This is a genomic window from Saccharopolyspora tripterygii, assembly GCF_054778355.1.
In genome coordinates this window covers 332702-387108 of sequence record NZ_BAAGZP010000008.1, presented here as the reverse complement: position 1 = coordinate 387108, position 54407 = coordinate 332702, and the positions used below count along the sequence as shown (strand labels likewise).

Sequence of the window (54407 nt, the reverse complement as noted above, 5' to 3'; positions counted from 1 at the left end):
GCCCTTGACGATCTCCTTCTCGAAGACCTTCCGGGTGCCGGACAGCTCGTTCCGGTCGACGATCTTGATCGGGCCCGGTCGTCCGCCGACCTCGCCCCAATCGGTCACCGCTCCCGTGTAGATGTCGCGGAGCTGGTCCGAGGTCAACCCCGGGACGTCGGTCTGCCGGTTGACCACGGTGGCGAAGGTGACGACCGCGATCGGGGTCTGGTTGAAGTCCTCGTTCTCGGCGGGGGCGTCCGAGAAGACCCCGACCACGGGTGACCCGGCTTCCCGTCCGAGCAGTTCCAGGCCGTCGATGCTGCCCGCGTCCGAGGTGCTGATCCCCGCGCTCCGGCAGCCCCTCTCGTACTGCTGGGCGACGCGGTCGACCACCGGCATGAAGGCGCTGGACCCGGCGATCTGGATCGAGCCCGGCGCGCAGTGGTCCGGTTCCGCGGAGACGACGGAGGAGATCGACGTGGCGACCAGCGCACCCGAGAGCAGGACGCTCACGCCCACCGCCAGCCCGGACAGGGTCAGGCGTGGCTTCTTCTTCTCGTCCCGGATCCAACCGTTCTCGATCTGGCCGTCGACGTCGACGGTCTTGGTGATCTCGTGATCGGTGTTGTCGTCCGGTTCTTGGAGCACCACGACGAGCTTGAACTTCTCGTTGCGCTTCAGCGCCAAGCGTCCCAGCCGCACACCGTGCCACTGCGGGCCGAGCTCGGTCCGACCGGCTTCGATCGTGGTGAACATGCGGCTCCAGAGCCACTTGCGCACGACGCCCAGGTCGCCGGCTTCCCCGTTCGGGGTGCGGTGCCGCGGAGCGGATTCCTCGGTGAAGAACGCCATGTTCTCGCGGCACGCCGCGCGCAGTTCCGGCGTGCTGGCCTCGGAGATTCGCGCGTCCCACACGACGCGCTTGCCGAAGGTGAACGAGATCGGGGTGTCGAAGTCCTTCTTCTCGATGTCGTAGCTGCCCACGTTGCGGATGCGGACGATGACCACGCTCATCCGGCCCGCCATGGTCGTGAGGTGCCGGAGCCTGGGATCGGCGCCCGTGGAGGGCCCGTCGTCCTCGTCGTGCTGGGGCAGCGGGTCGAGTCCGATCTTCGAGTTGTACAGAACCCGGTAGTCGATGCGCTTGCGCCTGATCACCAGGCGGTCGGCCAGCGGTGCGGCGAGCATGAGCAGCGCGGCGAACGCGATCCACCCCGGAGTGCCGAGTTCGGCGAAGATACCGATCAGACCGGTCCACACGTTCGCCATGCCTTCTCCCATGCGGCTCTCGTTCGCCCCAGCGTATGAGCGCCCCTCGTGCCACAAGCCGCCCGAAGTCCGCTGTTCACGGCCAGTTCACGCCCGCGCCACCGATCCGGTGGCGGTCCTTCCTCATCTGCATCTCCCGGAACGCCCGACCTGCACATCAAGCAGGAGCGCGACTCCCATCCTCCTGACCAGCGCTGATGTCGTTGCTCGCAAGCGGATCCACGTCACGCGCCTGGCGGCCATTGGGGTGAAGGGCGCCGTGCACGCGCACCTCCGCGCTGGGCCGACCGTTGGTACTTCCGCTGGCAAAGTTGCCTTCTGACGAAAGGGCGCCCATGCGTGGAAAACGTCTGTTCGTGACCGCCGCCTTGGCGGCAGCAACCGCTCTGCCCCTCACCGCAGCACCCGCAACAGCAGCCGCCCACGACCCGGTGATCTTCGTCCACGGGTGGAGCGGCAGCGCGTCGAACTGGAACGATCTGGTCGGCGACTTCAAGGCCGACGGCTACACCGACAGCGAGCTCACCGCCTGGAACTACAACTCCGCTCAGTCGAACAAGACCACAGCAGAAGAGCTTTCGGCGGTGGTCGACGACGTGCTCGCCAAGACGGGCGCGTCCAAGGTCGACATCGTCACGCACTCGATGGGCGGGCTCAACAGCCGCTGGTACCTCAAGTTCCTGGGCGGAACCGACAAGGTCGACGACTGGGTTTCGCTCGCCGGCCCGAACCACGGGACCACGAGCGCGGATTCCTGCTTCGACGCGTCGTGCGCCGACATGCGCGCGGGCTCGGAATTCCTCACCACGCTCAACGACGGGGACGAATCGCCGGGCACCACCAACTACGGAACCTGGTGGTCGACCTGCGACGGGATCATCAACCCCGCTGACAGCACCGTCGTCTCGGGTGCGCGCAACACCCAGACCGGGTGCATCACGCACCTCGGTTTCCTCACCGATGACGGCGTGTCCCAGGACGTGCGCGCCTTCGTCGCATGACGATCGCCTGAGAACCGGTGCGGGACGGGAGTTCTCGTCCCGCACCGGGGTCAGACGAGGTTCTGCCGGACCAGGGCCACCCGCTCGTCGAGCCGCGCCGCGGGCACCTCGACGAGCCGGAAACCGAGTTCGCGGTAGGTCTTCTCGTGCAGCTGCTCGAAGGCGAGCGAGTCCTCGTGGCTGATCTGCCGGGCGGCCGTGGGTTCGACGAAACCCTGGCTGCGCACGAAGAATACCGTCGCGGAGTAGGTTTTCGCGGCCACGACGCGCTCGATCGCGTCGGTGAGCAGCGGGGTGGGCGAGAACCCCAGGTAGCGGCTCAGCGCGAGGGTGCACACCGGGGAGCGGTCGAAGAAGGCCGTCGCCGCGCGGACGGCGCTTTCCCTCCGCCGCTGCAACGTGATCACCTCGTCGATGAACCTACTGTCTTCCCAGGGCTTTTCAACACCCCTGGCCTGCGCGAGCGCGATGACATCGGTCGCGGCCTCTTCGACGACGACGTGACCTTCGATCTCCAGCTGCCGCAGGATCGCGGTCTTCCCGGCACCGGGTGCGCCGGTGAGGACGTAGCGGGGCACACGTGTCTCCTTCCACGAAAGGCATGATTCCGGGGGCGCCGCTCGGGGGACCGGGGGGAGGTCAGGTCTCGGGGAGTGCGTGCCGGGGTTGCACCACCAGCGGGATCGACACGACGATCAGAATCCCGAGCACGATCACGTTGAGCACCTGGTCCAGCGGCTCGTACATGTGCAGCATCGTCACGTGGTAGCTGAAGTGCAACACGTTGAACACCAACCACACGACCCCGGCGACCTGGGCCGACCGGCCGTCGCGCACGTGCCGGAGGGTCAGCGCGCTGAGCGCGGCCAACGCCAGGAACATCGCACCGACGTCCTTCACGAAGTGCTCGTTGAAGGGGCCCAGCTGCGGTAACCAGGTCAGGCCGAACCCGGGGAAGGCGTCGTAGAAGAACGTGGGCGCGAAGTACGCCCATGCACCGGTGAACACGGCCGCGAGGGTCAGGAACGCCAGGCACGCGCGGTCGAGCGCGACCTTCCGCGATCGGGGATTCTTCCGGGATTCACGTGAGGTGACCACGAGCTCCTCCTGTCGTCGGCGCGGGCGAACCGCCCGCCGCGCACCTAGGACGAGACGGGGACGAAGTCCGTGACACCCCCGGCGCCAGCGCGACGTGGGTCACTTCTCGTCACACCGAGGGCGGGCTGTGTCGTCTTCACCGCGAGGCCGGACAGCACCGGCCGGGGAGGAGCGGACAACACCATGAAGATCGCGATCGCCGGGGGCACCGGCCTCGTGGGAACCAAGACCGAAGCGTTGGTGCGCGCCGCCGGACACGAACCGGTCATCATCGCTCGATCTCGCGGGACGAACCTCATCACCGGAGAAGGCCTGGGCGGAGCGCTGCGCGGCTGCCAGGCCGTGATCGACGCCACCAACGTGGTCACCACCAGGAAGAAGGTGTCGATCGACTTCTTCTCCCGCGCAACGGAGAACCTGGTGGCAGCGGCACGACGAGCAGGCGTGGAACATCTCGTGACGCTGTCGATCGTCGGCTGCGACGAGGTCGACTTCGGCTACTACTTCGGCAAGCGCGCCCAGGAAGGACTCGTCTCGACCGGCGGCGTGCCGTGGACGATCCTCCGCGCCACCCAGTTCTTCGAGTTCCCCGAACCGCTGCTCGCGACGAAGTCACCGGTAGCCGTCATCCCGCGGATGCTCTCGCAACCGATCGCCGCCGACGAGGTCGCCGAAGCCCTGACCCGCTGCGCCACCGCAGAACCCGCCGGCCTCGCCCCCGACCTCGCCGGCCCCGAACAACTCCAGATGACCGACATGGCCCGCCGCATCGCCAAGACCAGAGGCCCACGCCGACTCGTCCTCCCAATCACCATCCCGGGCGAGGTCGGCAAGCAGCTGACCGCAGGCTGCCTCCTCCCCCGAGGCAACTACGCCCAAGGCCACCGCACCTTCACCCAACACCTCACCGGCCCCTAGCAGCCGACGGGCGCGGATGACCCCGACTCCGCACTCACACTCCGAGGTCCGTCCGAGATGCCTGGGCCAGCCGTCGGACGAGATCGTCGGGGATGGGCTTGCGCGCCGAGAAGGTGACGCCGGTCTTGCTCGCCTTGAGCCCGGCGGCAGCGATGTCGTCGGCGAGCCCCGTGATCGCACCGGGCGACAGGTAGAGGCCGCACTGTCGGCTGAACGCCCCGTACCCGGCGACGATCGAGCTGCCCACCTGAAACCCGGGCATGTTGTACTTCACCACTTCATCCGCATCCGGAAGGGAAGCGGAAAGCTGCGTCCGCACCTGCTCCAGAAGTGGCCTGAGCCCCTCGGCAGCCCCGGCGATGTACGCGTCATGGTCAGACATCGTGCACGTTCCTCTCGCACGGCAGGTTGGTGCTCAAATATGCCTCTAGCTGCTGCTCAGCCCAAGCAGGTAGCACCGCGTCCGGCCAGGATCGCGGGAAGACGCAAGACCAGTCGCCGGATGTGGCCGTGCAGCGGACGCATCCACGCAGAGAACTGAGACCACAACTGAGACCAAAAAAGCCCCTCCGGGATCCGGAGGGGCTTTTTCGCAGCTATGAGCGGTGGCCAGGGGCGGGGTCGAACCGCCGACCTTCCGCTTTTCAGGCGGACGCTCGTACCAACTGAGCTACCTGGCCGATAGCGTCCGGCTTGATGCCGTTCGCCTTGGCGACCCAGACGGGACTCGAACCCGCGACCTCCGCCGTGACAGGGCGGCGCGCTAACCAACTGCGCCACTGGGCCATGCTTCAATCTTCAGTTGTTCGTACCCCCAACGGGATTCGAACCCGCGCTACCGCCTTGAAAGGGCGGCGTCCTAGGCCGCTAGACGATGGGGGCTTGACCGATCCGAAACCGGTCCGGCCTTCGCCTCCAACCGGCTTTCCCTTTCGGGGCGCCCCGTTGGCAGTGATGAAAGCTTACGACACACGTTCCGGGCCTCCCAAACGGGGGGTCCCTTTAGCCGCGCAGCGCCATCGCGGACCGCCCCAGCGTCCCGCGCCCGAGGTTGATACTAGTGGCCTGACCTGGTTGTTCGCCATGCCCGACGGGAACTCTCCTGGGCGCTGTCCGGCCCGGCGATCGGGCTCCGCCGGGCACGGATGCGGCCGGAACGGACCTTCGCGGGATTGTGTGATCCACAACTCATGATCATCCGGCCGCGGCGGCTTCCCGCGCTCCGCCGACCATGAGGCCCGGCAGCAGGACCTGCCACGCCTCCTCCAAGCGGGCGACCAGCCGCTGAAGATCGCCGCCCACCAGCAGGTTCGTCCCGACGACCATCGCGTAGCAGACGCGGGCCACCGCGCCCGGATCCAAGCCCGGGCGCAGCAGGCCCCGGTCCGCTGCGCGGCGGACCAGGTCGTCGAACAGGAACTCCCAGCCGTCGGTGTCGGTGCCGACGTGGTTGCAGGCGAGGAACAAGCCGGCGCGCAGCAGCACGTCGTCCTCCAGCCGACGAGCCGCATCGCAGGTGAGTCCGACCATCGTCGCCATCGGGTTGTGCGCGCGCTGGTACCAGCGGCTGCTCAGCTCGTCGAGATTCTCGCGATAGCGCTCGACGAGAGCGTGCGCGACCTCCTGCTTGCCGCTGAAGTGGAAGTAGAACGCACCCTTGGTGATTCCACAGCGACGCAAGATCGCGCTCAACCTGGCGGCCTCGTACCCGACCTCGTCGATCTCCGCTGCCGCGGCGACCATGATCGAGTGACGCGTGAGCTGCGCCCGGTGTTGCTGTGCCATTGCTCGACTCCGGCCCCCGATGGCAATGCGTGATCCGCACGTGCGGGCGACGCCCCGCCCGAACGGATGATCAAATATGCCACCGGAAGTTACCCCGGAACCAAGCCTTTCGCCCAGTGGAACACCTGGTTGTCACACGTTCGGAGAACGCATGCCGACGGTGAGTTCGGCTGCGAACCCCACGCACCTCGCGACCGGGCCACGCCCGGCCCGACCAGCGGTGCGGACCAGGTCAGCGAGCCACCGGCGGTTGCCCGTCCTCGTCGGGAACCAGGCCCAGCATGTCCAGCAGCAGTCTGCAGTCCTCCGCGCTCTCCGCACTGCGAGCGACGGCGATCCTGGCTCGGTGGACCTGCTCCTCCGAGATGCGCGAGGGCTCGCCGACGCGCTGCCCGGGCACCGCGCCCGTCTGGCGCGACTGCCCGTCGTCCTGCTGCCACAAGAACTTTCGTACGTCCAGCGACCCGTACATGACGCCTCCCAGGCCTCGGGTTCCGGCCGCAGGTTATCCACAGGTTGTCAACAGCCGCAGCCCCCCAGAGAGTGATTCGGAGCGCACTGAGAGTAACCACGTGCGTGCGTCGATCCACTTCGGATATTGCCTGCGTCACACCCTGCGTCCACCCCGGACAACGAAACGGACAGCGCGCGCATTCCGGATCTTGAGGAGCTCACGGCTCGTAGCGGCGGCCGACGCCCCCGACCGGACGTCACGAGGGCTGCCGGATGCACGAATCGTGGCCGCAAAGCTCCCCACGAGAGGGAGGCGCATGCCACAATCAGCCGCGCTGACACACCCCCTGTCAGCACGTGTGGAGATCCCCTTCGGCCCCCGTGCTCCTCCCCCTGGCGCGGGGGCCTTCCACGTCAGGGCGGGTTTTCGCCATTCGCCCGCCCTGCCCGGACGCCCGCTGGTGGGCGCCCCGCGCGCCCGCGCGCGAAGCGAGCCGCTCGGTCGCCGCGATAGGCATGCCGCAACACAACCGTTATCGTGTCCGCGTGGCTCTAGGACGAACCAAGGCGAATCGGCAGCGCAAGACTGCCGAGGAAGCCGAACCGGACCCCGAATTCGAGTCGTACCTGGCTGCGCTGGACCCGGAGGAAAACCTCGAATCCACCGGATCAGGGCGTCGCTTCGGTGCCGCTCAGGTGTACCAGCTGCGCCTGCCGCTGCTGGCCAACGAGCGTCTCCGCGAGCTCGCCTTCAAGCAGGGCACGTCCCCGGCCGCGCTCGCGCGCGACTGGGTGATGCAGCACCTCGAGATCGCCGAACAGGAACACGCGGCCCAGCCGCAGGCGCAGCAGCCGATGGCTCAGGCGCCCGCCTGGCCCGGTCAGGACGGCTCATACCCCGACAACGCCCCCGACCCGATGCCCGAACGACTCGCCGGCGGGATCCCCGACGTCGAGCAGACCGAAGAGATGACCGTCCCGGTCGATCGCTATCGACCCATGTGACGTCGAAGAGAACGAGGTCGTGGCCGCGAACCCGATTCGCGACCACGACCTCTTGCTTTCCGCGGGGCTGAACGCCCCACCTCTCAGGCCGGGAGGCCGAGCTCCCTGGCGATGAGCATGAGCTGGACCTCGCTGGTCCCCTCGCCGATCTCGAGGATCTTCGAATCCCGGTAGAAGCGGCCCACGAGCGTCTCGTTCATGAAGCCGTAGCCGCCGAAGATCTGCGTGGCGTCGCGGGAGTTGTCCATCGCCGCGTTCGAGGACGCCAGCTTGGCGATCGCGGCCTGCTTCTTGTACGGCTCGCCGCGCAGCATCCGCGCGGCCGCGTCGTAGTAGGCCAGCCGGGCCGTGTGCGCCCGCAGCTCCATCTGGGCGACCTTGAACTGCATCGCCTGGTACTCGCCGATCTTGTGCCCGAACGCCTCGCGCTCACCGAGGTAGCGCAGGCACTCGTCGACGCAGCCCTGAGCCGTGCCGACGCCGAGAGCGGCGATGGCCACCCGGCCCTCGGTGAGCGTGGCCAGGAACTGCGCGTACCCGCGGCCCCGTTCGCCGACGAGGTTGGACGCCGGGACCCGGCAGTCGTCGAAGGACAGGGCGTGCGTGTCGGAGGCGTTCCAGCCGACCTTCGAGTACTTCTTGGCCACGCTGAACCCGGGCGTGCCGGAGGGCACCTGGATCGCCGAGATCTCCTTGCGCCCGTCCGGGCGCTCGCCGGTGACCGCGGTGACGGTGACGAACCCGGTCATGTCGGTGCCGGAGTTGGTGATGAAGGCCTTCGAGCCGTTGATCACCCACTCGTCGCCGTCGAGGACGGCCGTGGTGCGCGTGGCGCCCGCGTCGGAACCTCCGTCCGGCTCGGTGAGGCCGAACGCGCCCAGCACCTCACCGGAGGCGAGCTTGGGCAGCCAGGTCCGCTTCTGCTCGTCCGAGCCGAAGCGCAGCAGCGGCATGATGCCCAGCGACACCCCGGCTTCGAGGGTGATCGCCACCGACTGGTCGACGCGGCCCAGCTCCTCCAGAGCCAGGCACAACGCGAAGTAGTCGCCGCCCATGCCGCCGTGCTCCTCGGGGACGGGCAGGCCGAACAGCCCCATCTCGCCCATCTTGCGGACCAGCGGGTACGGGAACTCCTCCCGCTCGTAGTAGTCCGCGATCACGGGAGCCACTTCCTTGCGCGCGAACTCCTGCACGCTCTCCCGCAGCGCTTCGTGCTCCTCGCTGAGACGGTGATCCACCATCGCGTCATGCCTCCCCTTCTGCGGTGAGGACGGCGAGCGGCTGGTCCAGCCCGACCGACTGCCCTCTCCTCGCGTGAACTTCGGTGACGGTTCCGTCGATCTGGGCGGTCACGGTGTGCTCCATCTTCATCGCCTCGACGACGAAGAGGCGTTGCCCGCTGCGCACCTGCTGGCCTTGGGTGACGTCGGCGACCAGCACCGTCCCGGGCATCGGGGCGGTGACGACGCCGTCGGAGCGGCCGGCCGCGTCGCCGCGCTCGGCCAGCAAGCGGTGCTCGGTGAGCGCCCACGCCTGCCCGTCGGCGGCCAGCCAGGTGGTGCCGTCGACGTGCGCGCACCGGTAGCGGCGGGTCCGCCCCCGGTAGGTGACGGTGAGCTGGTCGCCGTCCGCGCGGGCCGCGGCCTCGGCCGACTCGGTCGTCGTCCCGGTCTCGACCACCACCTCGGCGCGGTCCGGCGCACCCCGGAGGTGGACCTTGAGGTCGCCGGTGAAGCGCCAGGTGCTCCAGGCCGGGCGTCCGAGCCGCCAGCCGCTGGGGACTCCCCAGAGGTCGGAACCGCTGCGCGGCTGAGCGGCGATGAGCCGTTCCAGCGCCGCGGCGACGTAGGCGTGCTCGGGCACCTCGGCTTCGACCAGGACGTCGAGGTCGCGTTCGACCAGACCCGTGTCGAGCTTGCCGGCGAGGACGTCCGGGTGCTGCAGCAAGCCGCGCAGGAAGGCGACGTTGGTGTTGAGGCCGAGGACGGTGGTGTCGGCGAGGGCCTTGTCCAGGCGGCGCAGCGCGTCCTCGCGACCGGGCGCCCAGGCGATCACCTTGGCGAGCATCGGGTCGTAGTCGGAACCGACGCTGCCGCCCTGCCGGACCCCGGAGTCGACCCGGATCCCCGGGCCGGTCGGTTCGTGGACCGCGAGGAGCTTCCCGCCGGTGGGCAGGAAACCGCGGGCCGGGTCCTCGGCGTAGACACGGGCCTCGGCGGCGTGGCCCTCGATGGTCAGGTCCTGCTGGGCCCAGTCCAGGTGCTCACCGGAGGCGACGCGGACCTGCTGCTCGACCAGGTCGACCCCGCGCTCGCCGCGCACCGCCGTGACCAGCTCGGTCACCGGGTGCTCGACCTGCAGCCGGGTGTTCATCTCCATGAAGAAGAACTCGTCCGGCCGGTCGGAGGAGACGATGAACTCCACCGTCCCGGCACCCGCGTAGCCGACCGCGCGGGCTGCGTCGGCGGCCGAAGCGCCGATCCGTGCGCGGGTTCCGGCGTCGAGCAGCGGGGACGGCGCCTCTTCGATGATCTTCTGGTGCCGCCGCTGCAGGCTGCACTCGCGCTCCCCGAGGTGCACGACGTTGCCGTGCGAGTCGGCGAGGACCTGGACCTCGATGTGCCGGGGGCGCGAGACGAACCGCTCCACGAACAGCGTGTCGTCACCGAAGGCCGCACCGGCCTCGCGGCGCGCGGAGGCGATCTGGTCGTCGAGCTCGGACTCGACGTGCACCAACCGCATTCCCTTGCCACCGCCGCCCGCCGAGGGCTTGAGCAGGACGGGGAATCCGACGTCCACCGCGGCCCGGTGCAGGTCGGCGTCGGTCATGCCGGGCTCGCTGCGCCCCGGGACCACGGGAACTCCCGCGCCCGAGACCGTCCGCTTGGCGCGGATCTTGTCGCCCATCGACTCGATCGCGCCGGCGGGCGGGCCGATGAACACCACGCCGGCCTGCTCGCAGGCCCGCGCGAAGTCCGCGTTCTCGGCGAGGAACCCGTACCCGGGGTGGATCGCCTGCGCCCCGGTCTCCCGGGCCGCGTCGAGGATCCGCTTGCCGTTGAGGTAGCTCTCGGAGGCCAGCGCAGGTCCGATGTGGACGGACGTGTCGGCCTCGGCGACGTGCGGGGCCTCGCGGTCGGCGTCGCTGAACACCGCGACCGAGCGGATGCCCAGCTCACGCAGGGTGCGGATGACACGTACCGCGATCTCCCCGCGGTTGGCTACCAGCACTGTGTCGAACATGCTCACTGTCACATCCGGAAAACGCCGTAGGAGATGGGTTCCAGCGGCGCGTTGCCCGCCGCGGAGATGGCCAGACCCAGCACGTCCCGGGTCTGCGCGGGGTCGATCACGCCGTCGTCCCAGAGCCGCGCCGTCGCGTAGTACGGGTGGCCTTGGTGCTCGTACTGGTCGCGGATCGGCTGCTTGAAGGCGTCCTCGTCCTCGACCGGCCACTCCTCGCCGCGCGCGTCCTTCTGGTCGCGCCGGACGGTGGCCAGCACCGATGCCGCCTGCTCGCCGCCCATCACCGAGATGCGGGCGTTGGGCCACATCCACATGAACCGGGGCGAGTACGCGCGGCCGCACATCGAGTAGTTGCCCGCGCCGAACGATCCGCCGATGACCACGGTGAACTTGGGGACCCGGGCGCAGGCGACGGCGGTGACCATCTTCGCGCCGTGCTTGGCGATGCCGCCGGCCTCGTACTCCTTGCCGACCATGAACCCCGAGATGTTCTGCAGGAACACCAGCGGGATGGAGCGCTTGTCGCACAGCTCGATGAAGTGCGCGCCCTTCTGCGCCGACTCGCTGAACAGGATCCCGTTGTTGGCGACGATCCCGACCGGCTGACCGTGGATGCGGGCGAACCCGGTGACCAGCGTCTGGCCGTAGTCGTGCTTGAACTCCTGGAACCGGCTGCCGTCGACGATCCGCGCGATCACCTCGCGCACGTCGTAGGGGGTGCGCGAGTCGGTGGGGACGGCGCCGTAGAGCTCGCCCGGGTCGACCGCGGGCTCCTCGCTGGGCGCGGCCTCCCACGGCAACGGCTCGCGCGGGCCCAGCGTGCTCACGATGTTGCGGACGATGCGCAGCGCGTCGGCGTCGTCGGCCGCCAGGTGGTCGGTGACGCCCGAGGTGCGCGAGTGCAGCTCGCCGCCGCCCAGCTCCTCGGCCGTCACCTCGGCGCCCGTGGCCGCCTTCACCAGCGGAGGACCGCCGAGGAAGATCGTGCCCTGCTCGCGCACGATGACCGCCTCGTCGCTCATCGCGGGCACGTACGCCCCGCCCGCCGTGCAGGACCCGAGGACGGCCGCGATCTGCGGGATGCCGCGCGCGGACATGGTGGCCTGGTTGTAGAAGATCCGGCCGAAGTGCTCGCGGTCCGGGAAGACCTCGTCCTGCCTGGGCAGGAAAGCACCACCCGAGTCGACCAGGTACAGGCACGGCAGGTTGTTGTGCAGCGCGACTTCCTGCGCGCGCAGGTGCTTCTTGACCGTGACCGGGTAGTAGGTGCCGCCCTTGACGGTCGCGTCGTTGGCCACCACCACGCACTCGCGGCCGGACACGCGCCCGACCCCGGTGATGATGCCCGCCGACGGGGCCTCGTCGTCGTAGAGGCCGTGGCCGGCCATCGGCGAGAGCTCCAGGAACGGCGACCCCCTGTCCAGCAGCGCGTCGACCCTGTCGCGGGGAAGCAGCTTGCCGCGCTCGACGTGCCGGGCGCGCGCCTTCTCGGGCCCGCCGAGACGGGCCCTGTCGAGCTGCGCGTTGAGGTCGTCGACGAGCTTGGCGTGCTGCTCGGCGTTGTGCGCGAACTCCGGCGAGTCCGGGTCCACCGAAGTGCGCAGAACGGGCGCATCCATGGGGCACACCTTCCGCAGTGGCTCGTGTTAGTCATCGTTAACTCGACGCCATGTTAACGATGGCTAACTTCTTCGTCTAGCATTCGGGGGCATGTCCACCGATGCGGCGAAGCCGAGCCGGCGCGAGCAGATCCTGACCGCGGCCGCGGAGAAGTTCGCGCGGGCGGGCTTCCACGGCGTCGGCATCGACGACATCGGCGCCGCCGTGGGCATCTCCGGCCCCGCGCTCTACCGGCACTTCCGCAGCAAGGACGCGATGCTGGCGGAGCTGCTGACCGGCATCAGCGACCGGCTGCTGTTCGGCGGCAAGCACCGCGTCGACGCCGCGACCGACCCGCAGGACGCCCTCGACAAGCTGGTGCGCTGGCACGTCGAGTTCGCGCTGCACAACCCGGCCCTGATCACCGTGCACATGCGCGACCTCGACAGCCTCTCCGACCGCGATCGCCGCAGGGTCAGGGAGTCCCAGCGCCACTACGTCGAAGTGTGGGTCGAGGTGCTGCGCCGCGCCCGCCCGGAGCTCGACCGGCCTCGCGCCCGCGCGGCGGTCCACGCGGTGTTCGGCCTGATCAACTCGACGCCGTTCAGCGCCCACCTGGACACCTCGGCGATGTCCCGCCTCCTGCGCACCATGGCCCACGGAGCGGTCGCCGGCATCTGAGCCTCACCACCTCCCAGTTTTAGTCCGAACTGAGCCGACATTTCGGACATGATCATGGCTCGGTTTGGACTAAAACCGGGACCTGCCGGTGGGGGCGGGCGCGGCGATTGCGGGGTTGTGGTGCCGGGTCAAGACTGGGACCAGGCCGGACAGGCCGCCCGCCCAGCCGGAGGGGAAATGGCCACCACCGACATCCCACCGAGCGCCGTACCCGACCAGAGGTCGACCGGACGCCGCCCCCGCAAGGGCGCGCGACTCGTCCCGTGGCTGCGCACCACGGATCCCAAGGACATCGGGATCCTCTACCTGATCACCTCGTTCGCCTTCTTCATCACCGGCGGCGCGATGGCCTTGCTGATCAGGGGCGAGCTGGCCGTGCCCGGGATGCAATTCCTGTCCCAGGAGCAGTACAACCAGCTGTTCACCATGCACGGCACGATCATGCTGCTGCTGTTCGCGACACCGATCGTGTTCGGCTTCGCCAACGTGATCCTGCCGCTGCAGATCGGCGCGCCGGACGTGGCGTTCCCCCGCCTCAACGCCTTCTCCTACTGGCTGTTCCTGTTCGGCGGGCTGATCGTGATCAGCGGACTCCTGATGCCGGGGGGCGCGGCGGACTTCGGCTGGACCGCCTACGCGCCGCTGTCGCGCAGCGTGTTCACCGTCGGGCCGGGCGGCGACCTGTGGGCGGCCGGGCTGATCGTCAGCGGGCTGGGCACCATCCTGGGCGCGGTCAACATGATCACCACGGTCGTCTGCCTGCGCTGCCCGGGGATGACGATGTGGCGGATGCCGATCTTCACCTGGAACATCCTGGCGACCAGCATCCTGGTGCTGATGGCGTTCCCGATCCTGACGGCGGCGCTGTTCGGACTGCTGGTCGACCGGCACCTCGGCGGCCACGTGTTCGACCCCGCCAACGGCGGAGCGATCCTCTACCAGCACCTCTTCTGGTTCTTCGGCCATCCCGAGGTCTACATCGTGGCGCTGCCGTTCTTCGGGATCGTCACCGAGATCCTGCCGGTGTTCAGCCGCAAACCGCTGTTCGGCTACACCGGGCTCGTGCTGGCGACGATGGTGATCATGGGCCTGTCGGCGGTGGTGTGGGCGCACCACATGTTCGCGACCGGTGCCGTGCTGCTGCCGTTCTTCTCCTTCGCGACCTTCCTGATCGCGATACCGACCGGCATCAAGTTCTTCAACTGGGTCGGCACGATGTGGCACGGGCACCTGACGTTCGAGTCCCCCATGCTGTTCTCCATCGGGTTCCTGGCGACCTTCCTGCTCGGCGGGCTGACCGGGGTCCTGCTGGCCTCACCGCCGCTGAACTTCCACGTCACCGACACCTACTTCGTGGTGGCGCACTTCCACTACGTCCTGTTCGGGACGATCGTGTTCGCGGTGTTCGCCGGCGTCTACTACTGGTTCCCGAAGATGACCGGCCGGATGATGGACGATCGGCTGGGCAAGGTGCACTTCTGGCTCACCTTCATCGGGTTCCACCTGACATTCCTGGTGCAGCACTGGCTCGGCGACGAGGGCATGCCGCGCCGCTACGCCGACTACCTGGTCACCGACGGCTTCACGACGCTGAACCTCGCCTCCACCGCCGGGGCGATCGTGCTCGGCGGCTCGATGCTGCCGTTCCTCTACAACGTGCTCATCAGCTACCGGTTCGGCACGCCGGTCGACGTGGACGACCCCTGGGGCCACGGCAACTCCCTGGAGTGGGCGACGTCCTGCCCGCCTCCGCGCCACAACTTCACCGAGCTGCCCCGCATCCGCTCCACCCGCCCGGCGTTCGAACTCCACTACCCGCACATGTCCGACCGGCTGGAGTCCGAGGCCCACGTGCTGAAGCGACGACCGCGCTGAGCGAGCGTGCGCTGGGCCGAACGGGCGGCGGAGCAGTGGCGCGGTTCATAGTCGAACAAGGAAGAGCGCGCGCCCGACTACTGTTGAACGTGTGCGGAGCGCCATCGTCGGCGCCTTCCTGAATCGTTTCCGCAGACCGCGCATCAGCAAGGCGATGATCGCCTGGAGAACGCCGTGCAGTGCAGCGCGCGGAAGAGAAGAGACCACCACCTTCACCTCACGGGAGACTTCCTTGCCCATTGCCCTGTTGGCTCTGGCCATCGCCGCATTCGGGATCGGAACGACCGAGTTCGTGATGATGGGGCTGCTGCCTGAAGTGGCCACCGACCTGCAGGTGTCGATCCCCGATGCGGGTGGCTACATCTCGCTGTACGCGCTGGGCGTCGTGATCGGCGCGCCCGTGCTGACCATGATCGGGCTGCGCTCCCGCCGCAAGACGATGCTGCTGAACATGCTGGTGCTGTTCACGGCGGGCAACCTGTTCTCCGCGTTCGCGGTGAACCACGAGACGCTGCTGGTCGCGCGGTTCATCTCCGGTCTGCCGCACGGCGCCTTCTTCGGCATCGGCGCGGTCGTCGCCGCCGGTCTGGTGGCCGCCGACCGGCGCGGGCAGGCCATCTCGATGATGTTCATCGGTCTGACCGTCGCCAACATCGTCGGTGTGCCGATCGGCACGCAGCTCGGCAACACGCTCGGCTGGCGGTGGGCCTTCGGCCTGGTCGCCGTGATCGGCCTGATCGCGCTGGCGGCCGTGGCGCTGCTGGTGCCCAGGCAGCCCAAGCCCACCGAGGTCAGCCTGCGCGGCGAGCTGCGGGCGTTCCGCCGCCCGCAGGTGTGGATCGCGTTCGCCGTCGTCGTGTTCGGCTTCGCCGCCACCTTCTCCTTCTACAGCTACATCAAGCCGGTGCTGACCGACGTGACCGGCTTCAGCGCCACGACCGTCACACCGCTGCTGGCCGTGTTCGGCGTCGGCATGACCGTCGGCACCGCGCTCGGCGGCCGGCTGGCCGACCGCGCTCCGCTGAAGACGCTGTGCGCGGGGCTCACCTCGCTGGCCGTGTCGCTGGCGGCGTTCGCGCTCACCGCGCAGAGCCCCATCATGGCTCCGATCATGGTCTTCCTGATCGGCGCGACCGGTTTCACCGCGATCCCGAGCATCCAGGCACGCATCCTGGACCACGCCAAGGAAGCACCCGCGCTGGGTTCGGCCAGCATCCAGTCGACCTTCAACATCGCCAACTCGCTGGGCGCCTACCTGGGCGGTGTGGTGATCGCGGCCGGGTTCGGACTGGTGTCGCCGAGCTGGGTCGGGGCGCTGCTGGCGCTGGTCGGCCTGGGCTTCGCGGTCCTGTCGGGCGTGCTGGACCGCCGCCCGCAGCGCAACGGCCTCGTCGCCTCGCACCAGGCGTCGCAGGCGACCGAATCCGAGTTGACCGCCTGATCTGCGGTTGCTCAGGCCACACGAGTGCTCTGGAATGCAAGGGGCCCTGAATCGGTTCCAGCCGGACGGGGGCCGTTGGGCCAGACCAATCCCGAAATCGGTGGAGGAAACACCCACATGACTCAGGTTCCGAACGTCACGCTGAACACCGGTGCTTCGATGCCGCAGCTGGGCTACGGCGTCTTCCTGGTTCCGGCCGACGAGGTCATCGCTCCGGTCCGGGCAGCGCTCGACGCCGGGTACCGCAGCATCGACACCGCGAAGGTGTACGGCAACGAAGAAGGCGTGGGCAAGGCCATCGCCGACTCGGGCGTCAAGCGCGAGGACCTGTTCGTCACCACCAAGCTGTGGAACGACGACCAGGGTTACGACAGCACGATGAAGGCCTTCGACGACAGCCTGTCCCGGCTGGGCCTGGACTACGTGGACCTCTACCTGATCCACTGGCCGGTCCCGAGCCAGGACGCCTACGTCGACACCTGGAAGGCGTTCGAGAAGATCTACAACAGCGGTCGCGCCAAGGCGATCGGCGTGTCGAACTTCCAGATCCCGCACCTGCGTCGCCTCTTCGAGGAGACCGACATCGTGCCGGCGCTCAACCAGATCGAGCTGCACCCGAACCTGCCGCAGGCCGACCTTCGCGCCTTCCACGCCGAGCACGGCATCGCCACCGAGGCGTGGAGCCCGCTGGGCCGCAACAACGGCCTGCTGGACAGCGCCACCGTCGCCAACCTGGCGGAGAAGTACGGCAAGACCCCGGCGCAGATCGTGCTGCGCTGGCACATCGAGCTGGGCAACGTGACCATCCCGAAGTCGGTCACGCCCTCGCGCATCAAGGAGAACATCGAGGTCTTCGACTTCGAGCTCGCCCAGGACGACATCAAGTCCATCACCGCCCTCGAAACGGGCGTGCGGGTCGGCCCCGACCCGGACGAGATGTGAGCCGTTCTCGCCGAGAATCCCCCCGAGCCATCCGGCCGGGGGGATTCTCCGCTCCTGGAGCTCAGGCGACGCGGAGGTGGGGCTTGGGCGACAGGGAGCGCAGGACGTTGCTGCCGGAGCGCAGCGAGGCGACCTGGCTGCGGGTGGCCAGCCATCCCGGGAAGCGGGCGATGCGCTGGATCGGGGTCCTGCGCTGGGCGGAGGTCAGCGCCGCCGTTCGGGAGACCTTCAGGACCCTGGGACGGCGTTCGTACTCGTAGGCGCGCAGCCGTTCGGCGGGCGAACCCTCGGCGTCGGCCAAGCACTGGGTGAGCAGCCAGGCGTCTTCCAGCGTCTGGTTGGCGGCCTGGGCGACCGCGGGCGGCATGGCGTGCACGGCGTCGCCGAGCAGGGTGCTGCGCGGCCCGCCCCAGATGTGCGGGACCTTGTGCCGGATGTGCGGGAAGAAGCCGAGGTCCTCGTCGGTGACCGACGCGAGCAGCGCCTCGACCGGCCCCGGCCAGCCGCGGAACAGCTCGCGGAGGTCCGCGACGGTGTGGACCTGGTCGCCTTCTTTCCACGGCATGTCGAACCACCAGTGCAGCAGCCCGTCACCAGTCGGGATGAGTCCGCAGTGGGCGTTGCGGCCCGCGATGTTGAGCGTCTGCCTGCCCCCGGCGACCGCCAGGTCGCTGCTGGTCAGGCCCTGCCAGCTGGCCCAGCCGGTGGGCTTGGCCGGATCGCCGCCCAGGACCTGCTGGCGCACCACCGAGCGCTGCCCGTCGGCACCGATGAGCACGTCGCCGACCGCGCTGGACCCGTCGGAGAACTCGACGCGGACGTGATCGGGGTGCTCGGTGACGGAGACGCAGCGACGGCCGAACTGCAGCGCGCCCGGAGGCAGCGCGGCGGCCATCTCGGCGATCAGCTCGCGGCGCGCGATCTGGACCGTCGGCGAACCGAGCCGCTCGGTGACCTCGTCCAGATCGGCTTCCCAGAGCAACCGACCGGATTCGGCGAGTGACCGGAGGCTGTGCAGCTGGTGCCCGCGGTCGGTGATGTCCACCCCCAGCTCGCGCAGCGCCGCGGTGCCGTTGCTCCACACCGTGATACCGGCACCAGACGTCCTCAAGGCGTCGTGGTGCTCGTAAACTTGCACGTCATGGCCTTTGCCGAGCAATCCGTTGGCGATTGCGAGTCCCCCGACTCCGGCTCCGATCACGAGAACTCGCATCGTCTCCATCCGTCTTCCCCGACGTAGCTGCCGCCACAATTTTATCCACCCGACCGTATGTACCGAATTGTCCTTGGTCACACGGCGTGCACGAGCGTGCCGCGCTTGATCGGGACGGGTTCCCGGAAAATGGAAATTCACCTAGGCACACGGGTACCCGAGAACTATGTTGCGTGCCATGAGCCCACGTGTTGCACCTCCGTTCCGGGCCGACCACGTCGGCAGCCTGCTCCGCCCCGAGCGCCTGTTGGAAGCCCGAGGCTCGCACGCGGTCGGCCGGATCGACGACGCCGAGCTGCGCGGGATCGAGGACGAGGCGATCACCCAGGTCGTCAAGATGCAGGAGGACGTCGGCCTGCAGAGCGCCACCGACGGGGAGTTCCGCCGCAGCTCATGGCACATGGACTTCCTCTACCAGCTGGAGGGCGTCGAGCGCGTCGACGACAACAGCCTCAAGGTCCAGTTCCACAACGCCCAGGGCGACATCGAGTTCATCACCCCCGATCTGAAGGTCACCGGCAAGATCGACCTCTCGGGCACGATCTTCGCCGACGCCTTCCGCTTCCTGGCTTCGAAGACGACCAAGAACACGCCGAAGCTGACCATCCCCTCCCCGGGAATGCTCACCTACCGCGGCGGTCCCGCGGCCGTCGACTCGAACGTCTACCCCGACATGGCGGAGCTCCGGTCCGACCTGGCCGCCGCGTACCGGGCCGAGGTGCGCGCGCTGGCCGACATGGGCTGCCACTACCTGCAGCTCGACGACACCAGTCTCGCCTACCTCAACGACCCGAAGCAGCGGGAGATGCTCAACGCCCGCGGCGAGGACGGCGAGAACGCGCACATCAAGGACATCGAGCTGATCAACGAGTCGCTGCGCGGCCGTCCGGACACGCTGACGGTGACCACGCACATGTGCCGGGGCAACTTCCGGTCGTCGTGGGTGGCCGAGGGCGGCTACGACTTCGTCGCCGAAGCGCTGTTCGGCCAGCTCGAGGTCGACGGCTTCTTCATGGAGTTCGACGACGAGCGCTCGGGCACCTTCGCCCCGCTGCGCTACGTCCCGAAGGGCAAGCACGTGGTGCTGGGCCTGGTGACGACGAAGCGCGGCGAACTGGAGTCCAAGGACGAGCTCAAGCGCCGCATCGACGAGGCCAGCAAGTACGTCGACCTCGACCAGCTGTGCCTGTCCCCGCAGTGCGGTTTCGCCTCGACCAAGGACGGCAACGCGCTGACCTACGAGGAAGAGGTCGCCAAGCTCCGCCTGGTCGTGGAAACGGCGCAGGAGGTGTGGGGCTGATCGTTCGCGGGCGGTTGCGCTGGGCAGCCGCCCGCGGCTCAGGCCGCTTCTTCCAGGAAGCGGCCCGCCACCAAGCCCGGCTCTTCGGCACCGTCGAATCTCACCCAGAGAACGGGACCTTCGAAGACCTGCGGGAGACCGGTGGCCGCCTCCACCACCGTGCCCTCCTGATCACGGAACCGGCCGAACGTGGCACGCACCCGCACGCCTGGTTCAAACGGGCTCGATGATTGCTCCATGAGGGTGGACGGTACGTGGCCGCACCGACAACGCGGAAATCGCCCGTCCCTTCTATGGAAATCACCACACGCCCGCGAGTGAACCCCGGGTGGGAGGATGGCCGCGGGGAGGGTCGATGCGGACGATCAAGCGGTCGGGCGAGCACGAGATCGAGGTGCGGAAATCCCGGTTCATCTGCTCGCTGGCGCGGGTGACCGAGGAGTCCGAGGCGCGGGAGTTCATCCAGCTCCAGCGCAAGACGCACCACGACGCCCGGCACCACTGCTCGGCGTTCGTGCTCGGCGACTCCGGCGAGGTCCAGAAGTCCAGCGATGACGGCGAACCCGCGGGCACCGCCGGTGTGCCGATGCTGGAAGTGCTGCGCCGCAACGAGATCACCAACACCGTCGCCGTGGTGACCCGTTACTTCGGCGGGGTGCTGCTGGGCGCGGGCGGGCTGGTCCGCGCCTACGGCGGCGCGGTGTCGGCGGCGATCGAGCACGTCGAGCTGCTGTGGCGGCGGCCGGTCCGGGTCGTGTCGGTCGAGACGGACTACCTGGTGGCCGGAAGGCTGGACAACGACCTGCGTTCGGCCGGGTACCAGGTCGCCGACACCTCCTACGACGCGACGGTGCGCTTCCAGGTCAACGTGCCCGTCGAGGACGTCGAGGAGTTCCGCGCCTGGCTGGCGGCCACCACCGCGGGCGCGGCCGAACCCGCCGAGGGCCCGCTGATCCACGCGGAGCTGAGCCTCTAGTTCTGCCGCTCGCACCAACGCATCTCGGCTCCTCGTGTGGGTGGGGGGAAGTTTTCATGAAAACTTCCCCCCACCCACACGACAGCCCTCAGGTTCCGCCACGCAAAACCATTCGCAAACCGCTTCTCAGGAGAACAGCCGGTCCAGGTAGTGGTCGACGGCCGCGACCGCCTCCTCCGGGGTGCGGTGTCCGAGCAGGAGCCCGAAGGACAGGCCGTCGGGGACCACCACCAGCAGTTCCGCTTCGCGCTCCGGGTCGCGGTCGGCGGGCAGGTCGCCCTCGTCCTGGGCTCGCCGCAGCTCCCAGGCCACCCAGTCCTCAAGCTGCGGCCAGGACTGCCGGTAGAGCTCGGCCAGCCGGGGTGAGCCCAGCGCGCGCACGAAGAACGAGACCGCGGTGAGGAATTCGGTGCGGCTCTCCTCGGACAGCGCCAGCATCTCGATCATCAGCACCCGCAGGACCTCGCGCGGGCGCGGGATCGTCACCGCGAGGTCGAACTGCGCCTTGATCCGCTGCTCGGCGCGGGTGTTCACGTGCTCCATCGCGTGGACGAGCATGTCGTCCTTGGAGCGGAAGTAGTGCTGCACCGCGCCCATCGACACGCCCGCTTCGGCGGCGACGTCGCGCAGGCTCACCGCCTCCAGCCCGCCCTTGCTGGCCAGGCGCATCAGCGCTTCGGCGATCTCGCTGCGCCGGGACTCGTGGTCCACCCGTTTCGGCACGCTCCACACCCTTTCCAATGCGAGTGCATTGCAAACAGCTCCCGGAGCTGTTTACCATGCACTCGCATCGTAACCTTCCGTGTTCAACGAAGGATCCGACCTGGGGGACGACATGACTCAGCTGCTCGCACCGCCATCGCGGTTGACCGCGATAGACCTGGTGAGAGGCGTGGCCATCCTAGGCACGCTCGGCACCAACATCTGGATCTTCACCACCCCGAACGGACCGGCCGACCTGCTCAGCGCCGCGAACCCCGACACGTTCTCCGGCGCCGTCGAGACGACGCTGCGCACGCTGGCCAACGGCAAGTTCCTGGCGCTGCTCACCCTGCTGTTCGGCGTCGGCCTCGAACTCCAGTACCGCTCGGCGCTGCGGCGCGGCGGGCGCTGGCCCGGCTGGTACCTGTGGCGCGCCGCACTGCTGTTCACCGAAGGACTCCTGCACTACCTGCTGATCTTCGAGTTCGACGTGCTGATGAGCTACGCGGTGACCTCGATGCTGGTGGCCTACCTGATCGGCCGCAGCGACCGGGCCACCGGATGGTGGATCGGCGTGATGGGCGCGCTGCACGTGGCGTTCATCGGCCTGGTCACGGCGGCGCTGCTCAGCGGCACGGCGTCCCTGGGCGGGCAGCCCACCGACCTCTACACCCACGGCAGCTGGCCCCAGCAGGTCGCGGCGCGACTGGCGGACTGGCCGACCTACCGGCTGGAGGCGATCTTCATCATCCCGATGTCGGTCGCGCTGTTCCTCATCGGCGCCCGGCTGCAGCGGGCGGGCGTGTTCGCCGCCGACGGCCAGCAACTCCGGAACCGGTTGATGATCGCCGGTTTCGGCCTCGGCGTGCCGCTGAACCTGCTCACGGCGTTCGCCGGACCGGGGTGGTACATGGTCGACCGGTACGTGCTGCCGCCGCTGGTCGCGCTCGGGCTGCTCGGGCTGATCCCGTCGGTCCTGCGCGGTGGCTCCGGGCTGCTCGGGCACGGCCTGACCTCGGTGGGGCGGACCGCGTTGTCCTGCTACGTCTTCCAGAACCTGCTGGCGTGCGCGCTCTGCTACGGCTGGGGGCTGGGCTTGGCCGCAGAGCTGGACTGGGCGCGGCCGTGGTGGACGATCGCGGCCTGGGCGGGGATCTGCGCGACGTTCATGACGCTGTCGACGTGGTGGCTGCGGCAACACCAGCGGGGTCCGCTGGAGGCCGTCTGGCACTGGGCCTACCAGCTGCCCCAGCGCTGACGGCCGTGTCAGGACGTCGCCGCGGCGGCGGTCTCGTCGGACTTCGCAGGCGTGTCCGGGGGTCGTCGAGCACCGGGTTTCGCGGCAACGGCGGCGATCAGGCCGATGAGCGAACCGAAGAGCAGGCCGAAGAGCACGTCGTGCGGGTAGTGCACGCCGATGAACACCCGCAGGAACGCCTCCAGCAGCGCCGCGACCGCGACCACCGCGATGCTCTTGCGCCACAGCACGGCCACGGTCACCGCGAACGCCGCCGCCGTGGCCGCGTGCCCGCTGGGCAGCGACCAGATGCCGACCTCGCTGCAGTGCTCGACCGTGCGCACCGGCAGCACGTTGCACGGGCGGGGCTGCTCGAAGATCCGCTTGACCAGACCGTTGAGCACCCAGGTCGACCCGCCCGAGAGCAGGATCGCCAGCATCGCGCGCCATCTCCGGTCGACCCGCCACCAGACGAACGCGGCGACCGGGATGAACGCGAGCAGCAGCAGGTCGGTGACGACCAGCGCACCGGCCTTCACCCAGGCCGGCGAGAGGTCGCCCCATCCGGCGATGATCCGGTAGAGATCGGCGCTGTAATCCACCACACCCACACTAACCGGACATCCGGAACCGGCCACCCACCCGCACGACGTCCCGGCCCCGCTGCCGGAGGAGTCGGTTGCCGCGCGGGGAATTCGGGTGTTGAGTGGGAGCGAATGATCTTCCAGGAGGGGTCTGCGATGCGTCCGATGATCGTCGGTGGTGCTGTGCTGGCAGCCGTTCTGGGGCTCGGCGCTCCGGCGCATGCCGGAGGCGCGCTGGACCCGCTGGTCGGATCGGCCGCGGACCGCGTCGTGCTGTCCGATCAGGTGGCGGCCGCCAAGTGGGAAGCGGACTCGCCGATCGAGGACCCGGAGCGCGAGCAGCAGGTGCTCGACGGGGTCGCCGCCGACGCGGCGGAGCTCGGGCTCGATCCCGAGGAGGCGAAGCGGGTCTTCCGCGACCAGATCGAGGCGAGCAAGCTCGTGCAGCGCGGACTGCACGCCCACTGGACCGCGCACCCCGACCAGCAGCCGACCGAACGCCCGGACCTCGGCGAGATCCGCCCAGAGCTGGACCGACTCGGCGACGAGATCCTCCTGGCGCTGCGCGACACCGATGAGCTGCGCGACGGGCCGTCCTGCCCCGGCGACCTGCTCGGCGCCTACGCGCACACCGCGTCCGGGCTCGACGTCCTGCACCAAGCCGGGCTCGGTCGCGCGATCCCGTCTATCTGCTCCTGACCCCGGCTCAGCCCAGCGCCTGGTAGGTCGTGGTCTCGAAGTCCTGGAAGTGCGGTGCGCCGCCGGTCAGCGCGCGCTGGGTGAGCAGGATCCCGATCAGGTCCTCGGCCGGTTCGGCGAACGCCGTGGTCCCGAACCCGCCTGCCCAGCTGAACTGCCCGACTCCGGGCATCCCGGTCCGCCGGATCACCACGCCCTGACCGAACGCCCATCCCATGTTGCCGGGCAGAGTTCCTGCGGCGGAAGGCTTCTGCGTCTCGACGAGGCGGTCGGTGGTGAGCAGCTCGACCGAGGCGCGGGACAAGATCCGGCTGCCCTCGTGCGTCCCGCCGGCCAGCAGCATCCGGTAGAAGGTCAGGAAATCGTCCGCTGTGGACAGCAATCCGCCGGCGCCCGAGCCGAAAGCCGGTCGTTCGGAGGGCGATACGGGGAACGGGAGGAGCACGCCGTCGTCGGGCATGTAGACGGAGGCGACGCGGTCCTCGGCGGAGGTGCAGAAGCCGGTCTCGCGCATCCCGAGCGGCTCGAAGATCCGCTCGCGCAGGAGGTCTCCGAGTTCGCGACCGGTCGCGCGGGCCATCAGCACCCCGAGCACGTCCGATCCGGTGTGGTAGAGCCACTGCTCGCCGGGCTGGTGCGCGAGCGGCAGCTCACCGAGCCGCCGCATCCACTCGTCGGGTGCGACGCCCGGGTCGACCGGTGACGGCGACAGGCCGGCTTCGTGCATCGCCTTCGCGATCGGCACGTCGTCGGGCACGGCACCGAGCCCGAAGGTGAAGGTCAGCAGGTCCCGCGCGGTGATCGGCCGCTCAGCGGGAACGGTGTCCGACAGCGGGGCGTCCGGGCTGATCAACACGCGGCGGTCGGCGAGTTCGGGCAGCAGCGGATCGACCGGGTCGTCCAGCCGCAGCACGCATTCCTCCACCAGCGTCATCACCGCGGCGGCGGTGATGGGCTTGGTCATCGAGGCGATCCGGAAGATCGTGTCGCGACGCATCGGCTCCCCGCCGATCGACAACGACCCGAACACGTCGATGTGCGTCTCACCGCCGCGGCTGACCGCGGTCACCGCCCCCGGCAGGGTGCCGTCGGCCACGTGGCCGCTCATCACCTCGCGCATCCGCGCGAGCCTGGCCTGATCGAATCCCACGTGGGTCACCTCCTCGTCCCGACTGTTCTGACTCCACGGCGCTCCGGAACTCATCGCCGCCGGAACGGACCGCCTGGAGGTGGTCCCAGAACGACTCAGGGGAGGGGAGACCGCCCACGTCGCGCACCGATCTCGTCATCCTATTCGAAACCCGAAGCGGCGCACCGGGATCTAGCCCCGGCGCGCCCGCCTCTCACCGGCTCCAGAGGTGCTGCGAGGCCAGCCGCGCGCCTTCGGCGAGAGCCGAGAGCTTCGCCCACTGGATCTCCTCGTGCACCCGCTTGATGAACGCGCCCTGCGCGAACCCGCAGTCGGTCCCGGCGAGCACGTTGTCGCGGCCGACGACGCCCGCCAGCCGCACCAGCCGCTGCGCGACCAGCTGCGGGTGCTCGACGACGTTGGTGTGGTGGGTGACTACGCCGGGGATGAGCTTCTTGCCGTCCGGCAGCTTCACGTCCTCCCACACCCGCCACTCGTGCTCGTGCCGCGGATTCGCCTGCTCCGTCGCATAGGAACCGGCGTTGACCTGCAGGATCAGGTCGATGACCTCGCGAAGCGGCGGGTCGAACGCGTGCGGACCGTGCCAGCTGCCGAAGCACACGTGGTACCGGACGCGCTCCTCCGGCAGCCCTTCCAGCGCGTGGTTGAGCGCCCGCACGCGCAGCTCCGCCCACCGCCGGTAGTCGTCGACGGAGCCGCCGCCGGCCAGGATCGTGTCGCACTCGTGCATCAGCACGGCGTCGTCGACCTGCAGCAGCAGTCCGCTGTCGACGATCGCCCGGTACTCCTGCTTGAGCACGTCGGCCAACGCGAACACGAACTCCTCTTCGGAGTCGTAGTGCTCGTTGGTCAGCCAGTAGGCGCTCGCCGGCGCGACCACCGGCAGGAACCCTTCGACGCCTTCGTGCTGCGCCACAGCGGTTTTCACGTTCGCGATGTCGCGGTCGATCGCCGTGCGGTCGTAGCGCAGCGGACCCGTGCAGTACCAGGCCGACGGCCGCTGGTCGGCGGCCTGGGCGTTGCTCCTGCGCGTGGCGGCCTCGTCCAGCGCGTCGAGCTCGGCGTAGGCGCCGGGGAACGACTGCCGGTCGCGGCTCGGCGGCAGCATGCTCGACCCGTCGAGCTCGATCGGCCGCGACTCCAGTCCGCTGACCCGTTCGTAGAGGTAGGTGATCCAGCTGGCCTTGCCCATCTCCCCGTCGTCGACCACGTCGACGCCGGCCTCGACCTGCTGCCGGACGACGTCGTCGACGGACCGGGCCAAGCAGGTCTGGTAGGCGTCTTCGTCCACGGCGGCACCACCGGCCTTCGCGGACAGGAACGACAGGAGCTCGGTAGGACGGATCAGGCTTCCGGTGTGCGTCGCAAGGATCCTGCTCACGGCTCTCCTCATGCCGACGACCTGAAGAACGCGGCCCACCGGCCGCACCCCGAACCCTTCTCCGCCCGGCACCCGCGGTCAACACCCGCACGCCCCGAACCCCCTGCCCCAACCGGGCCAGCACCTCAGAGCGGAAGCCCCACGAGCACCAGATCGCAGGTGGCCGACCGTTCCGGCATCACCGAGTTGTAGATGTCCACGGTCGCGGGAAGATCCGCGCGCGTGGCGAGCCTGTGCTGGTAGGTCATGACGACGTCCGCCCTTCGAGTCCGACCGGAAGCCCGCGCTGCCGCGCCGCACGGCGGAGCTAGCCAGGACGTGATCCCGGCGGTAGATGCCGCCACCACGAGCCACGAAGATCATCCGGACCTTGTAACCTGGGGCTCGCGGGGCGTTAGCTCAACTGGCAGAGCAGCGGACTTTTAATCCGCGGGTTCAGGGTTCGATCCCCTGGCGCCCCACCACAACCCCAGGTCACAGGCCTGGGGTTCTTCGTTTTCAAGGTCGGGACGTGGTTTCCCGGATGCGCGAACTCGCGGAGCAGCGCCGCGGGCCGACCTACCGCGTTCGTCCTGAACCGCACCACGCGTCGCCGCGGTTCTGCTCATCCCCGAAGCGGCGACGCCCTGGTAGGCCGGTTGGACTCGGACTGCAGTTCGTCGAGCCGTCCGTCCTTCCCTCATTGCGCAGTAGGGCTCTGGTCGTGTGCGTGGTGGGGGAAGTTTTCATGAAAACTTCCCCCACCACGCACACGACGTCACCACCACCCGCATGTCGCGAAAACCAGCTGGACGAAACGGTTGTCACCACTTCTGGTGTCGAGGACGCCCAGCGCGCATCTGCGCAACTTCGCACGTGGTTTCGGCGTGCTGTGCTTGAATCGTGGGACGAGTTCTCGCGAAGGAGGAGCATGAAGGACCAGCGTTGGTGGCGTTCTCCGATCGCGCGCCGGGTTTCCCTGGCCGGAGCGTTCGTGTTGTTGCTCCTCGCCACGTTGACCGCCCGCGCATCGGTCGTCGACAGCGTCACCGGGCAATTCCCGTTCGCCGGGCACTGGATCACCGCTGTCGTGCTCGGCGTGGTCGCGTTCGGGCTCGGGGCCTTCTACTTCGGCACCCGCGAGGACGACACCACCGAGTAGTCCGGCAGACCTCGCGAGCACCGATGCTCGGCGTTCCCTCGGGAATAGTGATCGGTGGCTGCCGGTTGGGTGCCGTGTGAGTTCTGCGTTGAAGTTCGGGCCGTATCGCGTGCGGCGTGTCGTCGAATGGGTCGGGCCGCTCGCGCCGGTGAGCCAGGTGCTGCCGGAGACGCCCGAGTCGTACTGGTCGGAGAACCGGGACTGGCTCGTCCCGTCCCACCTCGAAGGGGAGAGCTACCGGGCGGCGATCCAGACCTGGGTGATCGAGGGCGCCGGCGAGACGATCCTCGTGGACACGGGTGTGGGCAACGATCGCGATCGCCCGCAGATCCCGGTCTTCTCCCACCTGCAGACCGACTTCCTCAGCCGCCTCGACAGCGCGGGCATCGACCGCAACGCCGTCACCTGCGTCGTGAACACCCACATCCACTACGACCACGTCGGGTGGAACACCGCGCTGGTCGACGGCGAGTGGGTGCCGACCTTCCCGAACGCCCGGTACCTCGTACCCGCGCGCGACCGGGAGCACTTCCGCCCCGAGAACGCCGACCGGATGCGGGCGCCGACGACCGAGGACGAGCGGCGCCGGTTCGAAGGCAGCCGACTCGTGTACGCCGACAGCGTGATCCCCGTCGAGCAGGCCGGTCAGCTGGAGACCTGGGACGGCGAGCTGCGACTCACCCCCGAGCTCCGGCTCGAACTCGCGCCGGGGCACACACCCGGATCGTCCGTCCTCTGGCTCGAAGCAGGCGACGGTGCGGTCTTCGTCGGCGACCTGACGCACAGCCCCGTGCAGGTCCCGCGCACGGATGACGCCTGCGCCTTCGACCTCGACCGGGCCGAGGCGCGCCGGGCTCGTCACGACGTCCTCGGTCGAGCCGCTCGATCCGGGGCCACCGTCTTCCCCGCCCACTACGCGGGCCACGGCGCGATGACGATCAGCGGGCAGGACGACCGCGGACTGTCCATCGACGCCTGGGCACCGCTGCCCCGGATCTAACCGGCGGGACCCGCTGCCGGGTCGAGGACGCCCGTGAAGACCAGGACCAGGATCACCAGGCCGAGGATCACGCGGTAGATCACGAACGGCACGAAGGTGCCGCGCTTGATGTAGGCCATGAGCCAGGCGACGACCGCGTAGCCGACCACGAAGGACACCAGCGTCGCCACGAGCGTGGGTCCCCAGGCCGGGGCGTCGCCCGCGCCGATGTCGGTCAGCTTGTACAGCCCGGACCCGAACACGGCAGGTGCTGCCAGCAGGAACGAGTACTCGGCTGCGTCCGCGCGCCGGTAGCCCATGAGCAGGCCCGCCGTCGTCGTGCCGCCCGAGCGCGACACACCGGGGATCAGCGCGAGCGCCTGCGCGAGGCCGTAGGCGAGACCGTGCGGAACGTTCAGGTCGTCGAGGCCGCGTTCCTTCCTGCCGTACCGGTCGGCCCACCCGAGCAGCAGCCCGAAGCCGATCAGCACCAGGGCGGTGAGCCGGAGGTCGCGGAACGCGGAGTCGATCGCGTCCTCGAACAGGACGCCGAGCACGACCACGGGGATGGTCCCGACGATGATCAGCCAGCCCATCCTGGCGTCGGGATCGCGGCGGAGCTCGGGGCTGTAGAACGACCGGAACCAGTTCCGCAGGATCGAGCCGATCTTCTTCGCGAAGTACGCGAGGATCGCCAGCTCCGTCCCGATCTGGATCACCGCGGTGAACGCCGCGCCCGGGTCGTCCCACCCGGCGAACGCGGCCACGACGCGCACGTGCGCGCTGGAGGACACCGGCAGGAACTCCGTCAGCCCCTGCACCAACCCCAGCACGACCGCCTCGAACCAACCCACGGCAGACCCTTCCGTCAGGCGAAGCACCGTCCCCGCGATCAGGATGCCCACCCCGGCCTCGCACCCCCGCAGCGGGTGCGCCCACGAAGAACCCCAGGCCTCGGGAAGACCTGGGGTTCTACGTCTTGGCGGGTGTCGGTGCTACTCGGCGAGCTTGGTGATCGACTGCGCCCAGAGGAAGTACTTGTTCGTGCCGAGGTCGCGGACGGTCTTGATGCCGAAGGCGGACTTGAGCTGCTCCGCGTCGGATTCGCTGACGCCCTGCAGCGCTCCCACCGGTGCGTCTGCCAGTTCCGCCAAGCTCTTGCCCTCGTAGGCCTTGACCACCTTGCTAGCGAGGTCTCCCATGCGAGTCGCCCTCCAAAGTCTCGGTCCAGCGGACTGATTGCTAGGAGCGGCACGGACATCAGCAACCTGAAGGAGACCCTGCAGGCCGATCGAGTGTCACCCGGTTCGATGACGAACACCCCGGGCGACCACTCGATGTCGATCTAGACCCACGATCGGAGTCGGTTGGCCGGGGAGCGGCTTCCGGTCACTTCAGCGGGTTCCCCGCCCCGCACCGCCATGCGACTCCTCAGCAGCAGTGCTCGCCGCGCCACGCCTCGCGGCCCTCCTTGACCGCCAGCGCCGCGATCACCAGGGCAACGGCCGGATCCGCCCAGGACCAGCCGAAGAAGCTGTTGAGCAGCAGGCCCACCAGCAGCACGCCGGAGAGGTAGGTGCACAGCAAGGTCTGCTGGGAATCCGCCACAGCACTGGCCGACCCGAGTTCGCGCCCGGCGCGGCGCTGCGCGTAGGAGAGGCCGGGCATGATCGCGAGGGACAGCGCCGCGAGCACGATGCCGACGGAGGAGTGCTCGGCGGATTCAGCGCCGGTGAGCGAACGGATCGAGTCGAACGTGACGTAAGCGGCCAGCGCGAAGAACGAGACCGCGATCACCTTCAGCGCAACGCGCTCGCGCGACTCCGGATCCCTGCCGGAGAACTGCCACGCCACTGCCGCAGCGGAGGCCACCTCGATCGCCGAATCCAGGCCGAAGCCGATCAACGCGGCCGAAGAGGCGTGCGTTCCCGCGCTGATCGCCACGATCGCTTCGATCACGTTGTAGGTGATCGTGGCGGCCACCAGCAGCCGAACCCGACGGGCCAGCACGGCACGTCGCTCCGCGCTGAGAGACGCGGCCGAGCCCGCGCAGCCGCACGAGTCGCCGCAACCGAGGTCCGGAGGCGTGACGCCCCGGTCCTGCGGTCCCGCGCTCACGAGGCACCCGCCTCGCCGACCGGGCTCCCGGCACGCGCACCCCGCCCGTCGGCGCACTCCGGCCCGGGATCAACCGCGAGCACGACCTTGAGCAGTTCGTCGAGAGCGTGCGCCAGGTGCGGGTCGGCCAGCTCGTAGCGGACCTGCCTGCCCGCGTAGGTGGCCACGACCAGCCCGCACCCGCGCAGGCAGGACAGGTGGTTCGACGCGTTCGACCGCGTCAAGCCCAGGTCCTCGGCGATCCGGGCCGGGAATCCGGGACCGTCCAGCAGCGAGATCAGGATGCGGCGGCGCGTCGGATCGGCCAGCGCCCGCCCCAGCCGGGCCAGCGCCGACTCCCGCGTCTCACACGACAGCATGCGCGGAACTGTACAGCGCCGACTGAACAGTTGGCGAGACGTCGCCCCGGAACGAGCGCGACGGGAGCGGTCAGCGCTTGATCAGGTAGCGGAGGAGGAGCGTGTCGTCCTGGAGCAGCACCGAGTCGAGGGCCAGCGCTGCCGGGTCGATGCCCGTGCCCGTGGCGATCCGCCCCGCCGCTCCGGAGACCAGCAGCGGCGAGAGCGTCAGGCGGAGTTCGTCGACCGCGCCCGCCTCGATCAGAGCGCCGAACAGGTGCGGCCCACCGTCGCAGTGGATCCGGCGGAGACCCCGATCGGCCAGGGCCGCCGTCGCCGCCGCGAGGTCCACTTCGGACTCCCCGGCGACCAGCACCTCGGCGCCGGCCGCTCGCCACTGCTCCTGCAGGTCGAGAGGCGCTGCGCCGCTGGTGATCACGATCGTCGGGACCTTGGTGTCGGTGATGACCGGCGCGTCCGGCGACAGCGTCCGGCCGGAGGTCACGACCGCGATGCGAGTGATCGGGTCGAGCCCGTGGCGCTCGCGGAACGCGATCTCGTCCTCGTCGGGGTCGAAACCTCGGAACTCCTCGACGATGGCGGTGTTCGCGCCGACGAGGATGACGTCCGACAACCGGCTGCCCAGCGGGTACACCTCGCGGTCGGCCGCGTTCGTCAAACCGCTGGAGCGGCCGGCGATCTCGACCGCGCCGTCGGCGCTCGACACGAAGTTCACGGCGAGCCAAGGGGACTCGCCGTCCGGGTAGCCGTAGAGGCGTTCGAGCTCCGGGCGGTCGACGATCCCCGCTTCGTCCGCGGGCCACAAGCGGTGCATCAGTCCAGGTACCTCTCCACGCGCGCGGGCGCTCGTCGGCCCTCGATGGTCGCGACCATCTCCAGGGTGTGGCGGGTTTCGCGGACCTGGTGGGCCCGGAACATGACCGCGCCCTGCTGGGCTGCCAGCGCGGTCGCGGCGAGCGTGCCGGTCACGCGGTCGTCCAGCTCCACGGCCAGCGACTCGCCCACCACGTTCTTGTTGCTCATCGCCATGAGCACCGGCCAGCCGGTGCCCACCAGCTCCGGCAGCCTGCGGAGGATCTCCAGGGACTGGTAGGTGTTCTTGCCGAAGTCGATCGCCGGGTCGATCAGCACGCCCTCGCGCGGAACACCGAGCGACACCGCCCGCTCGGCGAGCTTCGTGGTCTGGTCGATGACGTCGGCGACTACGTCCTCGTAGTGCGGGCGCGACGGGTCCGTTCGCGGTTCCAGCCCACCGGTGTGCGAGCAGACGTAGCCGGCGCCGTACTGCGCGGCCACGTCGAGCATCTCCGGGTCGGCGCCCTGCCAGGTGTCGTTGAGCAGATCCGCCCCGGCCTGGCACACCCGGTCGGCGACCTCGTGCCGGTAGGTGTCGATGCTGATGATCAGGTCGGGGAACTCCGCGCGCGCCCACTCCAGGGTCGGCAGCACCCGGCGGATCTCCTCCTCGACCGTCACCTCAGGGCCCGGGCTCGCCGGGATTCCGCCGATGTCCAGAACATCAGCGCCCTCGGCGACCGCGTTCGAGATCGCCGTGCGCGCCCGGCCTTCCTCGAAGGTCGCGCCGTGGTCGTAGAACGAATCCGGCGTGCGGTTGACGATCGCCATGATCAGCGCCCGGTCGCTGACCACCGCACGACCTCGAAAGGCCAACTCAGGCATCCGGCCCCCTAACTGGGAAAACTCCGCGAGGTTGCCGAGCCTACCGAACCGAATCGGCCCGATCTGAGCCGATGACGGTGCGCGCACGGCGTCGGTTCTGCTTCGATCAGGTGCATGACCGAGGTGAAGGTGACGGTCCTCGCCGAGCCCGGCGCCGCCGAGCCGCCCGCGGTGTTCGTCCACGGGGTGCTCGCCTGGGGCGACGACGACCTCTACGGCTTCGGCCACCAGCGGGCGCTCGCCGCGCACCGCCGGATCCTGCTGCTGGACCGGCGCGGCCACGGCGGCAGCCCGGACCTCGACGGCCCGCACCGGACCGACTACGAGGTCGACGCCGCCGATGTCGTCTCCCTGCTGGGCGACGGCGCGCACCTGGTCGGGCACTCCTACGGCGGTGTGGCCGCGCTGCTGGCCGCTGCCCAGCGCCCCGACCTCGTCCGGTCGCTGTGCCTCATCCAGCCGGGATCGCTGCGGGTCGCCGAGGAGCACCCGGTGATCGCGGAATGCCTCGCCCGCAGCCGCGCCGCCACCGGAACGCTGCCCGCGGAGATGAGCGCGGAGGAGTACCTGACGCTCGCCACCGGCAGCGTCGGCATGCCGGCGCCGACCGCGACGCCCGAGCGCCTTCGCGTCGCCCGCACGAGCATGGGCGAACGACCCTGCTGGGACGCCGCCGTCGAGCTCGGCCCGATCGCCGAGGCCGACTGGCCCTCGCTCGTGGTCGTCGGCGACTGGGCGAACGCACCGGAGGCCTACCGGCGACTCGCGGGCGAACCGCTCACCATCGCCGCCCAGGTCCTCGCCGAGCGCATCGGCGCGGATCTGCTGACGGTCCCCGGCTTCTACCCGCACGTCCAGGAACCGGACGAGGTCAACCGCGCGCTGCTGGACCTCTGGTCCCGCACCGCTCGATGAGCCCTCAATCGCGAGAAGTCAAGTGCGCCAAGACCATCCCCGCGCTTCCGGACGCCCAGTCGGTCCAGGTCAGGCCGTCCGGCCAGGCGTCGCAGCTGGCCGCCCGGTGCACGCAGGAGCCGATGATGGTGCGGGCGGCGAAGCGCACGGCCGCGCGCGGTTCCGGCCGGGCGACCTCTCCCAGGTGCGGTTCGACCGCGTCGAGCAGGGCGCGCTGAACGGCGTCGAGCGCCTGCAACCCGCGCTCGGCCCCTCCCGCCGACTGGACGCTGAGCAGGTCGGGGAAGGTCCGGGTATGACCGGAGAAGGCCCCTGCCATCGCGGTGGTGAAGGCGCCGATCGCGCCCCGGAGTCCCGGATCCGCTGACCGGAGCGCCTGCGCCACACCGGTTTCCAGCTGTTCGAGGAGCTGGTCCTTCACGGCTTCCAGGAGCTGCTCCTTGCCGCTGAAGCGGCGGTAGATGGCTCCCACCGACATCCCCGACCGCTCGGCGACGGCCGCGACCGTGAAGTCCTCGATGCCGCCGACGCTCAGCACCTGCTCGGCCGAGGTCAGCACCTTCTGCAAGGTCTCTCGGCTGCGGGCCTGCTGCGGCGGCCGGAAGTGCGGGGCGCTCATCGCCATGACGCTACCGCCCGCCTTCCCGTCGACAATATGAGAATGATAATTTCCATTCTCATCTGGGAGAGCGAGGCCATGTCGTGGTGAACATCGAGGTGCGCGACGCCTACGTCGATTTCCCGATCTTCGACGCGAAGACGCGCTCGCTGAAGAAGAAGGTCTTCGGGAAGGTCGGCGGCAAGATCGGAACCGGCGCGAAGGTGCCCGTCATCGAGGCGCTGCGCGGCGTCACGCTCTCGCTGCACGACGGCGATCGCGTCGCGCTCGTCGGGCACAACGGGGCCGGCAAATCGACGCTGCTGCGACTGCTGTCCGGCATCTACGAACCCACCCGCGGAACCGCGCGGGTCCAGGGCAAGGTCGCGCCGGTCTTCGACCTCGGCGTCGGGATGGACCCCGAGGTCTCGGGCCACGAGAACATCGTCATCCGAGGCCTGTTCCTGGGGATGACCCGCAAGCAGATGCAGGCGCGCGCCGACGACATCGCCGACTTCACCGAGCTGGGCGACTACCTGCACATGCCGCTGCGGACCTACTCCGCGGGCATGCGCGTGCGGCTGGCCCTCGGGGTGGTCACCACGATCGACCCGGAGATCCTGATCCTCGACGAGGGGCTGGGCGCCGTCGACGCGGCCTTCATCGCGAAAGCCCGGCAGCGCGTGGTGGACCTGGTCGAGCGCTCCGGGATGCTGGTGTTCGCCTCGCACTCCGACGAACTCCTCCTCGAGCTGTGCACGACGGCGATCTGGATGGACGAAGGTGCGATCCGGATGACCGGCGACGTGCGCGACGTCCTCGCCGCCTACAAGGGACACCCGATCACCCGGCCCGCGCCTGGGAACGCGACGCATCCCCAGATGCCTCTCAGGCACCGCGGCGCCGTCCCCCGAGGGGATTTCTGAAATCCGCACCGCGTCGACCACGGGAAGACCCCGTCTAGGCTGGGGACGTGATGGAGATCTGGGTCAATCCGCAGTGCTCGAAGTGCCGTTCCGCCGTCGGCGAGCTCGACGCCGTCGGGGCCGGGTACACCGTGCGGCGCTACCTGGAGGACCCTCCGTCCGTCGCCGAGCTCGAAGCCGTGCTGGAGCGGCTGGGACTGGAGCCCTGGGACATCGCGCGCACCGGTGAGGCCGTCGCCAACGAGCTCGGACTCCCCGATCTGCCGAAGGATTCCGAGCACCGGGCCGACTGGCTGCGGTTGATGAGCGAGAACCCGAAGCTGATCCAGCGGCCGATCATCACCGCGTCCGAGGGCACGACCGTCGTCGGCCGGGACGCGGAATCGGTGAGCCGCGTGATCGACGCCGAGCAGAACGCCTGACCGGACAGGTCAGTCGCGGCGGCTCAGGCGTTCGCCGACGCGGATGATGCGCTCGCCGACGTTCTCGGCGAGGCCGCTGGTGGCGCCGGCGACCTTCTCCGCCGCCGACCGGCTCGCGGCGGCGGCCTTGATCGCGGCGTCCTCGGTGAACTCGACCGCCACCGCGCCCGCGTGATCCGTCCAGCCCGCGGCTCGCCCGGAGAAGCGCGCGACGTGCTCCGACGCGTCGTCGCGGACCTGCTCGTAGAACTTCGCCGTCTGCGCGACCGTGCTGTCGACCAGCTTCGAGAACGCCTCGGGGACCGGCATCGCGACCTCCTCCGGGGGCAACCTGTTACTTCGAGTAACAGGTTAGGGGAGGTCGCGGCTCATCCGCAACGCTCCGGTGGACCGATGGGCCATTCGGATGAGCGAGATGACCCGCCCGGGCGATCTCCGAGCGCAGCCGATCCACTGTGGACGAGAGGCTCCCGGGGGTGACGAAAACCTCCCTGCGGCCTGCTTGATCGTGTCGAGCTGCGACCCGCTTCCGCCTCGAGCGGAAGGGGAACTTCCGCGTGGCCCCTGCGATGCTGGACCGCAACCTCGGGCACATAGGATCAAATTCCCAGGGAAGGGATTGCCCGCGCAGCCGGTGAACAGGCACGGCCCTGAACCGTTCGCGCGGGCAGAAACGGCGCCGATCCGTCGGCAACCACTAAGGACGGATACTCATGCTTCAGCAGCGGACGCGACTGCTCGGTTCGATCCTGAGCCTGTGCACCGCCGGCGCCTTGGTCGCCGGTTGCGGCGGGGGCGACTCGGCCGAGCACGCGCAGCACGAGAACGCCCCGCAGGCGCCCGCCCAGGGTCAGTCCGCTGCGGGCAAGCAGACCTCCGGTTCGTTCGAGAACTTCTCGCCGACCGCCAAGGCCATCACCTACAAGCCGGACCAGGTGCCGGTCGGTGGGCAGATCAACGTGGCCTCCTCCAGCGCGGACGGCAAGAACAAGGTGACCGTCGAGGTCAAGGGCCTGCAGCCGAACCGCGCCTACGGCGGTCACGTGCACGTCAAGCCCTGCGGCCCGACCGGCGAGGACGCCGGGTCGCACTACCAGGAGAAGGCCGACCCGGTGAAGCCGTCGGTCGACCCGGCCTTCGCCAACCCGCAGAACGAGGTCTGGCTGGACTTCCACACCGACGCCCAGGGCAACGCCGCCACCACCGCCGAGGGCACCTGGGCCCTGGCCACGCGCGAGGACGCCCAGTCCGTGGTCATCCACGAGACCCACACCCACACCGAGGCGGGCAAGGCGGGCACCGCCGGCGGACGCCTGGCCTGCATCACCGCGGACTTCTGAGTCGCACGGGTGGGGGTGGGGAGGTTTTCATGAAAACTTCCCCACCCCCACGTACGTCCCTCCTCGTCTCCGTCACACCACGCACGTCGCGCAGGTCACCGGTGATCGAGGTCGGGCGTCAGGGACAATGGGCACGATGACCGCTCTGGACCTGCCCGCCGCGACGGGCGCCAAGACGCTGCGGATCGGGCCCCACGAGGTCGATCCGCCGGTGGTGCTCGCGCCCATGGCCGGCATCACCAACGTCGCGTTCCGGCGGCTGTGCCGGGAGTACGGCGCCGGGCTCTACGTGTGCGAGATGATCACCAGCCGGGCGCTGGTCGAGCGGCACCCGAAGACGCTGGAGATGATCACCTTCGACGCGGACGAGCACCCGCGCTCGATGCAGCTCTACGGCGTCGATCCGGTGACCATGGGCCAGGCCGTGCGCATGATCGTCGACGAGGACCTCGCCGACCACGTCGACATGAACTTCGGCTGCCCGGTGCCCAAGGTGACGCGCAAGGGCGGCGGATCGGCGCTGCCCTACAAGCGGCGGCTGTTCGCCGACATCGTGCGCGCCGCCGTCGAGGCCGCCGAGCCGGCCGGCGTGCCGGTCACCGTGAAGTTCCGCATCGGCATCGACGACGAGCACATCACCTACCTCGACGCCGGACGCCTCGCCGAGGAGAACGGCGCCGCAGCGGTCGCGCTGCACGGCAGGACGGCCTCGCAGCGCTACTCCGGAACCGCCGACTGGTCGGCGATCCGGACGCTCAAGGAGCACGTCACCTCCATCCCGGTGCTCGGCAACGGCGACATCTTCAGCGCCGACGACGCGCTGCGGATGGTCGCCGAAACCGGTTGCGACGGAGTGGTCGTCGGTCGCGGCTGCCTCGGACGGCCCTGGCTCTTCCGCGACCTGCAGGCCGCGTTCACCGGGCAGCCCGTTCCGGAAGGCCCTGACCTGGGCGAGGTCTCGCGAGTCCTGCGGCGGCACGCCGAACTGCTCGCCGACCACATGGGTGAGGAGAAGGGCCTTCGGGACCTGCGCAAGCACATGTCGCAGTACCTGCGGGGATTCCCGGTCGGTTCCGACCTGCGGCAGGGCTTCGGACTCGTCTCCAGCCTCGCGCAGCTCGACGACCTGCTGGCCCAGCTCGACCCGGAGGTGCCGTTCCCGGTCGACGCCGAAGGCCCGCGCGGACGGCAGGGATCAGCGGGCAAGGTCGTGCTGCCGGAAGGCTGGCTCGACGACCCCGACGACGCCACCGTGCCCGCCGGTGCGGAGATCGACTCCAGCGGCGGCTGACCCGTGCGAGTGGTCTGGCCGCTGATCGCCGCACTCTGCGTGTCCGGCTGCACCGCGGCACCTCAACCGCCGGACTTCCGCGGCTACTTCGCGGACAACAACGCCGCCGCGGCCGCCGGTCCGCAGGCGCAGCAGGACTTCTTCCGCCGCACGCAGCACCCCGATTTCACCGACAGCACGTGCGAACTCGGCGATCTCACCGTCCGGCTGGACCCCGCCTGGAGCACGCTGCGGCCCGATCCCGGGTTCGCCACCGACGGCGTGGTCCCGCGCGGCGAGATCTGGGCGATCGGCGTCGAGGTCACCACCCGCGAGAACGGCAGCGCCACCGGTCATCAAATCGGGTCACAACACCTCGTGGTCCTCGACGGACGGACGTTCGCGTTCGCACCCTGTCCTCAATAATGGAAGAACTGCCCGGCACGTCCCGAAAGACGCGCCGTGCGGCCAAGATCACCTCGGTACGGTTGCAGGGTGGTGATGCGAACCCGACACTGGCCTGCTCGTCCGTGCGGGTGGGTCCGAACCGATTCGCTTCCACACCAGGGCCTCCGACCGGTACACACCTAGGAGCCGAGACTCGGTCTCCGCTCGCCGACAGCTTCACCCGATCGCGCGAATCGAGACGTGGGGCGAGTCCAACGGCATGATCGTTTGCGTCAAACCGATGACAGCGCGGACGGGAGGTGGTCGACGTGATCCGCAACGGGTTCGCCGGGCAAGACCCGCACTCCGGCAGCGGCGAGGTGCCGCAACCGCCCACGCCCCGCAGCCGTGAGGAAGTGGCCAGCGGCACGGGCATGGCGGAGCTGCACGAGTCCATCGCGCGGCTGCTGGCCTCCCGCGGCCAGTGGCGTCAGGCGTACCACCACCTGCGCTCAGCGCTGGACATGATGTCCTCGGACAAGCCGGCCGTGCCCGAGCAGCTGCGCAGCGAGGTCGAGGTGCTGCGCAGGGAGCACGCCAAGGCCCGCGAGGAGAGCCTCCGGGACAGCCTCACCGCCAGCTACAACCGCCGGTACCTCGACGAGCGGCTCGCGGACCTGGTCGCGGAGAACGCCATGACCGGTGAGGGCCTGGCCGTGGCCCTGATCGACCTGGACTGGTTCAAGCTCGTCAACGACACCTACGGCCACCTGTTCGGGGACCGGGTGCTGCAGCGCGTGGTCGACCTGCTGCAGGAAGCGCTGCCGGACGGGGCGTTCTGCGCCCGCTACGGCGGCGAGGAGTTCGTGCTCGTGCTCCCGCACATCCTGCCCAACTCCGCGGTGCAGGTGTGCGAAGCGGCCCGGCAGCGGGTCGAGCACTTCCGATGGGAGACCATGGCCCGAGGGCTCGGCGTGACGATCAGCATCGGCGTCGCGCACCTGCAGGGCGCAGGCGGACCCGTGTCGGGCGAGCAGCAGCTGATCTCGGCCGACGCGCTGCTGTACGCGGCCAAGCGGGCCGGCCGGAACGCCGTCGCGTACCGCAAGGGCGCGGAGGTCCGGTTGGCCGGGGCAGCGGCGGAGCGCGTCACCGAACCCGGAAGACGGGCCGCCGGCTACTGATCGCAACTGAACGAGAGCACAGGGTGTATTCAATTTCCGCGCGTACCGGTCATCTGGCTTAGCACGGCTAGTCGCAACAGACGAGCCGCGCGGTAGGATCGTGCACTGATTGTGAAGAAATTGTCGGCGCTATCGTCAGTTCGGGCGATCAGCCGTACTATCTTCGAGGCGCCACGCGATACATGTCGGGGAGTATCGAGCGCGTCAGACCGATTCGCAGAACGATGACTGAGGCAGGTTGGGAGGGAACACGCGTGCCGCAAGACCCCCGGCATGGCGACTTCGGGCACCGGCGTACCCGCCCCGACGAGGACGCCGATGCCAACGGTTCGGCAAGTGGTTCCGGACGTCGCCGACGAGCGCTGTCCGAGGACGGCACCGGTGGCACCCGAGTGATCGACCTGCTGTCCAAGCACGGCAAGGGCCCGAACACCTCAGGCCACCGCCGCGCCGCTGAGCCGCAGCAGCCCTCGGCACCGCAATCCCCGCAGAAACCTCCGCAGACCGGCCCGCGCAGGGCCGCTCCGCCGGCACCGCCGGAACCGCCGCAGGCCTGGACGTCCCCCGAACCGTCCGGCCGCCGCCCCCGGCAGGCACCGCCGAGCCGCCCGATGCCCACGCCACCGGCTCCGCCGAACAACCCGGCGCCCCCGGCGGGCTGGACCCCGCCCGGCACCGGCCCCCGCCCGACCCAGCAGCCCCCGGCCCGGCCCGTGTCACCGCCGTCCGGGCGCAACCAGCGCCCGACGCCGCCGCCCGCCGCTCCGGGCACCGCCGCCGCGTTCGCCGGTGGCGCCGCCGCCCGGCCCGCCCGGCGCAACCCCGAGCCGCCCGGCGAGGAGGCGACCCGGATCAGCCAGGCGCTGGGCGCCGACACCCCGCAGCGGGTCTCACCCCCGTCGGGCCGCAACCCGCGCCCGAACCCGTCCCGCCCGCCGGCGGACATGGACGCCACCACCCAGCACCCGCGCGTGCCCGCCGCCCCGCGGCCGGAGCAGCCCGCGCGACCGGCCAAGCCCGCGGCCGCCGCACCGCAGCAGCCCGCCAAGCCCACTCCTCCGCCCGTCCAGCGGGCCGAGGAGACGGCGATCGTGGCGCCCGCCGACGGCTACTCCGAGCTCGACGAGTTCGACGACGAAGTGGAGGTCGGCGGCGAGGCCGTCGACGACGGCGGCGAGCGCCAGAACGACATCGAGCAGATCGACCTCACGCTCGCCCGGTTCTCCGCGGTGCACGACGAGATCGCCGCCGAGGAGGCCAAGCGCCGCAAGCGCTACGCGTGGCTGCCCGGCAACAAGAAGGAACCCGAGCTCGGCAGCGACATGCCGTTCGACTTCCACGACGATCGCGGCGGGGCGTCGCGGATGGAGTGGAAGAAGAAGCAGCGCAAGCGCCGCACGCACCTGATCGTGATGGCCGTGGCGGTCGCGGCGTCGCTCACCGTGTTCCTGTCGCTGGGCTTCGCCTGGGGCGCGACCACGCTGTTCGGGCCTCCCGCTGTGCTCGCGCTGGATCCGAACTCCTCCGACATCAAGGACGTCGCCGGGCAGGCGGGCGACCAGAACTTCCTGATGATCGGCTCCGACACGCGCGCGGGTGCCAGCGCCGCCGACGGCGTCGGTTCCGAGGCCGACGAACCCGGTGCGCGCTCCGACACCACGATGATCGCCCACATCCCGGCCGACCGGAGCCGCGTGGTGATGGTGTCCTTCCCGCGCGACCTGCAGGTGGACATGCCCGCCTGCCAGCGCTGGGACTCCGCCACCGGCAAGTACAGCAACGAGGTCGTCCCCGCCAAGAAGGGCGCGCGGCTCAACGAGGCCTACGCGGTCGGCGGCCCGCTGTGCACCACCAAGGTCATCCAGCAGGTCTCCGGACTGCGGATGGACAGCTTCCTGGGCATCGACTTCAACGGCTTCAAGTCCATGGTCGACGCGGTGCACGGCGTCGAGATCAGCACCGAGAAGCCCATCGTCGACGAGACGCTCGGCACGGTCATCCCCGAGGCCGGGCAGCACAACCTGACCGGCGACCAGGCCCTCACCTACGTCCGCGCGCGCCACGTCAAGGGCGACCCGACCTCGGACTACGGCCGCATGGAGCGTCAGCAGACGTTCCTGTCGTCGCTGCTGCGCAAGACCATGTCCAGCCAGGTCCTGCTGGACCCGCGCAAGCTCAGCGACTTCGTCAAGGCGGTCAGCGCCAACACCTTCGGCGACAACGTGGGCGCCGACCGGTTGATGGACCTCGGCCAGCAGCTGCAGGGCCTGGACCCGAACAAGGTCTCCTTCACGACGGTCCCGACCACCGGCTACGCCAACGACGAGGGCATGGAGGTCCTGCGGGAGGACGCGGCGAAGTCGCTGTTCCAGTCGATGATCGACGGTGCACCGATGACCACCGACGCCACGCCGCAGAAGGCCGCGCAGTCCACGCCGACCGGCGGCGAAGGCGGTAACTGAGAGAGGTCCGCCCGGCGCTGCACCGGCAGCCCGTCGACCTGCCACTCCCGGGCGGTCTCTCAACCGTTAACGCAAGACCCGGACACAGCCTCTGACCTGCGGTGATCGGCCAAGATCCGCTCGTCGATCACGACGATTTCACCTCCGGTTCACCACAGGTCATTCTGTCCGATTCCGCGGAGCAGTACGCTGGGTGACATGCGCGAGGTCTACCAGGAACAACTAGGCATGCTCACCGACGTTCTCGCCTCGATGTCGGCGATGGTCGGCACGGCGATGGAGCGCGCCACGAAGTCGCTTCTGGAGACCGATCTGAGCCTGGCCGAGCAGGTCATCGACGAGGACTCGCTGATCGACGAGTCGCGGTCCCGGGCCGAGGAGTACGCCTTCGGCCTGCTGGCGCTGCAGGCGCCGGTGGCGGGCGACCTGCGCAGCGTCATCGCCACCATCCACGCCGCCGAGGACATGGAGCGGATGGGCGACCTCGCCCTGCACGTCGCCAAGGCCGCCCGCCGCCGCCACCCGAACGCGGTGCTCCCGGCCGACGTGGCCGCCTACTTCGCCGAGATGGGCCGCATCGCCGTGAAGCTGGCGCACCAGGTCAGCACGGTGATCCGCACCCAGGACGTCGAGGCCGCGCGGCTGCTGGACGAGGTCGACGACGAGATGGACGACCTGCACCGGCACCTGTTCACGGTGCTGATGAGCCCCGACTGGGAGCACGGGGTCGCCACGGCCGTCGATGTCACGCTGCTGGGCCGCTTCTACGAGCGCTTCGCCGACCACGCGGTCGCGGTGGCACGCCGGGTCGAGTTCATCGTGACCGGAAAGATGCCTTCCCGTTGATCCGTTCCCGCTGGTCATCGGCGATCTCGTTCCGGAAGTATTAATAGTCGGTCTCAGCACTCGATGTTTGCGATCATCGTGTGCCATCCTCTTTCGAGTGAGATGCGACCGAACTCGTACCGATGAGGTGCTCGGTGGGTAAGAGTCCGACCGTGCACCGACGTCGCCTGGGAAGTGAACTGCGCCGGCTCCGCGAGATCGCCGGTCGCACGCACCGCGAGGTCGCCGCCCACCTGGACTGCTCGCAGGGCAAGATCAGCCAGATCGAGCTGGGCAGGGTGCCGGTGCGCACCTCCGACGTGCGGCTGATGGCCGAGTTCTACGGCGCAGGCGATCAGCTCGACTCGCTCATCGACCTGGCCCAGGACTCCAAGCAGCGCGGCTGGTGGCAGCAGTACCCGAGCACCGCGCAACGCCCCGGCCTGCAGACCTACCTGGGGCTGGAGACCTCGGCGAAGGCGGTCAGCTGCTTCGGCAGCGACCCGCTGCCCGAGCTCCTGCAGACCACCGACTACACGCGGGCCCTGCTGACCTCGGATTCGCAGGTGTTCACCGACGACGAGATCACCGAGCGCCTGAAGGTCGTGACCACCCGCCAGCAGCGCCTGCTCGGCGACCAGCCCCTGGAGCTGTGGGCGGTTCTCGACGAGTCGGCGCTGCGGCGCTGCGTGGGCGGCCCGGGCGTGATGCGGCAGCAGCTGGAGCACCTGGTGCTGCTGGGCTACCGCCGCAACGTCACCATCCAGGTCCTGCCGTTCAGCGTGGGCGGTCACCCGCTGATGGGCGACCGGGCAGCGGTGTTCTCCTTCACCGACGAAGCCGACCCCCAGGTCGTGCACCTCGGCGACTCTGCCAACTCGCGCTTCCTCGACAAGGCGGCGGACACGTCCGACTACCTCAAGGCCTTCGAGCAGGTCTGCACGAACGCCCTGAGCCCCAAGGACTCCAGCGCCTTCGTCTCCTCGGTAGCCGACGAACTCCCCACCTGACGGGGTCACGAAAAGCGGGGCCTCCCAAGGGAAGCCCCGCTCTTGTTGACTCAAACACCGTCAGGCAAGCGCCGAAGGCGTTTTCTCAGTACCCCACCTGAGCAACCCGCACCGCCGCGGGTTCTGACACGTCTTCTGGGGAGGACAGCCGTAGCGCCGCGTATCCGTTCATACTCAAGTCTCGGATCCCGGAGCCAGAAGGCGTGTCAGGTTCCGCTTCTGGCACCGCTGAGCAGGGATACCACTGAGTAGTTTTCAGTTGGACAGGAGCAAGATCAGCCGAAGCGGCCGGAGATGTAGTCCTCGGTGGCCTTCTGAGTCGGGTTGGAGAAGATCTTGCCCGTCTCGTCGATCTCCACCAGCTGGCCGGGCTCACCGACCGCGCGCAGGTTGAAGAACGCGGTCTGGTCGCTGACGCGCGCGGCCTGCTGCATGTTGTGGGTGACGATGACGATCGTGTAGTCCTGCTTGAGGTGCGAGATCAGGTCTTCGATCGCCAGGGTCGAGATCGGGTCGAGCGCGGAGCAGGGCTCGTCCATCAGCAGCACGTCGGGCCGCACCGCGATGGCGCGGGCGATGCACAGGCGCTGCTGCTGACCACCGGAGAGACCGCCGCCGGGCTTGTTGAGCCGGTCCTTGACCTCTTCCCACAGGTTCGCGCCGCGCAGCGCCTGCTCGGCGACCTCGTCGAGGTGCGACTTGTTCTTGTCGCCGGCGAGCTTGAGCCCGGCCACCACGTTGTCCCGGATGGACATGGTGGGGAACGGGTTGGCGCGCTGGAAGACCATGCCGATGGTCTTGCGGACCTGCACCGGGTCGACGTCGTTGGCGTAGACGTCCTCGCCGTCGAGCATCACCTTGCCCTCGACGCGGGCGCCCGGGATGACCTCGTGCATGCGGTTCAGCGACCGGAGCACGGTGGACTTCCCGCAACCGGAGGGACCGATGAACGCGGTGACGCTCCGGGCCGGGACCTGCAGGGTCACGTCCTGCACGGCGTGGAACTTGCCGTAGTGCAGGTTCAGGTCTTTGATGTCGAGACGCTTGGCCATATCGAATGTCCCTACTTGGTCTTGATCGCGAAGATCTTGGACAGACCCGTCGCGGCAAGGTTGATCAGCATGATGACGATCACGAGGGTCAGCGCCGCTCCCCACATCCGGTCCAGGCCGGCATCGGTTCCGGTGCTGCGCTCCATGAAGATGGTCAGCGGCAGCGACGCCATCTCCCCGTTGAAGAGATCGAAGTTGATCGCCGAGGAGTACCCGACCAGGATCAGCAGCGGTGCGGTCTCACCGAGCACGCGCGCCAGACCGAGCATGACGCCGGTGACGATGCCCGACAGGGCCGTGGGCAGCACGATCCGCACGATGGTCTTCCACTTGGGCAGGCCCAGCGCGTAGGCCGCCTCGCGCAGCTCGTTCGGCACGATCAGCAGCATCGTCTCGGTGACCCGGACGACGACCGGCAGCATCAGCAGCAGCAGGGCCAGCGCGACCGCGAAGCCGCTGCGGGTGAGGCCGAAGGTGGTGATCCACAGCGCGTAGATGAACAGCCCGGCCACGATCGAGGGCAGGCCGCTGAGGATGTCGACCATGAAGGTCGCGGTCTTGGCCAGCTTGGAGTTCTGCCCGTACTCGACCAGGTAGACGGCGACCATCACGCCCAGCGGGACCGCGATGACCAGGCATACCAGGCCTTCGAAGACCGTGCCGACCAGGGCGTGGTAGACACCGCCGCCGAAGTCGGTGGGCAGCAGGCCTTTGAAGGAGTGCGACCACCAGTCGGCGCTGAGGACGGGCCGGAGGCCGCGTTCCAGCAGCGTCCACAGGACCCACAGCAGCGGGATGACGGCGAGCGCGAACGACGCCACGAACAGGACGGTCGCCAGGTTGTCCTTGAACTTCCGGCCGAAGCCGATGCTCTGGAAGGCCGGCGCGGTTGCGAGCTGCTCCACGTCGGCAGCGTCGGTCCTCATGACTTCCCCTTAGCGCCGGCCGCACTCTCGATCCAGCGCGCGATCGCGTTGACTGCGAAGGTGATGATGAACAGCACCAGACCGGCCGAGATGTAGGCCCCGACCTGCAGGTTGTTGTTGAACTCCGCGGAGCCCAGGGCGATCTTGGAGGCGAAGGTCGCTCCGCTGTCGAAGATGCTGTACCCGGGCGGTGCGGCGGTCCAGCTCAGGATGATGGTCAGCGCCATCGTCTCGCCGAGCGCGCGGCCGAGGCCGAGCATCGAGCCGCCCACGAAGCCGTTGCGGCCGAAGGGCCACACGGTGGTCTTGATGACTTCCCAGCGGGTGGCGCCGAGCGCCAGCGCGCCCTCGATCTGGGAGTCCGGGGTGCGGGCGAAGACCTCGCGGGTCACGCCGGTGATCGTCGGGATGATCATCACGGCGAGCACGATCCCGGCGGTGAACACGTTCGCGCCGGAGTCGACCTGGGAGATGTTGCCCTGGCCGAAGATCGGGATCCAGCCGAGCGTTCCGTTCAGCCAGTTCGACACGGGCTTGAGGAACGGTCCGAGGACCAGGAAGCCCCACAGGCCGTACACGACCGAGGGCACGGCGGCCAGCAGGTCGACGATGTAGGCGAAGGGGCGTGCGAGCGTCTTCGGCGCGTAGCGCGTGAGGAACAGGGCGATCCCGCCGGACAGCGGCATCGCGATCACCAGCGCGACCACGGAGCTGGCCACGGTGATCCACGCGAGGTCGAAGATCCCGAAACTCATGTTGTTCGGGTCCTTGGTGTCCCATTCCCGGCTGAACAGGAAGTTCACCTGGTTCACCTGGAGGGCGGGGACGGCCCGGATGAGCAGGAAGATCGCGATCGCCGCGATCACCGCCACCACGAAGGCCCCGGACGCGGTGGCGAGCGAGGAGAACACCTTGTCGCCGACGCGGGATCGCTTGCCCGCTGTCGTCTGTGGAGCGGAAATGGGAGCCTCCGGTCCGGAACTGGGCGCCGAAGAGCCCCGCCGGTCACCGGTGGTGTCCGCGGGGCGCGTAACGGCTCTCGTTGAGTCGGTCACTGCTGTTTGCAGCCTCTCATCTTTGTCCGTTGGACCAGGGGCCCGCCCGAGGTGAGGGCGGGCCCGGTCACTCTCACGAGATGGCGTTGACGGCGTCCAAGACCTTGGTCTTGAAGCCTTCGGGGAGCTGGACGTAGCCGGACTTCTCCAGCTGCTCCGGGTTGGCGTTGGCGGCGACGGTCAGGAACGCCTTGACGGCCTTGGCGGTCTCCGGGTCGTAGCCCTTCGAGCAGACGATCTCGTAGGTGTTCAGCACGATCGGGTAGACGCCCGCGGACTTGTTGCCGTAGATCGAGTCGAGGTCGACGCGCAGGTCGTGGCCCTGACCCTCGATCTTGGCGCCCTCGATGGCCTTGCCGACGTTGGCGGTGTTGAGCTCCACCGGGCCCGCGCCGCTGTCGATCTTGGCGATGCCGAGGCCGAGGTTCTTCGGGAAGGACCACTCGACGTAGGTGAAGCCGCCCTCGGTGGCCTTGACCGACTGCGCGACCTGGTCGGAGCCGTCGCGGCCCTGGCCGACGCCGGGCCCGCCCTGGAAGGTCTTGCCCTCACCGGCGAACGCGCCGCCGGTGGCGGTCTTGAGGTACTTCTGGAAGTTCTCGGTGGTGCCGGACTCGTCCGAGCGGAAGAACGGCACGATGTCGATCGACGGCAGCTGAGCGTTGGGGTTCAGCGCCTTGACCGCCGGGTCGTCCCACTTCTTGATCTCACCCTTGAAGATCTTGCTGATCACGTCGGGGTTGAGGGTCAGGTCGGAGACGCCGGGGATGTTGTAGGACATCGCGACCGGGCCGAAGACCATCGGCAGGTTCCAGGCCGGGTTGCCCTGGCAGCGCTCGGCGGCCTTGGCCACCTCGCCCTTCTCCTCCTTGAGCGGGGAGTCGGAGCCACCGAAGTCGATCTGGCCGGCGGTGAAGGCCGCCACGCCCTTGCCGGAACCGGACTTGGTGTAGTTCACCGTCTGGTTCGGGCACTTGAGGCCGTAGTCCCGCGCGAACACGTCGACCGCGTTCTTCTGCGCCGAGGAGCCCTCTCCGGAGATGGGCTTCGTGCCGCACTCGACCTGCAGGCCGTCGAGCGCCGGGTTTCCGCCGCCTTGCGGGACGTTCTGGTCCGAGCCGCAGCCGGCGAGCACGAGCGCACCCGCGGCGAAGACGGCCAACGCAGCACTGTGCCGCTTGATTCTCACTTCGTTCCTCCACCCAAGGGGACACTTGCGGGGCGCGGCTGAGCCGCGCAGGCCCGTGCTTCTTGCCGCTGGGACTGACGCTAAGCAGCGTGGGTGGACGCCCCTCGCCATCCAAATGAACGCGAAGTGAACAAGGCACGCTAAGTAAGCAGGGCCACACACCAATGGCTGAGAGGGAGGTGGATCTTCCGGTCCTGGCGTGACTCAGAGCATTCTCGGGTCAGCGCCCGAATTGAACGTCGCTGTCCAGCTTCGCGAAGCCCAACCGCTGGTAGACCTTCACGGCCGGGACGTTGTCGGCCTCGACGTAGAGGATCACGCGGCTACGCCCGGTGTCTCGAAGGTGACGCAAACCGACCACGGTCAGTGACTTCCCCAGGCCACCGCCCTGCGCGTGCGGATCGACGCCGACGACGTAGACCTCGCCGGTGCCGTCGGGGTGCACCTTCGTCCAGTGGAAGCCGAGCAGCGCGCCCGAGTCGTCTTCCGCCAGGAAGAAGCCCTCCGGGTCGAACCAGTCCTCCTGCTCCTTGGCCCGCACGTCCTGCTCGGTCATGTCGCCCTGCTCGGGGTGCCAGGCGAACGCGCGGTGGTTGACCCGCACGACCTCGGCCTCGTCCTCGCCCGGCCGGAAGGTGCGGAGCGCGACGCCCTCGGGCGGCTGCGCCTCCGGCAGCTCGGCCCCGGCCAGGTCACGACCCATCCGCCACAGCTCGCGGGGGCGGTGGAAGCCGTAGCGCTCGGACATCCGCAGCGCGCCCGGGTGCTCGCCGTGCGACCAGATCCGCAGCCTGCCGGTGTCCGAGCTCGGGTCGGTGCCCAGCTCGGCGCGCTCCAGCAGCGCTTCGACGAGCCGGGTGCCCGCGCCCAGGCGGCGGCGCTCCGGGTGAACGGCGAGCTCGGCGACCAGCTGGCCGGCGCCGGACTCGTGCTCGGTGTCCAGGTGCGCGTACCCGGCGAGCGCCCCGCCGGAATCGCGGACGATGAAGTGCTCGGAGCGGACGTCGGCCTGCACCGGTTCGATCTGGTGGACGACGTCGCGGTGGGCCTTGAGCCGCAAGATCACGTGCTCACCGACCGGGGCGACACCGTCGGCCTTCTCCGTCTCGTCGAGCAGGGCCATCACTTCGGCCGTCTCGCTGTCGTTCAGTCCGTTGCGCCAAGTCAGCTGCACGCCCACGACCCTACCCACGCGCACGCGCCGAAGCTCCCGGCCCAGAACGCTCGGGACTCCGCCGGAGACATCTCCGCAACAAGGGCTCCCGCCGCACCACTTCCCAGTTTTAAAACCGGGCTGCTCCCGCAACCGCTCCGCCGGACCCGCGGTGATGCCGAGTCGCGGTCAGGTGGTGATGTCGTGTCGCGGTCAGGCGTTGATGCGGAAGTCGGCCGGGGTCTCGCGGGACTCCGTCGCCGCGGCGTCGGCGGCGACCTCGGCCGCGAGCGGGGAGGGCGTCGAGGCGCCACCGCGGTTCGGGCGGACGAACTTGTAGCCCACGTTGCGCACGGTGCCGATCATCGAGTCGTGCTCGGGGCCGAGCTTGGCGCGCAGCCGCCGGACGTGCACGTCCACGGTCCGGGTGCCGCCGAAGAAGTCGTAGCCCCAGACCTCCTGCAGCAGCTGAGCCCGCGTGAACACCCGGCCCTCGTGCCCGGCCAGGTACTTCAGCAGCTCGAACTCCTTGTAGGTCAGTTCGAGGGCGCGGCCGCGGAGCCGCGCGGTGTAGGTCGCTTCCTCGATGACCAGGTCACCGACGCTCAGCAAGCCCTCGCCACCGGCGGAGGCGTTGTTGTGGCGGGCGACGAGCAAGCGCAACCGGGCGTCGACCTCGGCCGGGCCGGTAGTCGGGAGCAGGATGTCGTCGACACCCCACTCGGAGTTGACGGTCACCAGACCGCCCTCGTTGACCAGGGCGATCAGCGGGGCGTCACCGGCGGCCAGCAGGCGGCACAGGTCTCGCGCACCGGCGAGGTCGGAGCGGGCGTCGACGATCACGACGTCGTGGGCACCGCCGGACAGTATGGCACCGGGATCGGCGGGCAGGACCCGGACGCGGTGCGGCAGCAGGGCCAGCGAGGGCAGGACCGCATCGCAATCCGATTCGCTGGTCAGCAGGAGCAATTCGGAGCTCATGGGGGGCCTCCATCTCCAGGCGAGAACGACCGGCGGTCATGGACGTGGTGGTCCGATGACTCGGCGTCGTTGCCTGTGGATGCCTAGGAGAATAACCGACATGCGGTGGAAAAACCCAGGTCCAACCGAGGGCGTCACATTTGTGAACGGAGCGGGACGCCGTGTTTCCGGAGTGTTTCGGGACCGTTCCGTCACGTTGCGCGCAGAAGACGGGACGCGGCTGCGCGGCGTGCTGCACCCCGGCCCGGGACTGCCCGCGCCCATGGGATTCGTGGTGGGGCACGGCTTCACCAACCACGTCCGCAAACCCGCCGTCCGCGAGGTCCTGGCGCGGCTGTCCGCGCACGGGCCGGTGCTGGCGACGGACTTCCGCGGCCACGGCCGCTCCGGCGGCCGGACCACCGTCGGGCCGAACGAGGCGATGGACATCGACGTCGCCGTCGCGCACCTGCGCGCGATCGGGTGCGCGCGCGTGGTCACCGTCGGGTTCTCGCTGGGCGGCTCGGTCGTGCTGCGGCAGGCCGCGCTGGGGACGCCGCCGGACGCCGTGATCTCGGTGAGCAGCCCGGCCCGCTGGTTCGTGCGCGACACACCCGCGATGCGCAGGGTGCACTGGCTGCTCGAACAACCCCACGGCCGGCTGAGCGCGCGCCTGCTGGGCGTGCGGCTGGCCGGCCCGTGGCCCCGCGTCCCGATCTCCCCGATCGAGCTCGCCACCCGCATCGACGTGCCGCAGCTGATCGTCCACGGTGCCGAGGATCACTACTTCCCACCGGGCGACGCGCTCGCCCTCAGCGAGGCGGGAGGCGGTGAGTTCTGGCTGGTCGAAGGGATGCGGCACGCGGAGAGCTCCACCACTCCGGAGCTGGTGGATCAGATCGCGGCCTGGGCTCTCGATACAGTGGGGCCACCCGATCGCGCCCGGTCGGGCCCCCGGCGCCCCGACAGAACGGACCGCTCGGAGTGAAGAAGCTCGCGATCACCCTCGTCATCCTCATCGGCCTCCTGGTCGCCGCCGACTTCGGCACGGCCGCGATCGCCGAGTACCAGGTGTCGAAGAAGGTGGCCCAGCAGCTCAAGCTGCAGGAGCAGCCCGAAGTCTCGATCAACGGGTTCCCGTTCCTGACCCAGGTCGCGGCGGGCAACTACCGCGACGTGCAGCTGGTGGCGAACTCGGTGCCGGTCGAGCCCTTCAACGAGGTCGACATCGAAGCCGACCTGCACGGCGCCAAGGTCTCGACCTCGCAGGTCATCGCGGGCACGGCCCAGGAGCTGACGGTCGATCAGCTGGTCGGCCGGGTGAAGCTGAAGGCCTCCGACGTCGCGCGGCTGATCGGGATTCAGGACCTCACGATCGAGCCGGCCGCCCCGAACGCCCTCGCCGACGACGACGGCAACATCAGCGAGTCCGACAAGCGGCTGGCCGAGGGCGGCGACGACCAGCGCGCGCCGGTGCAGCTCGACGGCACGGTCAACATCGCGGGCTCGGAGAACAAGGTCCGCGTGATCGCGGTGCTGTCGCTGGTCAACGGCAAGATGGAGATCGAGCCGCGCAAGCTGGAGCTGAACAACAGCGCGCTGGGCCCGATCGACCTGCCGCCCATCTTCGAGCAGTCGGTGCTCAAGCAGTTCAACACCACCCTCGACCCCGGGATGCTGCCCTTCGAGGTGCAGCCCACGGCGGTGCGCGCCGAGCGCGGCGCGCTGGTCGTCGAGGGCACCGCCGAGAACGTGACGATCAGCGGCAACGGGGTGACCACGGGATGAGCCCGGGTGTGATCGCGCTGCTCATCGCGGTGCCGGTGGCGCTGGTGTTCGGGCTGGTGTGGCAGTCGAGGCAGGGCAAGGTGCGCCGAGGAGGAGGTGAGGAGATCGTGACCGACCACTTCCCCGACGGGCTCAGGCAGCGGCTCGCCGACGCCCCGGACCCGGAGGCGAAGGTGACGTTGCTGCAGCTGTCGACCACGTTCTGCCAGCCGTGCAGGCACGCCCGGATCCTGCTCGCCGACTTCGCGGGCAAGACCGACGACGTCCGCCACGTGGAGGTCGACCTCACCGACCACCCCGAGTGGTCGACGCCGCTGCGGGTCCACAGCACCCCGACGACGCTGGTCCTGGACAGCGCGGGCCGCGAGCTCTTCCGCGTCGGCGGCGTCCCGCGCCCGCAGGCGCTGTCCGAGGCGATCCAGCCGCACCTGTGACGCATCAGGTCGTCGGCCGGTCCGGTGGTGGGGGAAGTTTTCATGAGAACTTCCCCACCCCCACATCCGTCCCACTGTATGAACATTCTTCCCGGCGATCGGTCGGTCCGGGTAACCTCCCAGGCGTGCATGTACTGCTGACCCGAAGGCGCGCGGTTGATCTCTGCCGCGTGGGTAGCAGCCTGTGTTGAAGGCACTGACCGGGCGGTAGTACGCGCTCACAGCACGGCCTCGTCATGCCCTCATGACTCTCGCCGGCGCGCGCTCCACCGCCTGACGGACTCGGCAGACCCAGTCCACATCGTCAGGAGGCCTTCCAAGATGTCAGTCACGACGCTCGATCCACGTGGGGTCAGGTTCACAGCGGCGATCACCAGCGTGATCCTCGCGCTCGGCCTGGTCACCACGAGCTGGCGTGTCATGGCGGCCCAGATGGTTCTGTTCGGTCTGTGCGCGTTCATCGGAATGCAGCTCAACCCGTGGGGCGCGCTGTACCGGAGCACCGTGCAGCCCAAGCTGGCGCCGGTCGCACCGGAAGAGCGCGAAGACCCCGCACCCGTTCGCTTCTCGCAGGGAGTCGGCTTCGTCTTCACCCTCGTGGCCATGATCGGCTACGCGGCGGACCTGACCGCTCTCGGCGTCGTGGCGAACGCGTTAGCCCTGGTGGCGGCACTGCTCAACGCGGTGTTCGGCTACTGCCTCGGCTGCCAGATGTACCTGGTGCTCCGCCGGTTCGCACCGGCCGGGGCGTCCACGACAGACTGACCCGTTTCGAAGATCAACGAAGGAGTCGCTCGATGAGCCGCGCAGAGGTCCTGGTCTCCACCGAGTGGGCCGAAGAGAACCTGAACACCGCCGGAGTGGTGTTCGCCGAGGTGGACGAGGACACCACCGCTTACGACGGCGGCCACATCCCTGGCGCCATCAAGCTGGACTGGAAGCACGACCTGCAGGACCAGGTCCGCCGTGACTTCGTCGACCGCGAGGGCTTCGAGAAGCTGCTGTCGGCCAAGGGCATCAGCAACGACGACACCGTGGTGCTCTACGGCGGCAACAACAACTGGTTCGCCGCCTACGCCTACTGGTACTTCAAGCTCTACGGGCACGGCGACGTCAAGCTGGTCGACGGTGGCCGCAAGAAGTGGGAGCTCGACGGTCGCGAGCTGACCAAGGACGAGCCGAACAAGGCCGCCACCACCTACAAGGCCCAGGAGCCGGACACCTCGATCCGCGCCTTCCGGGACGAGGTCGTGGACGCCATCGGCACGAAGAACCTGGTCGACGTGCGGTCCCCCGACGAGTTCTCCGGCAAGCTGCTGGCCCCGGCGCACCTGCCGCAGGAAGCCGCGCAGCGCGGCGGCCACATCCCCAGCGCGATCAACGTGCCGTGGAGCAAGGCCGCGAACGAGGACGGCACCTTCCGCTCCGACGAGGAGCTCAAGGAGATCTACGGCGAGGCCGGGCTGGACACCAGCAAGGACACCATCGCCTACTGCCGCATCGGCGAGCGTTCCTCGCACACCTGGTTCGTGCTGCGCGAACTGCTGGGCAACAAGAACGTCAAGAACTACGACGGCTCCTGGACGGAGTACGGCTCGCTGATCGGCGTGCCGATCGAGAACCCGTCCGAGGCCTGACAGCCGGAAACACCGAGCAAGGAGTTTGTGACATGAGTGGATGCGGAGCGCCGCAGCAGT

Annotated in this window: 60 protein-coding genes and 4 tRNA genes (2 of these 64 running past the window's edge); 30 read left to right on the top strand and 34 right to left on the bottom strand. The window is 69.2% G+C overall.

Translation table 11 applies throughout. From position 1 onward, the window contains the following. Nucleotides 1–1251 carry the 5' portion of a substrate-binding domain-containing protein gene (locus ACYVF3_RS07295; RefSeq protein ID WP_461153416.1) on the bottom strand. The gene continues 249 nt to the left of window position 1, outside the view, so the window shows 1251 of its 1500 coding nt (coding positions 1–1251); its start codon is at nucleotides 1249–1251; its stop codon lies off the left edge, out of view. A 356-nt stretch (nucleotides 1252–1607) separates the two neighbouring features. On the opposite strand from ACYVF3_RS07295, the gene ACYVF3_RS07290 reads away from it, so the two are divergent. After that, nucleotides 1608–2252 (top strand): esterase/lipase family protein, encoded by a 645-nt coding sequence (locus ACYVF3_RS07290; RefSeq protein ID WP_461153415.1) that lies wholly within the window; start codon nucleotides 1608–1610, stop codon nucleotides 2250–2252. Nucleotides 2253–2302: 50 nt separating this feature from the next. On the opposite strand, the gene ACYVF3_RS07285 is transcribed toward ACYVF3_RS07290, so the two are convergent. Both ACYVF3_RS07285 and ACYVF3_RS07280 read right to left on the bottom strand, forming a co-directional pair. Then, entirely contained in the window at nucleotides 2303–2830 is a 528-nt protein-coding gene (locus ACYVF3_RS07285; protein WP_461153414.1) for an AAA family ATPase, read from the bottom strand. Nucleotides 2831–2891: 61 nt separating this feature from the next. After that, nucleotides 2892–3350 carry a hypothetical protein gene (locus ACYVF3_RS07280; protein WP_461153413.1) on the bottom strand — a complete coding sequence of 153 codons (459 nt, stop codon included), beginning with the start codon at nucleotides 3348–3350 and terminating at the stop codon, nucleotides 2892–2894. Between the two features lie 183 nt (nucleotides 3351–3533). On the opposite strand from ACYVF3_RS07280, the gene ACYVF3_RS07275 reads away from it, so the two are divergent. Continuing rightward, entirely contained in the window at nucleotides 3534–4268 is a 735-nt protein-coding gene (locus tag ACYVF3_RS07275) for an SDR family oxidoreductase (RefSeq protein WP_461153412.1), read from the top strand. 34 nt (nucleotides 4269–4302) lie between these two features. Here ACYVF3_RS07275 and ACYVF3_RS07270 read toward each other — a convergent pair whose 3' ends face one another. The 6 genes from ACYVF3_RS07270 to ACYVF3_RS07245 all read right to left on the bottom strand — a co-directional run bounded on the left by ACYVF3_RS07270 (nucleotide 4303) and on the right by ACYVF3_RS07245 (nucleotide 6525). Further along, a complete protein-coding gene (locus ACYVF3_RS07270; RefSeq protein ID WP_461153411.1) occupies nucleotides 4303–4650 on the bottom strand; it encodes an iron chaperone in 348 nt (115 codons plus the stop codon). Between the two features lie 224 nt (nucleotides 4651–4874). After that, a tRNA-Phe gene (locus tag ACYVF3_RS07265) sits at nucleotides 4875–4948 on the bottom strand. A 29-nt stretch (nucleotides 4949–4977) separates the two neighbouring features. Beyond that, nucleotides 4978–5054: transfer RNA gene (locus ACYVF3_RS07260), tRNA-Asp, on the bottom strand. Nucleotides 5055–5077: 23 nt separating this feature from the next. Then, nucleotides 5078–5150, bottom strand: a tRNA-Glu gene (locus tag ACYVF3_RS07255). A 312-nt stretch (nucleotides 5151–5462) separates the two neighbouring features. Further along, nucleotides 5463–6053 (bottom strand): TetR family transcriptional regulator, encoded by a 591-nt coding sequence (locus tag ACYVF3_RS07250; protein ID WP_461153410.1) that lies wholly within the window; start codon nucleotides 6051–6053, stop codon nucleotides 5463–5465. Nucleotides 6054–6285: 232 nt separating this feature from the next. After that, nucleotides 6286–6525 (bottom strand): hypothetical protein, encoded by a 240-nt coding sequence (locus tag ACYVF3_RS07245; protein ID WP_461153409.1) that lies wholly within the window; start codon nucleotides 6523–6525, stop codon nucleotides 6286–6288. A 527-nt stretch (nucleotides 6526–7052) separates the two neighbouring features. Here ACYVF3_RS07245 and ACYVF3_RS07240 point away from each other — a divergent pair. After that, a complete protein-coding gene (locus ACYVF3_RS07240) occupies nucleotides 7053–7511 on the top strand; it encodes a hypothetical protein (protein WP_461153408.1) in 459 nt (152 codons plus the stop codon). An 83-nt stretch (nucleotides 7512–7594) separates the two neighbouring features. Here ACYVF3_RS07240 and ACYVF3_RS07235 read toward each other — a convergent pair whose 3' ends face one another. From ACYVF3_RS07235 to ACYVF3_RS07225, 3 genes are read right to left on the bottom strand one after another with little or no spacing between them, the layout of a single operon-like run. Then, on the bottom strand, nucleotides 7595–8752 hold the full coding sequence (locus ACYVF3_RS07235) for an acyl-CoA dehydrogenase family protein (protein ID WP_461153407.1): 1158 nt from the start codon (nucleotides 8750–8752) through the stop codon (nucleotides 7595–7597). A 4-nt stretch (nucleotides 8753–8756) separates the two neighbouring features. Further along, a complete protein-coding gene (locus tag ACYVF3_RS07230; RefSeq protein ID WP_461153406.1) occupies nucleotides 8757–10754 on the bottom strand; it encodes an acetyl/propionyl/methylcrotonyl-CoA carboxylase subunit alpha in 1998 nt (665 codons plus the stop codon). A gap of 8 nt (nucleotides 10755–10762) precedes the next feature. After that, nucleotides 10763–12376, bottom strand: coding sequence for a carboxyl transferase domain-containing protein (locus ACYVF3_RS07225; RefSeq protein WP_461153405.1), 1614 nt, complete (start codon nucleotides 12374–12376; stop codon nucleotides 10763–10765). Nucleotides 12377–12467: 91 nt separating this feature from the next. Here ACYVF3_RS07225 and ACYVF3_RS07220 point away from each other — a divergent pair, with 91 nt between their 5' ends. Both ACYVF3_RS07220 and ctaD read left to right on the top strand, forming a co-directional pair. Further along, a complete protein-coding gene (locus ACYVF3_RS07220) occupies nucleotides 12468–13037 on the top strand; it encodes an SACE_7040 family transcriptional regulator (RefSeq protein ID WP_461153404.1) in 570 nt (189 codons plus the stop codon). A gap of 177 nt (nucleotides 13038–13214) precedes the next feature. Next, complete coding sequence (gene ctaD, locus ACYVF3_RS07215; protein ID WP_461153403.1) at nucleotides 13215–14912, top strand: aa3-type cytochrome oxidase subunit I; 1698 nt, start codon at nucleotides 13215–13217, stop codon at nucleotides 14910–14912. A 45-nt stretch (nucleotides 14913–14957) separates the two neighbouring features. Here the strand turns inward: ctaD and ACYVF3_RS07210 are convergent, their stop codons facing one another. Further along, nucleotides 14958–15152 (bottom strand): hypothetical protein, encoded by a 195-nt coding sequence (locus ACYVF3_RS07210; RefSeq protein WP_461153402.1) that lies wholly within the window; start codon nucleotides 15150–15152, stop codon nucleotides 14958–14960. On the opposite strand from ACYVF3_RS07210, the gene ACYVF3_RS07205 reads away from it, so the two are divergent. Next, nucleotides 15145–16353, top strand: a complete 1209-nt coding sequence (locus ACYVF3_RS07205) for an MFS transporter (RefSeq protein WP_461153401.1) — start codon at nucleotides 15145–15147, stop codon at nucleotides 16351–16353. The two genes, ACYVF3_RS07210 and ACYVF3_RS07205, sit on opposite strands and share 8 nt — an antisense overlap. Before the next feature lie 117 nt (nucleotides 16354–16470). Next, nucleotides 16471–17295, top strand: a complete 825-nt coding sequence (locus tag ACYVF3_RS07200; RefSeq protein ID WP_461153400.1) for an aldo/keto reductase — start codon at nucleotides 16471–16473, stop codon at nucleotides 17293–17295. A 61-nt stretch (nucleotides 17296–17356) separates the two neighbouring features. On the opposite strand, the gene ACYVF3_RS07195 is transcribed toward ACYVF3_RS07200, so the two are convergent. Beyond that, nucleotides 17357–18508, bottom strand: coding sequence for an FAD-dependent monooxygenase (locus ACYVF3_RS07195; RefSeq protein ID WP_461153399.1), 1152 nt, complete (start codon nucleotides 18506–18508; stop codon nucleotides 17357–17359). Nucleotides 18509–18686: 178 nt separating this feature from the next. On the opposite strand from ACYVF3_RS07195, the gene ACYVF3_RS07190 reads away from it, so the two are divergent. Next, a complete protein-coding gene (locus ACYVF3_RS07190; protein ID WP_461153398.1) occupies nucleotides 18687–19808 on the top strand; it encodes a 5-methyltetrahydropteroyltriglutamate--homocysteine S-methyltransferase in 1122 nt (373 codons plus the stop codon). Nucleotides 19809–19846: 38 nt separating this feature from the next. On the opposite strand, the gene ACYVF3_RS07185 is transcribed toward ACYVF3_RS07190, so the two are convergent. Continuing rightward, nucleotides 19847–20008 carry a hypothetical protein gene (locus ACYVF3_RS07185; RefSeq protein WP_363785847.1) on the bottom strand — a complete coding sequence of 54 codons (162 nt, stop codon included), beginning with the start codon at nucleotides 20006–20008 and terminating at the stop codon, nucleotides 19847–19849. Between the two features lie 155 nt (nucleotides 20009–20163). On the opposite strand from ACYVF3_RS07185, the gene ACYVF3_RS07180 reads away from it, so the two are divergent. Next, nucleotides 20164–20784: a YigZ family protein gene (locus ACYVF3_RS07180; RefSeq protein ID WP_461153397.1), complete on the top strand. Its 621-nt coding sequence runs from the start codon at nucleotides 20164–20166 to the stop codon at nucleotides 20782–20784. A gap of 126 nt (nucleotides 20785–20910) precedes the next feature. Here ACYVF3_RS07180 and ACYVF3_RS07175 read toward each other — a convergent pair whose 3' ends face one another. Continuing rightward, a complete protein-coding gene (locus tag ACYVF3_RS07175; protein WP_461153396.1) occupies nucleotides 20911–21507 on the bottom strand; it encodes a TetR/AcrR family transcriptional regulator in 597 nt (198 codons plus the stop codon). A 112-nt stretch (nucleotides 21508–21619) separates the two neighbouring features. Here ACYVF3_RS07175 and ACYVF3_RS07170 point away from each other — a divergent pair, with 112 nt between their 5' ends. Then, a complete protein-coding gene (locus tag ACYVF3_RS07170; protein WP_461153823.1) occupies nucleotides 21620–22744 on the top strand; it encodes a DUF418 domain-containing protein in 1125 nt (374 codons plus the stop codon). An 8-nt stretch (nucleotides 22745–22752) separates the two neighbouring features. On the opposite strand, the gene ACYVF3_RS07165 is transcribed toward ACYVF3_RS07170, so the two are convergent. Next, complete coding sequence (locus tag ACYVF3_RS07165; protein WP_461153395.1) at nucleotides 22753–23325, bottom strand: phosphatase PAP2 family protein; 573 nt, start codon at nucleotides 23323–23325, stop codon at nucleotides 22753–22755. Nucleotides 23326–23463: 138 nt separating this feature from the next. Between ACYVF3_RS07165 and ACYVF3_RS07160 the strand changes: the two genes are divergently transcribed. Beyond that, nucleotides 23464–24006: a chorismate mutase gene (locus ACYVF3_RS07160; RefSeq protein WP_461153394.1), complete on the top strand. Its 543-nt coding sequence runs from the start codon at nucleotides 23464–23466 to the stop codon at nucleotides 24004–24006. 7 nt (nucleotides 24007–24013) lie between these two features. Here ACYVF3_RS07160 and ACYVF3_RS07155 read toward each other — a convergent pair whose 3' ends face one another. The 3 genes from ACYVF3_RS07155 to ACYVF3_RS07145 all read right to left on the bottom strand — a co-directional run bounded on the left by ACYVF3_RS07155 (nucleotide 24014) and on the right by ACYVF3_RS07145 (nucleotide 26785). Continuing rightward, nucleotides 24014–25156: a serine hydrolase domain-containing protein gene (locus ACYVF3_RS07155; RefSeq protein ID WP_461153393.1), complete on the bottom strand. Its 1143-nt coding sequence runs from the start codon at nucleotides 25154–25156 to the stop codon at nucleotides 24014–24016. A 193-nt stretch (nucleotides 25157–25349) separates the two neighbouring features. Further along, the gene (locus ACYVF3_RS07150) at nucleotides 25350–26537 is read right to left on the bottom strand and encodes a cobalamin-independent methionine synthase II family protein (RefSeq protein WP_461153392.1); all 1188 of its coding nucleotides are present in this window, start codon (nucleotides 26535–26537) and stop codon (nucleotides 25350–25352) included. A 125-nt stretch (nucleotides 26538–26662) separates the two neighbouring features. Beyond that, entirely contained in the window at nucleotides 26663–26785 is a 123-nt protein-coding gene (locus tag ACYVF3_RS07145) for a hypothetical protein (protein WP_461153391.1), read from the bottom strand. Between the two features lie 140 nt (nucleotides 26786–26925). Between ACYVF3_RS07145 and ACYVF3_RS07140 the strand changes: the two genes are divergently transcribed. From ACYVF3_RS07140 to ACYVF3_RS07130, 3 genes are all read left to right on the top strand, one after another. Continuing rightward, nucleotides 26926–27001, top strand: a tRNA-Lys gene (locus ACYVF3_RS07140). Nucleotides 27002–27447: 446 nt separating this feature from the next. Further along, on the top strand, nucleotides 27448–27678 hold the full coding sequence (locus ACYVF3_RS07135) for a hypothetical protein (protein WP_461153390.1): 231 nt from the start codon (nucleotides 27448–27450) through the stop codon (nucleotides 27676–27678). A 76-nt stretch (nucleotides 27679–27754) separates the two neighbouring features. After that, nucleotides 27755–28678 carry an MBL fold metallo-hydrolase gene (locus ACYVF3_RS07130; protein ID WP_461153389.1) on the top strand — a complete coding sequence of 308 codons (924 nt, stop codon included), beginning with the start codon at nucleotides 27755–27757 and terminating at the stop codon, nucleotides 28676–28678. Here ACYVF3_RS07130 and ACYVF3_RS07125 read toward each other — a convergent pair. From ACYVF3_RS07125 to folP, 6 genes are all read right to left on the bottom strand, one after another. Then, on the bottom strand, nucleotides 28675–29511 hold the full coding sequence (locus ACYVF3_RS07125) for an undecaprenyl-diphosphate phosphatase (RefSeq protein ID WP_461153388.1): 837 nt from the start codon (nucleotides 29509–29511) through the stop codon (nucleotides 28675–28677). The two genes, ACYVF3_RS07130 and ACYVF3_RS07125, sit on opposite strands and share 4 nt — an antisense overlap. 141 nt (nucleotides 29512–29652) lie before the next feature. Then, nucleotides 29653–29859, bottom strand: a complete 207-nt coding sequence (locus tag ACYVF3_RS07120) for a hypothetical protein (protein WP_461153387.1) — start codon at nucleotides 29857–29859, stop codon at nucleotides 29653–29655. A 229-nt stretch (nucleotides 29860–30088) separates the two neighbouring features. Further along, nucleotides 30089–30775: a cation transporter gene (locus ACYVF3_RS07115; protein ID WP_461153386.1), complete on the bottom strand. Its 687-nt coding sequence runs from the start codon at nucleotides 30773–30775 to the stop codon at nucleotides 30089–30091. After that, a complete protein-coding gene (gene cmtR / locus ACYVF3_RS07110) occupies nucleotides 30772–31134 on the bottom strand; it encodes a Cd(II)/Pb(II)-sensing metalloregulatory transcriptional regulator CmtR (RefSeq protein ID WP_461153385.1) in 363 nt (120 codons plus the stop codon). Before cmtR ends, ACYVF3_RS07115 begins: the two co-directional genes overlap by 4 nt. Before the next feature lie 70 nt (nucleotides 31135–31204). Then, nucleotides 31205–31948, bottom strand: coding sequence for a dihydrofolate reductase family protein (locus tag ACYVF3_RS07105; protein ID WP_461153384.1), 744 nt, complete (start codon nucleotides 31946–31948; stop codon nucleotides 31205–31207). Beyond that, nucleotides 31948–32814 carry a dihydropteroate synthase gene (gene folP / locus ACYVF3_RS07100; protein ID WP_461153383.1) on the bottom strand — a complete coding sequence of 289 codons (867 nt, stop codon included), beginning with the start codon at nucleotides 32812–32814 and terminating at the stop codon, nucleotides 31948–31950. The genes ACYVF3_RS07105 and folP overlap by 1 nt, the downstream gene beginning before the upstream one ends. Before the next feature lie 114 nt (nucleotides 32815–32928). Here folP and ACYVF3_RS07095 point away from each other — a divergent pair, with 114 nt between their 5' ends. Continuing rightward, a complete protein-coding gene (locus tag ACYVF3_RS07095; protein ID WP_461153382.1) occupies nucleotides 32929–33729 on the top strand; it encodes an alpha/beta fold hydrolase in 801 nt (266 codons plus the stop codon). A 4-nt stretch (nucleotides 33730–33733) separates the two neighbouring features. Here the strand turns inward: ACYVF3_RS07095 and ACYVF3_RS07090 are convergent, their stop codons facing one another. Next, nucleotides 33734–34348, bottom strand: coding sequence for a TetR/AcrR family transcriptional regulator (locus tag ACYVF3_RS07090; RefSeq protein ID WP_461153381.1), 615 nt, complete (start codon nucleotides 34346–34348; stop codon nucleotides 33734–33736). Between the two features lie 83 nt (nucleotides 34349–34431). On the opposite strand from ACYVF3_RS07090, the gene wzt reads away from it, so the two are divergent. Then, on the top strand, nucleotides 34432–35253 hold the full coding sequence (wzt, locus tag ACYVF3_RS07085; RefSeq protein WP_461153380.1) for a galactan export ABC transporter ATP-binding subunit Wzt/RfbE: 822 nt from the start codon (nucleotides 34432–34434) through the stop codon (nucleotides 35251–35253). Nucleotides 35254–35303: 50 nt separating this feature from the next. Then, nucleotides 35304–35675, top strand: a complete 372-nt coding sequence (locus tag ACYVF3_RS07080; RefSeq protein WP_461153822.1) for an ArsC/Spx/MgsR family protein — start codon at nucleotides 35304–35306, stop codon at nucleotides 35673–35675. A 9-nt stretch (nucleotides 35676–35684) separates the two neighbouring features. Here the strand turns inward: ACYVF3_RS07080 and ACYVF3_RS07075 are convergent, their stop codons facing one another. After that, nucleotides 35685–35984 carry a hypothetical protein gene (locus ACYVF3_RS07075; RefSeq protein ID WP_461153379.1) on the bottom strand — a complete coding sequence of 100 codons (300 nt, stop codon included), beginning with the start codon at nucleotides 35982–35984 and terminating at the stop codon, nucleotides 35685–35687. Between the two features lie 404 nt (nucleotides 35985–36388). Between ACYVF3_RS07075 and ACYVF3_RS07070 the strand changes: the two genes are divergently transcribed. The 7 genes from ACYVF3_RS07070 to ACYVF3_RS07040 all read left to right on the top strand — a co-directional run bounded on the left by ACYVF3_RS07070 (nucleotide 36389) and on the right by ACYVF3_RS07040 (nucleotide 44153). Further along, nucleotides 36389–37015 carry a superoxide dismutase family protein gene (locus ACYVF3_RS07070; RefSeq protein ID WP_461153378.1) on the top strand — a complete coding sequence of 209 codons (627 nt, stop codon included), beginning with the start codon at nucleotides 36389–36391 and terminating at the stop codon, nucleotides 37013–37015. A 136-nt stretch (nucleotides 37016–37151) separates the two neighbouring features. Continuing rightward, on the top strand, nucleotides 37152–38306 hold the full coding sequence (gene dusB / locus ACYVF3_RS07065; protein WP_461153377.1) for a tRNA dihydrouridine synthase DusB: 1155 nt from the start codon (nucleotides 37152–37154) through the stop codon (nucleotides 38304–38306). Nucleotides 38307–38309: 3 nt separating this feature from the next. Next, entirely contained in the window at nucleotides 38310–38711 is a 402-nt protein-coding gene (locus tag ACYVF3_RS07060) for a hypothetical protein (RefSeq protein ID WP_461153376.1), read from the top strand. A 290-nt stretch (nucleotides 38712–39001) separates the two neighbouring features. Further along, nucleotides 39002–39856 carry a GGDEF domain-containing protein gene (locus ACYVF3_RS07055; RefSeq protein WP_461153375.1) on the top strand — a complete coding sequence of 285 codons (855 nt, stop codon included), beginning with the start codon at nucleotides 39002–39004 and terminating at the stop codon, nucleotides 39854–39856. A 254-nt stretch (nucleotides 39857–40110) separates the two neighbouring features. Further along, the gene (locus ACYVF3_RS07050; RefSeq protein ID WP_461153374.1) at nucleotides 40111–42318 is read left to right on the top strand and encodes an LCP family protein; all 2208 of its coding nucleotides are present in this window, start codon (nucleotides 40111–40113) and stop codon (nucleotides 42316–42318) included. A gap of 198 nt (nucleotides 42319–42516) precedes the next feature. Beyond that, nucleotides 42517–43164 (top strand): phosphate signaling complex protein PhoU, encoded by a 648-nt coding sequence (gene phoU / locus ACYVF3_RS07045; protein WP_461153373.1) that lies wholly within the window; start codon nucleotides 42517–42519, stop codon nucleotides 43162–43164. 134 nt (nucleotides 43165–43298) lie between these two features. Continuing rightward, the gene (locus ACYVF3_RS07040; protein ID WP_461153372.1) at nucleotides 43299–44153 is read left to right on the top strand and encodes a helix-turn-helix domain-containing protein; all 855 of its coding nucleotides are present in this window, start codon (nucleotides 43299–43301) and stop codon (nucleotides 44151–44153) included. Between the two features lie 275 nt (nucleotides 44154–44428). On the opposite strand, the gene pstB is transcribed toward ACYVF3_RS07040, so the two are convergent. The 6 genes from pstB to ACYVF3_RS07010 all read right to left on the bottom strand — a co-directional run bounded on the left by pstB (nucleotide 44429) and on the right by ACYVF3_RS07010 (nucleotide 50509). Next, on the bottom strand, nucleotides 44429–45205 hold the full coding sequence (gene pstB / locus ACYVF3_RS07035; protein ID WP_145741048.1) for a phosphate ABC transporter ATP-binding protein PstB: 777 nt from the start codon (nucleotides 45203–45205) through the stop codon (nucleotides 44429–44431). Between the two features lie 11 nt (nucleotides 45206–45216). Beyond that, nucleotides 45217–46131 (bottom strand): phosphate ABC transporter permease PstA, encoded by a 915-nt coding sequence (gene pstA / locus ACYVF3_RS07030; RefSeq protein ID WP_461153371.1) that lies wholly within the window; start codon nucleotides 46129–46131, stop codon nucleotides 45217–45219. After that, entirely contained in the window at nucleotides 46128–47042 is a 915-nt protein-coding gene (gene pstC, locus ACYVF3_RS07025; RefSeq protein WP_461153370.1) for a phosphate ABC transporter permease subunit PstC, read from the bottom strand. Before pstC ends, pstA begins: the two co-directional genes overlap by 4 nt. A 217-nt stretch (nucleotides 47043–47259) precedes the next feature. Continuing rightward, nucleotides 47260–48375 carry a phosphate ABC transporter substrate-binding protein PstS gene (pstS, locus tag ACYVF3_RS07020; RefSeq protein WP_461153369.1) on the bottom strand — a complete coding sequence of 372 codons (1116 nt, stop codon included), beginning with the start codon at nucleotides 48373–48375 and terminating at the stop codon, nucleotides 47260–47262. Between the two features lie 220 nt (nucleotides 48376–48595). Continuing rightward, complete coding sequence (mshD, locus tag ACYVF3_RS07015; RefSeq protein ID WP_461153821.1) at nucleotides 48596–49543, bottom strand: mycothiol synthase; 948 nt, start codon at nucleotides 49541–49543, stop codon at nucleotides 48596–48598. 198 nt (nucleotides 49544–49741) lie between these two features. After that, nucleotides 49742–50509 carry a winged helix-turn-helix transcriptional regulator gene (locus tag ACYVF3_RS07010; protein ID WP_461153368.1) on the bottom strand — a complete coding sequence of 256 codons (768 nt, stop codon included), beginning with the start codon at nucleotides 50507–50509 and terminating at the stop codon, nucleotides 49742–49744. Nucleotides 50510–50705: 196 nt separating this feature from the next. Here ACYVF3_RS07010 and ACYVF3_RS07005 point away from each other — a divergent pair, with 196 nt between their 5' ends. The 6 genes from ACYVF3_RS07005 to ACYVF3_RS06980 form a co-directional block, all read left to right on the top strand. Then, the gene (locus ACYVF3_RS07005) at nucleotides 50706–51476 is read left to right on the top strand and encodes an alpha/beta hydrolase (RefSeq protein WP_461153367.1); all 771 of its coding nucleotides are present in this window, start codon (nucleotides 50706–50708) and stop codon (nucleotides 51474–51476) included. Continuing rightward, nucleotides 51473–52276 carry an LmeA family phospholipid-binding protein gene (locus ACYVF3_RS07000; RefSeq protein ID WP_461153366.1) on the top strand — a complete coding sequence of 268 codons (804 nt, stop codon included), beginning with the start codon at nucleotides 51473–51475 and terminating at the stop codon, nucleotides 52274–52276. The genes ACYVF3_RS07005 and ACYVF3_RS07000 overlap by 4 nt, the downstream gene beginning before the upstream one ends. Further along, the gene (locus ACYVF3_RS06995; RefSeq protein WP_461153365.1) at nucleotides 52273–52710 is read left to right on the top strand and encodes a TlpA family protein disulfide reductase; all 438 of its coding nucleotides are present in this window, start codon (nucleotides 52273–52275) and stop codon (nucleotides 52708–52710) included. Before ACYVF3_RS07000 ends, ACYVF3_RS06995 begins: the two co-directional genes overlap by 4 nt. 321 nt (nucleotides 52711–53031) lie before the next feature. Then, nucleotides 53032–53475, top strand: coding sequence for a DUF4395 domain-containing protein (locus ACYVF3_RS06990; protein ID WP_461153364.1), 444 nt, complete (start codon nucleotides 53032–53034; stop codon nucleotides 53473–53475). A 32-nt stretch (nucleotides 53476–53507) separates the two neighbouring features. Beyond that, a complete protein-coding gene (locus tag ACYVF3_RS06985; RefSeq protein ID WP_461153363.1) occupies nucleotides 53508–54347 on the top strand; it encodes a sulfurtransferase in 840 nt (279 codons plus the stop codon). Nucleotides 54348–54379: 32 nt separating this feature from the next. Then, nucleotides 54380–54407, top strand: the 5' portion of a protein-coding gene (locus ACYVF3_RS06980) for a DUF1416 domain-containing protein (protein WP_145741026.1). 272 nt of this gene lie beyond the right edge of the window; 28 of the gene's 300 nt are visible here — the first part of the coding sequence; the start codon lies at nucleotides 54380–54382; the stop codon falls past the right edge of the window.

Bases quoted from the DNA above. Each gene is read 5' to 3' on its own strand.
- ACYVF3_RS07250 (WP_461153410.1), bottom strand. From the start codon at position 6,053: ATGGCACAGCAACACCGGGCGCAGCTCACGCGTCACTCGATCATGGTC.
- ACYVF3_RS07145 (WP_461153391.1), bottom strand. From the start codon at position 26,785: ATGACCTACCAGCACAGGCTCGCCACGCGCGCGGATCTTCCCGCGACC.
- ACYVF3_RS07195 (WP_461153399.1), bottom strand. From the start codon at position 18,508: ATGCGAGTTCTCGTGATCGGAGCCGGAGTCGGGGGACTCGCAATCGCC.
- ACYVF3_RS07235 (WP_461153407.1), bottom strand. From the start codon at position 8,752: ATGGTGGATCACCGTCTCAGCGAGGAGCACGAAGCGCTGCGGGAGAGC.
- ACYVF3_RS06995 (WP_461153365.1), top strand. From the start codon at position 52,273: ATGAGCCCGGGTGTGATCGCGCTGCTCATCGCGGTGCCGGTGGCGCTG.
- ACYVF3_RS07190 (WP_461153398.1), top strand. From the start codon at position 18,687: ATGAGCCCACGTGTTGCACCTCCGTTCCGGGCCGACCACGTCGGCAGC.
- ACYVF3_RS07275 (WP_461153412.1), top strand. From the start codon at position 3,534: ATGAAGATCGCGATCGCCGGGGGCACCGGCCTCGTGGGAACCAAGACC.
- phoU (WP_461153373.1), top strand. From the start codon at position 42,517: ATGCGCGAGGTCTACCAGGAACAACTAGGCATGCTCACCGACGTTCTC.
- ACYVF3_RS06985 (WP_461153363.1), top strand. From the start codon at position 53,508: ATGAGCCGCGCAGAGGTCCTGGTCTCCACCGAGTGGGCCGAAGAGAAC.
- ACYVF3_RS07180 (WP_461153397.1), top strand. From the start codon at position 20,164: ATGCGGACGATCAAGCGGTCGGGCGAGCACGAGATCGAGGTGCGGAAA.
- ACYVF3_RS07225 (WP_461153405.1), bottom strand. From the start codon at position 12,376: ATGGATGCGCCCGTTCTGCGCACTTCGGTGGACCCGGACTCGCCGGAG.
- pstB (WP_145741048.1), bottom strand. From the start codon at position 45,205: ATGGCCAAGCGTCTCGACATCAAAGACCTGAACCTGCACTACGGCAAG.
- cmtR (WP_461153385.1), bottom strand. From the start codon at position 31,134: ATGCTGTCGTGTGAGACGCGGGAGTCGGCGCTGGCCCGGCTGGGGCGG.
- dusB (WP_461153377.1), top strand. From the start codon at position 37,152: ATGACCGCTCTGGACCTGCCCGCCGCGACGGGCGCCAAGACGCTGCGG.
- ACYVF3_RS07010 (WP_461153368.1), bottom strand. From the start codon at position 50,509: ATGAGCTCCGAATTGCTCCTGCTGACCAGCGAATCGGATTGCGATGCG.
- ACYVF3_RS07200 (WP_461153400.1), top strand. From the start codon at position 16,471: ATGACTCAGGTTCCGAACGTCACGCTGAACACCGGTGCTTCGATGCCG.
- ACYVF3_RS07160 (WP_461153394.1), top strand. From the start codon at position 23,464: ATGCGTCCGATGATCGTCGGTGGTGCTGTGCTGGCAGCCGTTCTGGGG.
- folP (WP_461153383.1), bottom strand. From the start codon at position 32,814: ATGCCTGAGTTGGCCTTTCGAGGTCGTGCGGTGGTCAGCGACCGGGCG.
- ACYVF3_RS07090 (WP_461153381.1), bottom strand. From the start codon at position 34,348: ATGAGCGCCCCGCACTTCCGGCCGCCGCAGCAGGCCCGCAGCCGAGAG.
- ACYVF3_RS07095 (WP_461153382.1), top strand. From the start codon at position 32,929: ATGACCGAGGTGAAGGTGACGGTCCTCGCCGAGCCCGGCGCCGCCGAG.
- ACYVF3_RS07245 (WP_461153409.1), bottom strand. From the start codon at position 6,525: ATGTACGGGTCGCTGGACGTACGAAAGTTCTTGTGGCAGCAGGACGAC.
- ACYVF3_RS07070 (WP_461153378.1), top strand. From the start codon at position 36,389: ATGCTTCAGCAGCGGACGCGACTGCTCGGTTCGATCCTGAGCCTGTGC.
- ACYVF3_RS07075 (WP_461153379.1), bottom strand. From the start codon at position 35,984: ATGCCGGTCCCCGAGGCGTTCTCGAAGCTGGTCGACAGCACGGTCGCG.
- ACYVF3_RS07120 (WP_461153387.1), bottom strand. From the start codon at position 29,859: ATGGGAGACCTCGCTAGCAAGGTGGTCAAGGCCTACGAGGGCAAGAGC.
- ACYVF3_RS07105 (WP_461153384.1), bottom strand. From the start codon at position 31,948: ATGCACCGCTTGTGGCCCGCGGACGAAGCGGGGATCGTCGACCGCCCG.
- ACYVF3_RS07170 (WP_461153823.1), top strand. From the start codon at position 21,620: ATGACTCAGCTGCTCGCACCGCCATCGCGGTTGACCGCGATAGACCTG.
- ACYVF3_RS07135 (WP_461153390.1), top strand. From the start codon at position 27,448: ATGAAGGACCAGCGTTGGTGGCGTTCTCCGATCGCGCGCCGGGTTTCC.
- ACYVF3_RS07220 (WP_461153404.1), top strand. From the start codon at position 12,468: ATGTCCACCGATGCGGCGAAGCCGAGCCGGCGCGAGCAGATCCTGACC.
- ACYVF3_RS07210 (WP_461153402.1), bottom strand. From the start codon at position 15,152: ATGGGCAAGGAAGTCTCCCGTGAGGTGAAGGTGGTGGTCTCTTCTCTT.
- ACYVF3_RS06990 (WP_461153364.1), top strand. From the start codon at position 53,032: ATGTCAGTCACGACGCTCGATCCACGTGGGGTCAGGTTCACAGCGGCG.
- ctaD (WP_461153403.1), top strand. From the start codon at position 13,215: ATGGCCACCACCGACATCCCACCGAGCGCCGTACCCGACCAGAGGTCG.
- pstA (WP_461153371.1), bottom strand. From the start codon at position 46,131: ATGAGGACCGACGCTGCCGACGTGGAGCAGCTCGCAACCGCGCCGGCC.
- ACYVF3_RS07270 (WP_461153411.1), bottom strand. From the start codon at position 4,650: ATGTCTGACCATGACGCGTACATCGCCGGGGCTGCCGAGGGGCTCAGG.
- ACYVF3_RS07230 (WP_461153406.1), bottom strand. From the start codon at position 10,754: ATGTTCGACACAGTGCTGGTAGCCAACCGCGGGGAGATCGCGGTACGT.
- ACYVF3_RS07080 (WP_461153822.1), top strand. From the start codon at position 35,304: ATGGAGATCTGGGTCAATCCGCAGTGCTCGAAGTGCCGTTCCGCCGTC.